Genomic DNA, 57,671 nt, shown 5'->3' on the forward strand with positions numbered 1-57,671 from the left:
CAATAAAATCGACTTATTAAAAGATGCTGAACCTCATATTGAGCGAGACGATGAAGGTAAGCCAGTTTCTGTTTGGCTTACCGCACAAAAAGCTCAAGGCTTAGAGTTATTGTTGCAAGCTATGTCTGAGCGATTAGGTTTAGCGATGTGGGATGTAGAGTTAGTATTACCACCGAGTGAAGGTAAGCTAAGAGCTGATCTTTATCAACTAAATGGAATTCTAGATGAACGAGTAGATGAAAATGGTCACTTCGTTTTATCTGTTCGTATAACTAAAATAGACCAACAAAAGTTAAACAAACAATTGGGCTACGACATTGAAAAATGGCTAATCAGTCACTAAATATACAGACAGTGCAGTTTGTTCACAGTATTAACTCAATTTCATAGAGTTATGTGGACGACTTTGCTAAATTAAACAGTAACTTTTCTGAATGAAACTGGAGTAACTTATGGCCTGGAATGAGCCGGGAAATAACAATAACGATCCGTGGAAAAATCGCGGCGGCAAAGATCAGGGGCCACCTGACTTAGACGAGTTATTTAAAGATTTAGGCAATAGATTTAATGGTTTGTTTGGTGGAAAATCAAACAAAGATGGAAATAAAGGGGCTGGCGGCTTTGGTATTACGATAGTACTTGTTGTTGCCTTCATCATTTGGTTCTTATCTGGTTGGTATACGTTGCGCGAAGCAGAAAGTGGCGTAGTGCTAAGATTTGGTGAATACACCGAATTAAAAGAACCAGGCCTTCGTTTTAACCCAACATTTATCGATAAAGTCATACCGGTCGATATTCAAACGGTTCGTACGATACCAGCATCAGGTTTCATGCTTACTCAAGATGAGAACGTTGTTCAAGTTGAAATGGAAGTACAGTACAGAGTATTAGATCCGAAAAACTTCTTATTCTCAGTACCAGATCCAACTAACAGTTTACGTCAGGCAACTGATAGTGCATTACGTTCTGTAATTGGTAACTCAAAAATGGATGATATTTTGACCTCTGGTCGTGAGATAGTCCGTCAAAGTACTCGCGAAGAGTTAGAGGCAATTATTGAACCTTATAAACTAGGTTTAGCGATTGTTGATGTAAACTTCAAAGACGCGCGTCCTCCAGAGCAAGTTAAAGATGCATTTGATGATGCGATTGCAGCTCGAGAAGATGAAGTTCGTTATGTGAACGAAGCAAAAGCGTATGCAAGTGAAGTTGAACCGCGTGCCCGTGGTCAAGTAAACCGTATGGTTCAAGAAGCAACAGCCTACAAACAGGGTAAGATCTTAGCGTCGCAAGGTCAGGTTGCAAAATTTGATCAATTATTACCTGAATACAATGCCGCACCAGAAGTAACGCGCCAACGTCTGTATTTAGAGACTATGGAGCAAGTATTATCAAATACTTCTAAGGTACTTGTTGATACCAAAGGTAATGGCAACATGATGTATTTACCATTGGATAAAATCATGCAACATCAAGGCGTAGTGCCTTCGTTAGATAACCGCACTGCAACTGATTACAACACAGGTTCTGGTAAAACCACGCAGCCTACACAAAGCAATCGCCCAAGTCGTGGTGACCGCTTTAATGATGGGAGAAACTAATCATGAAAACATTTAGTCTAATTTTAGTAGCAGTATTTGTGGTCATGACGTTCTCTTCATTATTTGTAGTAAATGAAGGACAACGCAGTATCGTTATCCAATTTGGTAAAGTTAAGCGTGATGATGCTGGAGCACCAGTTGTTAACGAACCAGGTTTGCACTTTAAGCTGCCATTTGTTGAAAAAGTAAAAACACTTGATGCACGTATTCAAACGCTTGATGGCGAGCCGGATCGTTTCGTAACGGTTGAAAAGAAAGACTTAATTGTTGATTCTTTTGTGAAATGGCGCATATCTGACTTTGCGAAATTCTACCTTTCAACAGGCGGAAATAAGCTAAATGCAGAAACGCTTTTAGAGCAAAAAGTAAATAACGGTCTTCGTACAGCTTTTGGTTCTCGAACGATCAAAGAGATTGTTTCAGGAGAACGCCAGGAACTAATGCAGCAAGCGATTCAAGCGGCAAAAAGTTCAAGCGATTTAGGTATCGAAGTGTTAGACGTTCGTGTTAAGCAAATTAACCTACCAGTTAGAGTTAGTAATTCAATATTTGAACGTATGCGTACTGAACGTCAAGAAGTAGCGAAAGCTCACCGCTCAGAAGGTCGTGAGAAGGCTGAAATTATTCGCGCTGATGTTGATGCTCGTATTACCGTCATGCTTGCAGAAGCAGAACGTGAAGCTCAAACATTACGTGGTGAAGGTGATGCACTAGCTGCAAAATTTTATGCTGATGCGTTTAACAAGAACCCTGAGTTCTTTGCGTTTGTGCGTAGCTTAGAGGCATACAAAAATAGCTTTAATAGCAAAAGCGATATCTTAGTTATCCAACCGGACAGTGACTTCTTCAAATATATGAAGAGCACATCAGGCAAATAACTATCGTTTAATTGATATCATTCAAAGGGCTCTTCGGAGCCCTTTATTATTTTTAAAGGTGCGTTATGGACATAGATTGGTTTGTTGTAATAGCGATGGTTTTAATCATTGAAGGCATGATGCCATTATTATTTCCGAAAACATGGCGTAACTATATTAAAAAATTATCTCAAGAACCGGTTGGGGTAATTCGGCAAGTTGGTCTAGTTTTATTTACTATTGGTATTCTTTTACTGTGGTTTAGATAACGGTTTTTTTAATCGTTAAAACAGTCGTCTAGTAGTTTTTATTCTAATTTTTCTAAAAAGCGGGTGATCTTTGTACCAGATTTTTGGTAGAATCCCCGCCTAATTTTTTCTGAGTGAATTAAATATGGGCAAAAACGTTGTTGTTTTAGGCACCCAATGGGGTGACGAAGGTAAAGGTAAGGTTGTAGACCTGCTGACAGATAAGGCTTCTTATGTAGTCCGTTATCAAGGTGGTCACAATGCTGGCCATACTCTAGTTATCAACGGTGAAAAAACCGTTCTTCACTTAATACCGTCTGGCGTATTACGCGATGGCGTTAAATGCATTATTGGTAATGGCGTTGTTCTATCTCCAGAAGCGTTATTAAAAGAAATGAAAATGCTAGAAGATCGTGGCGTTCCAGTAAAAGAGCGTTTATTAATTTCTGAAGCATGTCCATTAATTCTTCCTTACCACATTGCATTAGACCAAGCTCGTGAAATCAAGCGTGGCAATAAAGCTATTGGTACTACCGGTCGTGGTATCGGTCCTGCGTATGAAGATAAAGTGGCTCGTCGCGGTTTACGCGTAGGTGACTTATTCAATCCTGAATTATTCGCAGAAAAGTTAAAAGAAGTTTTAGAGTTTCACAACTTTGCACTAGTAAACTATTACGGTGTTGAAGCGGTTGATTTCGACAAAACATACAATGACGCAATGGCTGTAGCAGATATGCTAAAAGCTATGGTTGTTGATGTAACTGACTTACTAGACAAGACTCGTCTAGCTGGCGAATCAATCTTATTCGAAGGTGCACAGGGCACGTTACTTGATATCGATCACGGTACTTACCCTTATGTAACTTCTTCTAATACCACTGCTGGTGGTGTTGCGACAGGCGCTGGTTTCGGTCCTTGTCATATTGATTATGTTTTAGGTATCGTAAAAGCTTACACAACTCGTGTTGGTTCGGGTCCGTTCCCAACTGAATTAAAAGATGAAGTTGGTAATCACTTAGGCACAAAAGGGCATGAGTTCGGTGCGACTACTGGACGTGAGCGTCGTTGTGGTTGGTTTGACGCAGTTGCAATGAAACGCGCTGTACAATTAAACTCAATTACTGGTTTTTGCTTAACTAAACTAGACGTATTAGACGGTCTTGAAGAAATAAAGATTTGTACTGGTTACGAATTAGCGGATGGTTCAATTGTTGACGTACCGCCTATGGCAGCAGAAGGTTATGCAACTGCAAAACCTATTTATGAAACTGTACCTGGCTGGTCTGAAAACTCATTTGGTGTTACTGAGTTTGATAAATTACCACAAGCGGCACAGTCTTATATCAAGCGTCTAGAAGAAATCACTGGCATACCAATGGATATTATTTCTACTGGTCCAGATCGCAGTGAAACATTTATTCTGAGAAACCCGTTCTCATAATTGATTTACTGACTAAACGGTAAAAAATCCTGCAAAAAGCTGTCATTCGACAGCTTTTTTTGTATTCTGAGTTATATCCAAATTCATTAACGCGGAATGATTCATGTTAAAAACGACTAAACTTGCTACGGCTCTTCTAACATCAAGCTTGTTGTTAGGCTGTGGTGGTTCTGACTCAGATAATCTAGCAGACAACGGTTATTGTTCAGCAATAGATGCAAATGAACGATTATATAGTTACATGCAAGACTGGTATTTCTGGGAAGAAAATTTACCGAGTACATTCGATCCAGGCGCATACCCAAATATACCTGCAACAATCGATGCCCTAAGAGATGTGCAAGATCGATTTAGTTTTTCAATGACAACAGCACAATATGAAGACTATCAAGCGTCAGTATTCTTTGGGTACGGCTTCTCACATGAAGTAAACGCACAAGAAGACGGACTTGTAATTAGATATGTTTATGAAGAGGGTACGCCAGCCCAAAGCGGTCTTCGCCGTGGCGATACAATTATAGAAATTGACGGTACTGCAATGTCGCAGATAATCTCTGAAGTTAAAGCGGGTACTAAGAGTTTTGCCGATTATTTCGGACCAAATGTCAGTGGTTATTCTATCAACATCAAATTTGAAAAGCCGACTGGTAGGGTAGAGTCTGCGACCATAACAAAAGGTAGCATTACCGCAAATACCGTATTAGCGAAAGAGGTTAAACAACTAGAAGTTGATAACATTAACAAAAATGTTGGTTATCTAGTGTTTAACTCATTTGATAATGTCTCTGAGCAAGAATTAAATGATGCTTTTGACTTATTCAAAATCGATTCAATTGATGAGCTTGTGTTAGACCTTAGGTACAACGGCGGAGGTTTAATTCGAGTAGCAAATCAACTAAGTACACAAATTGCGGGTGATAAGGTTGACGGTGAAACCTTTGTTCAGTATCGATATAACTCCAAACAAAGTGATAGTAATCAAACTTTGCTATTTAGTCTTGGCGAAGGTATTGAGAAGATGAACTTAGACCGAGTTGTTGTCTTAACATCGGAAGGTAGTTGCTCAGCAAGCGAATTAGTGATCAACTCCTTAAAACCTCATATTGAAGTTGTCACTATAGGTAATAAAACCTGCGGCAAGCCGGTTGGAATGAGTCCAACTCAAATATGTGATGACGTTATTTTTGCGATTAACTTTGACTCTGTGAACTCAGAAGGTGAAGGTGAATATTTCGATGGCCTACCGGTTGATTGTCGAGTTGATGAGGTAGTCACCGGTGATTGGGGAGTTGAATCAGATCCCTTGTTAGCGGAAGGATTGAATTATTTACAAACCGGTGCTTGTAGTTCTGGGGCTCAAAATCTTAGCGATGTGTTTGGTGCTAAAACATCAAAAGCGTCGAAAACAATCGATTGGACAAAAGGTCCTGTAAAAGCACAAAAGCTTTTATAATGGCCTATTACTTGCTTTGGAATTGAGTAACAGTATTCAGTTCCAAGGTTTTCCTGAAAGGTTTTATATGAAAGTGCATGCTTTAATTTTTATTTTCCTCGCCACGTTTTTGTTAGTGGTTGATAAAAGCTTTGCGGACGATGGCGAGCCATTGCAAGCGGTACAAATATACACCCAAGATGAGCTCTTGGATTTGATAAAACAAAACAAGCACCTAGAGCGAGTTAAACTGGACCGTTGTCAACTTACACGAGATATTGAAGACAGGGCGGTAAAGCTGCACCTGCCGGCTTATGAATTTTTGTATGGTGATATGTTGGCTTGGGGGGTTTGTGTCGACCAAAACGCCGAATTGGGCATGTTTTATATTAGAGAGTCGGCAAAACAAGGCCTCGTTGCCGCCATAGAGCAATTAGGTCGTTATTATCATGTAGGTCGTTTTGTTCAAAAGGATCACGAAAAAGCTTATACCTATATCTACCGAGCGGCGGAACTCGGAAATGTGCAAGCACAGATACGACTTATTGATATGCAGTTAGCTGGGCTAGGTAGTCCGTACGATTATGAAAGTGCTTATCGTTGGTTACACCATGCCGTTATTGCCGACCAAAATCAGCATAATGAAGCCTCAAAGCAACTAAAAAAACTCGAAAAGTTGATGCATCCAAAAACCCTACAGGCAGCAAAACAGTCGGCTTATTAAAGAAATGTCGATAAAAAGCATTATATTTAATAAAACTATCGAACATTAATTCGTTCAGTTGGTATACTAAAGTAAGTAGCGCAAGAGCGTTGCTTATTTTATTAATTGAAAAAGTGAACATTAATGCCAAAAAAAGACCCGAATTATGCTCGGGAAAAAGAAAAGTATTCTACCCCTATTGCCAGCCGCGAATTTATCCTCGATGCGATCAAGCAGGCCGATAAGCCCCTAACATTTAAAGAACTAACAAAACTTTGCAATATTACCGACGAAGAACTAGTTGTCGCGCTGAAACGTAGACTGCGAGCAATGGAAAATGCTGGTCAGCTTATCTTCAATAAATTTAAGAAGTACGGTATTCCTGACGAAAAAGAATTAATCAAAGGCAAAGTGTTAGGTCATAAAGACGGATTCGGCTTTCTGCAACCAGATGGCAAAGTAACGGGTAAAAATGATTGGTATATTAGCCATAGCCAAATGCGTGGTTTATTGCCAGGCGATTATGTATTAGCGCAACCAATTGGTGAGTTTAAAGGTAAAACCGAAGCAAGAGTTATTAGTGTAATTCAAGGTCGAGAAGCACCAATTATTGGGCGTTATTTTGTAGAGATGGGAGTGGCTGTTGTCGTACCTGACGACAGTCGTATAAAGCAAGAAATTCTTATTGAAAAAGGGCAAGAAAATGGTGCCCGACATGGCCAAATGGTTATTGTTGAGCTGCTCCAACGCCCCACTAAACGTAGTAGCGCGGTAGCTAAGGTTTCTGAAGTGCTAGGTGAGCATATGGCACCGGGTATGGAAGTTGATATAGCCTTACGAAACCACGATATTCCATTCCAGTGGTCGCCAAGCATAGATAAATATGTTTCTACATTATCATCAGAAGTGTTAGAAAAAGATAAGAACGGTCGTGTAGATTTACGTCAAATGCCACTCGTTACTATCGATGGTGAAGACTCCAGAGATTTTGATGACGCCGTTTATTGTAAGCCTAAAGATGATGGTGGTTGGACGCTTTACGTCGCGATTGCGGATGTGTCTCATTATGTAAGACATAACTCTGATTTAGATAAAGAAGCGATAGAACGTGGTAACTCGGTATATTTCCCCTCAAAAGTTATTCCTATGCTTCCAGAGGCACTGTCCAATGGTTTATGTTCGTTAAATCCACAAACAGATCGCTTATGTATGGTGGCGGAAATGGATATTGACGCTACTGGTCGATTGAATGACTACACATTTTATGAAGCGGTTATGCACTCACATGCGCGCTTAACCTACACCAAAGTAGCATCAATGCTGAAAGGTGATGTGGAGTTACAGCAGCGATACAAACATGTTTGGCCTCATATTCAAGACCTAAACGCATTATATAAAGCGTTAAAGCTGATACGAGCAGAGCGTGGCGCGTTTGAATTTGAGACGATTGAGCCTAAATTTATTTTTAATGCACAACAAAAAATAGATCACGTTGAAGTTGTTGAACGTAACGATGCCCATAAAATCATTGAAGAATGCATGATAATGGCTAATGTTGCCGCAGCTAAGTTTATTGAAGGTAATAATGGCCATGCTTTATTTAGGGTGCATGACAAGCCAGATCCAAGCAAGCTAGCTACGTTTCGCGCATTTTTAGCGGAGTTAGGTGGCGAACTTAAATTTAGCGATGAGCCAAGCCCGAAAGAATTAAGCAGCCAGGTAAATAAATATTTAAACCGACCTGACGGCGAATTAATTCAAACAATGATGATTAGAAGTATGCGCCAAGCTGTTTATCAACCTGATAATATTGGTCACTTTGGATTAGCGTTAGAAGGGTATGCGCACTTCACGTCACCAATTCGTCGTTATCCAGATTTAATTGTTCACAGAGCAATTAAAGCGATTATCAAGAAACAAGGGCAAACCACGTCAGGGCAATATGCCTATAACGAAGAAGAATTAGAGCAGTTAGGTGAGCAATGTTCAATGACAGAACGAAGAGCAGATGATGCGACTCGTGATGTTGAGTCTTGGCTTAAGTGCGAGTTTATGCAAGACCATATCGACATGGAGTATGAAGGCGTAATTGCCTCGGTAACCTCATTTGGTTTGTTTGTCCGACTGGTGGATTTGCATATTGAAGGCTTAGTTCATATCACTGCCTTAGGTAAAGATTACTTTAATTATAGCCCAGAGCGTAATGCGCTTATTGGTGAGAATAGCCGACAAGTTTTCCGCTTAGGCGATACGCTAGAAGTTAAAGTCGTGTCAGTTAATCTTGAAGACAAGCAAATTGATTTTGAATTAGTAGGAGTGAGTGGCGGACGTCGCCGTGCAACGAACACTGATTCGAATCGCTCAAAAAAACCAAGTGTCAGAGAGCAGCTTAAAAAAGGTAAAATTCCTGGACAGCAAGATAAAGAAGATTCAAAAAGAAAGCCTAAATCAAAAAGTGGACCAAAGCGGGACGCAAAAGATAAGCCTAAAAGTGAATCTAAAAGAAAATCAAAAAGTAGCGCAACAAAAGGCAAAACAAAGCCTAAGAAAAAGCCAAAATCAAGAGCGGCCAAGCGCATAGCTAAAAAGAAAAGTGATTAGTAGAGATAAATATGAGTTCTGAAATAGCCTATGGCATCCACTCTTTAACAGCCATTATTCAACATGAGCCAGAAAGAGTTATTGAGTTATTTGTCCTAAAAGGGCGTGAAGACGACCGAATTAAACCAATCTTAGAACAAGCCTATGCATTGGGTTTCTCGGTTCAATACGCTTCTAGAAAAACGTTAGACGATAAATGTGATGGTGAACAACATCAAGGCGTAGTCGCTCGTGTAAGACCAGCGAAGCAACGAGATGAAGGTGATCTTAAGCAATGGTTGCAAAGTGTAGAAGGCAGAAACAAACCACCATTTTTACTTGTGTTAGACGGAATCACCGACCCTCATAACTTAGGAGCAGTGTTACGAACAGCAGATGCTGCTGGTATCGATGGCGTTATTGTCCCCAAAGACCGTTCGGCTAAGTTAAATGGTACCGCGAGAAAGGTTGCCTGTGGTGCCGCCGAAGTGATGCCTCTTTACGTTGTTACCAACCTAGCTCGAAGTTTAAAAACGTTGCAAGATAATAATGTTTGGATTATTGGTACGGCGGGTGAGGCCACTGCCGATGTGTTTGAAATGAAGTTCTCTGGTCCACTGGCTATAGTTATGGGTGCTGAAGGTACCGGCATGAGACGTTTGACTCGTGAACACTGTGATGAATTAGTTAAAATACCAATGGCTGGTTCCGTTTCAAGCTTAAACGTTTCTGTGGCGACAGGTGTGATTTTATATGAAGCGGTTCGTCAAAGAAGTTAACAGTCTGGTTAATTAAAAAAAGTAGACTGGTCTATAATTACTATTAATTCAAACAAAGTAAAAGGTTGTCTTTTGAAGTTGTGTAAAGTTGTCCTTTATTTATCAATATTTTGCTTATTTTTTAGTATAAGTGTGCTTGCAGATGATCCTGAAGTTGAGCTCGACGAAGACGGCAATCCTATTGTAAAGCTAGAAACTGCGCCGGAATGGGTGTTGGTGAATGGGCAAGGAGAAACGGTATCGTCGGCAATGCTGGCTGGAAAACCTTATGTGTTGCATTTTTGGGCAACATGGTGCCCATACTGTAAGCGTTTTCAACCAGGTTTAGATTATATTGCGGTGGATTACGTCGAAAAAGGAATACCCACTTACGCAGTTAGTTGGTGGGAAAATCCCGGAGCAAAACCTGTAAAGGAAATGGAAAAAAGAGGCTTGATGCTTCCGGTGTTAGTTGATGGCGATCAAGTGGCAAAAGCATTTGGTGTAATAGGGACTCCAACGACTGTATTCGTAAATCATGAGGGTGGTATTAACTATCGACATACCGGTTTTGACCCTAACGATCCGCAACTTAGAGTCGCTTACGAGCAACTTAAAGCAGAAATGGAAGCGCCACCAAAACCTGAGTCTGAAGATGGTGAAGAAGACGATTCTGAATAACATTAATAAAACCGTTCAAATTTCCTTCAATTAACTTGTGTAACGCGCAAAAATCCTTATAATTGCGCGCCCAAATCAGCTATTACTAATTTTGTTCCTTGCCTTTGTTCAAGTTTGGCTGAGCTTGTCGATGAGGCTACTAATCCATAAGGAATCTAACGATGCGTCATTACGAAATCGTTTTTATGGTTCACCCTGACCAGAGTGAACAAGTTACTGGTATGATCGAGCGTTATACTGGTTCTATCACTGAAGCAAATGGTACTATCCACCGTCTTGAAGACTGGGGTCGTCGCCAACTAGCTTATCCAATTGAGAAACTTCACAAAGCGCACTACGTTCTTATGAACGTTGAAGCAACGAGCGAAGTTATTGCTGAATTAGAAGAGACTTTCCGTTACAACGATGCTGTTTTACGTAGCTTGACTATCCGTAAAGACGCTGCTGTTACTGAAGCTTCTCCTTTAGTAAAAGAAGAGAAAAAAGAACAAGCTGCTTAATTTAGGGAGTTAGCTTAGGTGTTTAATCAGTTGGTTTTAACCGGCCAAGTTTGCAAGTCACCCAAGTTTACAACCAGCCCTGCAGGTGTGATTCATGGTCAGTTTTCAATTGAACATAAATCAATACAACAGGAAGACGGTTTTAATCGCAATGCGTATGTCCGACTTCATGTAGTAACTTGTGGTGAGCAACAGCAGCAGTTAATCAAAAATTTTATTGTAGGTGATGAAGTTCAAGTGTCTGGTTTTTTAAACCGACATGAAAGCAAAAACGGCCAAGCCATTATTGCTATTCACGCCCAACATATAGAAAGACTCAATTAGGAGACTACTAATGGCACGTTATTTCAGACGTCGTAAAGTATGCCGTTTCAAAGCAGATGGCGTAAAAGAGATCGATTATAAAGATCTATCAACTCTACGTAACTACGTTACAGAGAGCGGTAAAATCGTACCTAGCCGTATTACAGGCACAAGTGCAAAGTATCAACGTCAATTAGCACGTGCAATCAAACGCGCGCGTTTCTTAGCATTGCTACCATACACAGACTTACATCAATAAGATTGGTAATTAAGAGGTTTAATACTTATGAACGTAATCCTTTTAGACAAAGTTGCCAACTTAGGTTCACTTGGTGACAATGTTAACGTTAAAGCGGGTTTTGCTCGTAACTTCCTTTTCCCACAAGGTAAAGCAGTTCCAGCAAACAAAGCAAACTTAGAAATGTTCGAAGCACGTCGCGCTGAATTAGAAGCGAAAGTTGCTGAAGAACTAGCTGCAGCACAAGCTCGCGCTGAGAAACTAAATGCATTAGAAGCGGTAACTATCGCATCTAAAGCTGGTGACGAAGGCAAGCTATTCGGTTCAATCGGCACACGTGACATCGCTCTTGCGATCACTGAAGCGGGTGTTGAAGTTGCTAAAGCTGAAGTTAAAATGCCTGAAGGTGCAATCCGTGAAATCGGTCAGTTTGAACTTGCAGTTCAATTGCACGCAGAAGTAATGGCCAACGTAACTGTTGTTGTTATTGCTGAAGCATAATTAGAAAGATTTATCTTTTTAATAAAAACACCGCCTAGTGCGGTGTTTTTTTATTTAGAGCTCATAATTAGAAAAAACACCTGAACCAGAGGTGTCAGATATTTTTACAAGTTCTGCTTTGTAATTTATATCTATATAATTTTAAATGAATATTTTCGTGGTTCGTTTTTTGCTTACATTGGGGAACGTCCTAATTTTTGTAAATGAGAGCTAAAACTTCCATGAATGTATTTAAGAAACTTGCCCTAATTGGTCTACTATCATCCACAATATTTACTGCTTCTAATGCACAGGCTGAATTAATTTACTGGGCTGACTGGGAGTCAGGCACTGTTGATCCAACAATCAATAGAATCACTGAGGTTAATGGTACTATGACAACGTCTACAGCAGTGATTGACGTAACTTATACTAATTCTCAGGGCATTCACTTTCTTCAAACAGGTACAGGTATTGATTACTTTAATAGCTTTCAAGACCCATCTATCTCGCCATACACAAGTGCGTTAGTTGACAACACTCCAACGGCGGCTGAGATGATTGCTCTGAATCGTCAAGGAAGCCAAACATTAAATTTTTCTGAGTCTGTAGCAAACTTAGTTTTTTCTTATGTTAGTTTAAATTTAAATGGTTACGCTTTTGACCAAGACTTCGATATTTTGTCTTACGGCGGGTTAGATGGTAACGCCGATGGTTACTTCGGTGCAGGCTCATCGTATAAACAAGTGGTAGATCTTGGTAATGGCAACTTTGAGTACCGATTATTGGGTACCGGTGAACCGCATGGAACTATCCAGTTTACAGGTTCTTTTACTGATGTGTCTTGGAGAAGTTTAAGTGACGAGACGTGGAATGGCTTTACTGTTGGAATTCAAGGTACATCGGAAGAAGTATTTGATGAAGTACCAGAGCCTTCCTCAATTGCATTGTTTGCTTTAGGTTTACTAGCGTTAACAAGAAAAACATTGAAAATACGCAGTTAACTTATTACTAAATAAAGAAAAGACCTTTTTAAGGTCTTTTTTTTTGCCCATTTAAACCTTTTTTGTTTTGATAGTTACTAAAGCTATAACAAATAAAAACAAAGCAGAGAGCACTAAATTGTGACTGGAAACGTTATCCAACCAGAAGCTTTCAAGCAACGTGTCAATGATGTTGATGATGAGCAAAGTTGGATTGAACAATTAAAGCAGGGTAAACAAACTGCACTTAAGCCTATCTATGAAAAGTATGGGAAGCGAGTTTATGCGCTTTGTTTCAGGCTCTCTGGTAATAATGAAATTGCTGAAGATATCTGCCAAGAAGTGTTTGTGCAGGTTTGGAAAAAAATCGGAAATTTTCACGGTGATAGCCAATTTAGTACTTGGCTTTATTCTGTCACAAGTTTCCAAGCAATAAATTATATGCGTAAACAAAAGCGATGGTGGCAAAGCTGGTTTGTAGATAAAGATAGTATTTCTGGTGAGGCCATGATTGATGCGATCCCCACTACTGATGAGCAGCATGACTTTAGCTTATCTAGAAGTGGTCTGGATAAACACATTACTAACTTACCAGAACAAGCTCGTATTGTGTTTGTACTATTTGCTATCGAAGGTTGGCGCCATGAAGAAATATCTAAAGAACTTTCCATAGCAGTAGGCTCTAGTAAAGCGCAGTACCATAGAGCCAAAAAACTATTACAACAAGCGTTGTTGTTAGAAGATCAAACCCAAGGAGTTGTTGCCTAATGAATCAATCAGACAATAACCAATTGCTAGATGAGGCGTTACAAGCTTTGCCGAACGAACTAACCCCAAAGCGTGACTTATGGGCAGGTATAGAGCAAGCCGTAGCAAAAACGCAACAAGATAGTCAGAAACTGCGATCCGCTTCATATTTAAATTGGAAAAACATTGCAGCGGCTTTTGTTCCTATTGCCTTTTTAGCAGGTGTTTATATGAATAGTATGACTCCAATAGAGAACGATTTACCTTGGCTAAAACCCATATCGTCTAGTTTTGAGATGCAAAAGCAACTATTGATGAAGCGAGTTGATGGCCAGTCGTTAGTTAATCAGAAATGGCAAGATTCATTAAAAGACTTAGAGCTTGCTGAAAAGTCATTAATTAAAGCGTTAAAGACACAACCAGAAGATCCCGCGTTGATGAAAATGCTCACACATGTTTACCAGCAACAATTAGAAATTATTGCGAAAAGTCATCAACCTAAATATTTGCAAATTTAAAATAGTAGGAAATTAAAATGATAAATGTAAAAAAAGCGTTATTAAAGTTTAGCTTGGTCGCCGCCTGTATCGCGTTTTCTGCGAGTGTTTTAGCTGGCGAAAGAATTGATGAGACGTTGGCAGCTGAGAAAGATGGTCGGGTTGCGATAGAGGTTATGACAGGCCTTGTTTCCATAAAAAGCTGGGATAAGGCAGAAGTAAAAGTCATTGGTGAATTAGACGGCAAAGCTGAAGGCTATGTATTTGAGCGCAATGGCAATCGAATTATATTCAAAGTTAAGATGCCTAAACAAACTTGGGGTAGCTGGAAAGACACAAGTGGTGAGCTCACGTTTTACGTTCCTAAGCAGAGTGAGTTGAGGTTTGAAGGCGTAAATGTTTCCGTTGATGCACAAGAAATCGTTGGTGGCGCAAAAATCAATACGGTTAATGGCGACATAACGGCGACTAAATTAGAGAAGCGAGTTGAACTCGAAACCGTTAACGGCAAAATTACCAGTCGAGAGTTATCAGGGCGATTAACTATAACTACAGTAAATGGTGAAATAGACGATAAAGGTAGCCAAGGCGAGGCCGAAATTACGACTGTAAATGGTGAGATTAATACCAACATAGTTTCTAGCGACTTAGCGATTACCAATGTAAATGGTGGCATGAACCTTTCGTTAAGTGGAGTTGAAGAGTTGGAGATTAGTACTGTTAACGGTGACATCAAGCTTGATTATGTTTACGACAAAAAAGGTAAAGTTGTTATATCGGCGGTAAGTGGTGAAATTGATTTATATGTCCCAGCAGATATTTCTGCAAGGTTTAATATTGAAACACATGCCGGTGGTGACATTAACAATAAACTAACAAACCAGCAGTCAACTAAAAATCGATATGGCCCTGGAGAATCGCTGGAATTTGAAACAGGTAGCGGCCATATTAAATTTGAAATGAACACGGTGAATGGCGATATAAGCATCCTAAAAAAACGCTAAATAATAATCCGTTGTAAACACAAAAATAGTGAAAAACTAGATAAGCCATGAGATAAAAAATCTTGTGGCTTATTGTTATTGCGGTAAGGCATTATTCACCATAAAATGATTAGCCCTAGCACTTAAAGTGCATTACATTTTTATAATTAGGTCTAGCAATACATGGCAAAATCTTCATACAAACCAAGTAGAGAACAACAAGCTCAAGTTGACTCCCTCAAGTTACCTCCCCATTCGATTGAGGCGGAACAATCTGTACTTGGTGGTTTGATGCTAGACAACAATGCTTGGGATAGAGTTGCTGAGAAAGTAGTAAAAGGCGATTTTTATCTTCGTCAGCACAAAGCGATATTCAACGCGATGGCCGGCTTGGTATTGCAAAACAATCCAATTGACTTAATTACCGTATCTGAAGCCCTTGAAAAAGAGAAGTTGCTCGAAGGGGTTGGCGGTTTTGCTTATTTAGGTGAAATTGCTAAAAACACCCCAAGTGCTGCCAATATTGTCGCTTATGCAGAAATCGTCCGAGAACGTGCCGTGGTTCGAGAACTGATCGGGACCGCTAATGAAGTTGCAGACGCATGTTATAACCCAGAAGGCAGAAGTAGCGAAGAGCTGCTCGACTTTGCCGAATCTAAAGTATTCAAAATCGCGGAACAGCGAGAAAATGCCAATGATGGCCCAAAAGATCTAAACTCAATTCTTAGCTCGACCGTTGACCGTATTGAAGAATTGATGCGCAGCGACAACGACGGTATAACAGGTTTAACAAGCGGGTTTACCGACTTGGATAAAATGACCAGTGGTTTTCAAAACTCAGATCTCATTATTGTTGCCGCACGTCCATCAATGGGTAAGACCACTTTCGCGATGAACTTGGTAGAAACGGCCGCATTAACATCAGAATATCCAGCGTTAGTATTTAGTTTAGAGATGCCGGCCGATTCAATTATGATGAGGATGTTAGCGTCGCTAGGCCGAATTGATCAAACTAAAGTGAGAACCGGTAACCTCGACGATGATGATTGGGCGCGCTTAGCAAGTACCCTTGGTATTATGCAAGAGAGCGGTAAGCTTTATATAGACGACTCTTCTGGATTAACACCAACGGAAGTTCGTTCGCGTGCGAGGCGTATCGCTCGTGAACACGGTGGATTATCTATGATAATGATCGACTATCTTCAGTTAATGCGCTCGCCAGAGTTTAAAGATAACCGAACCCTTGAAATTGCTGACATATCAGCGTCACTTAAGGCATTGGCAAAAGAACTGAATATTCCAATTATCGCTTTAGCACAGCTTAACCGTGGACTAGAACAGCGCGCGGACAAGCGACCGGTTAACTCTGACTTGAGGGAATCGGGTTCAATAGAGCAAGATGCTGATTTAATTATGTTTATATACCGAGATGAGGTTTATCATGAGGACTCAGCAGACAAAGGAACGGCAGAAATAATAATAGGTAAGCATCGTAATGGTCCAATAGGGCGTATCCGGCTTACCACACAGTTACATTACTCTCGTTTTGATAATTACGCTGGCAACGCCATCATAGAGGATTAATAGCTAGTTATGAAAATTGCCGTGGCAGAAATAGATTTAAGTGCACTACAACACAATCTAAAAATCGTTAAACAACATGCCCCAAACAGCAAAGTATTGGCAATGTTAAAAGCAAATGCTTACGGCCATGGCACAACACAGATAGCAAAAAGCCTAAGTGGAGCTGACGCTTTTGGTGTTGCAAGGTTGAGTGAAGCTGTTGCATTAAGAGCGGCTGGAATCACAAAGCCTATTGTATTGTTGGAAGGCTTTTTTGAAGTCGACGAATTACAAATTATTTCAAACTTAGGACTGGATACCGTTTTACATACCGAACAACAGCTTCAACAGTTTATTGAAGCCAAGCTTCCTCGCTCGGTAACTGTATGGCTAAAAGTTGATACCGGTATGCACCGTTTAGGTTTACCACCATCATTATTTAAAGATGCTTTAGACAAGCTCGACCAGCATCCAAACGTATTAGGTGAGCCCATTCTGATGAGTCATTTTGGCTGTGCCGACGACGTTGAACACTCATTAAACGACTATCAATTTGGCGTATTTAACGAGTTAAAACAACAGCATTCGGGTGAGTGTTCTTTTGCTAACTCAGCAGCAATCTTGTCGTTTCCGCAAAGCCATCATCACTGGGTTCGGCCTGGCATCATGCTTTATGGTGTATCACCCGTTTTAAGCACACTAGCCGCGGATTTTAATCTTCGACCTGTAATGACGTTAAAATCAAGTGTTATCGCTATTAGAGAAGTGAAAAAAGGACAGAGTGTTGGCTATGGTGCAACTTGGGTTGCGACTAAGGATACGACGTTAGCTGTGATTGCAATAGGCTACGGTGATGGTTACCCGCGAAATGCTCGGAACGGCACTCCCGTGCTAGTAAATGGGCAGCAATATCCTTTAGCAGGCAGAGTATCGATGGATATGATTTCCATCAATATAAATAACACTGACTCTGTTTCGGTAGGTGATGAGGTTATTCTTTGGGGAGAAAAATTGCCAATTGAGTCAATCGCGGACTATGCTGAAACTGTACCGTATGAATTGTTATGTGGGGTGACTGGGCGAGTAGAAAAACGTTTCGCTCTCGGTTCTAATGAATTTATTAATCAATCATGAGCAACTTCTAGACTCATTAACAGTCGGCATTATTGTTTTTAATGATGAATTTAAAATCGATTATGCAAATCAAACTAGCATCAAATGGCTGGGGCTTAATGTTGATCCTAGAACAGGCAATTTAATCAATGATCCTTATTGGACGATTGTTGATAAACATGGCTCTCTGTTACCCGTTGAAGAATTTCCCGCCGTGATTGTATCACGTACGAAAAAGCCTTTATTTAACTATGAAATTGGTGTTCTAAATCAAACAAGTCATGCCTACACGTGGTTTTTATGTAATGCCTATATAGCGCATAATACCGAAAATAAAGCTGATAGCTATGTTGTTACCTTCACCAATATTTCCACAGAAAAAGAAGTGATACCCTTTAAAGAAATCGTGTCCAATGCCAATGATGCAGTTATTGTTAGCCTGGCTATCAACACGAAAGGACAAGGACCAGAAATTGTATATGTAAACCAAGCTTTTCAACGCTTAACTGGGTATACAAACGAAGAGGTAATCGGCAAGACTCCAGCCATACTTAGTGGTGAAAAAACAAGTCCCATCACAACAAAGCGCATTATGGACCGTCTCAGTCAATCCTTACCTGTACGTGCAGAAGTTATCAATTATCGAAAGGACGGTACACCTTATTGGGTGGATTTAAACATCGTTCCACTAAAAAATAATAAAGGGGTGGTTACACATTTTGCTTCAATTGAAAGAGACATCACGGCAATAAAAGATAATACGCTTAATTTAGAAAAACTCGCTAAAACCGATACTCTCACAGAGGTTTACAATCGAAGAGGGCTGCTAGAGCACGGTACATTAGCTATAAATTCATCCTATCAAACTAACCGATCCTTTATTGTTGCTATGATGGACATAGATCATTTTAAATCAATAAACGATAGCTTTGGTCATGATGTGGGTGATGTCGTATTAAAAGGTCTGGCCGACCTACTTAAAGAAAACCTAAGAGCTAGAGACATTGTTGCTCGTGTAGGAGGCGAAGAGTTTGTCATTATACTAGAAGGAGAGCCCCCGCCTATTTTGATTAAGAAAATAGAATACCTACGGCAAGTCATTGAAGAAAGTGCATTTTCTTTAAATTTAGAAATGGACTTTAAGTTAACTTGTAGTTTTGGTTTAGTACTGAGCGATTTAACAGATCGTTCAATGAACGAACTTATAAAACTTGCAGATAAAGCGCTGTATCAATCTAAAATTAATGGCCGTAATCAAGTCTCTGTATATTCCCACTATTAAAAAACGCACAATCGTATATTCTATTCTTTTTCGGCAACTAATTAATACTTATGACACTTCATTACACTCCACGCTTTTTATTCGATGGCCATGAACTATTAGAAAATAGAGTAGTTAAAGTTGATGACGGAAAAGTAATTGATATTTTGGTGGTCAACGATCTGTCTGAGAATATTCAGGCTATAAAATTGGACGGTATTTTAAGCCCCGGCTTTGTCGATTTACAAGTGAACGGCGGTGGCGGTGTGCTATTTAATGACGAGCCAGATTTACTGGGCTTGAAAAAAATATTAACGGCACATCAGCAATACGGTACCGAGTATATATTACCGACGATAATTACTGACGATATCAATGTTATGGTGCGTGCCGCTGACGCAGTTTGTATGGCACGGCAAAGTAATTTAGAAGGTATAATCGGTATTCACTTTGAGGGCCCACATATAAGTGCACCCAAAAAGGGCGTTCATCCAGACAAATTTATAAGGCCACTCTCCCAACAAGAAAAAGCGCTTTATGCGCGTTCAGATATTGGAATAAAACTCGTTACAATTGCCCCTGAAGTATTGTCTGAAAAAGATTTAGAGTTTCTTATTGAAAATAACTGTATTGTTTCAATTGGCCATACCAATGCGTCCTACTCTACACACTGCTCGGCGCTAGAGTTGGGTGCATCAGGCTTTACACATTTGTTTAATGCAATGTCACCACTTACAGGACGTGAGCCCGGCGCGGTTGGTGCTGCTCTCAATAATGAAGGAGCTTATGCCGGCATAATACTTGATGGCTACCATGTCGACTACGCGAGCGCTAAGCTAGCGTGGAAAATCAAAAATAATTCAATGTCATTTTCAGAATCAAGCAAGTTAGGTCGACTTTACTTAGTGTCAGACGCTATGTCATCAATTGGAAGCCAAATTGATAGCTTTCAACTGTTTGATCAAACGGTACTAGTGCAAGACGGTCGTTTGACTAATGAAGCCGGCACCCTAGCTGGTGCTCATTTGAATTTATTAACAGCAGTACAAAATGCACATCAACATCTTGATATATCAATTAAAGAGTCATTAAAAATGGCTACTTCCTATCCAACAGAGTACATTGATCAAAATGCTACTATTGGTGGTATTAAGATAGGAAGTCGAGCTAATTTTATATTATTAGACTTAGATTTAAATTTAATTGAACGAATAACAAATTAAACGGTCGTTAGTGATAGATTATTTTTTGTAAACAGGAATTACGAAATGAAAATACTTGCACAACCAACACTTTTCATTGCATCCATTTTGTTTAGTACTTTGAGCATTAGCAGCTTTGAAGTTAATGCAAATCCTTCAAGTGATACGCAAAGCTTAGCGATGGAAAAACTTTCACGTGCATTAAGCCGACTAGACAGTGAACGCCCGGTGGGAGGCCATATTGTAGTATCTTTTAACGACAAACAGGGTGAGGGTAAAAAGTTAAAAGAAAAGTCGGGACAAGTTACTTTGACTGTTCAGGAGAGTATTAACGGTTTAACCACCTCATATTCAAAAGATATAGTTGAGAATATGAAACAAGAATCAGCGTTACTGCTCGAAAACGAAGAGGCACCTACACCAACAATAGATGCCATTAACGATTTTAGTATGACAAATATTAATAACCTATTATCGCCAGTCGACTCAATAAACCGTTTGCTTAAGTTTGCAAAACTAACTCGAGTAGAGCGCGTAGGAAGTAACATGGATGGCGCGCAAAAACTGCACTTTAGGTTACCAATGGAAGCTATAATTACAAATAAAAGAACACGCGAATATGTCGACGACTTTGACGGCACTATGGTGATCACAATAGATGAACATGGAACGCCTTTGCAATTGAGTAGCAGTTATAATGGAAGTGGCAGAGCGTACGTTGTCTTTTCTGTTAAAGCGGCAGGTTCTCGATTACAGAAATTTGATGTTGTTGGAAATCGCTTAGTAATGACAGTACGAGAAGTATTTAATAGTTACGACTCAACCTTTGGAAAAGGTGAAAACTCGGAGCTCCACCTTTTCACGCCGAACGTCAACGATTTAACGGTGGAAAATCATTTCGCTAAAACATCAAATGACACTTCTATGTAAGCTTTACCGCTTTCAGAAGTAAAGGGAATAATTAACGTTGAGCTTTCACACTGGTGGCTAATCGTGTGATCTTTCCCAGACACGACAGTTGGTGTTGCCATGTTAAAATCATAACCTTTGTCACCTAGGATATTTTTTGCACCACCGGTCACCATATTAGTTATTTCACCAACCATATCAGTAACTTCTTCATTAATTGAGTCAGGTCTTTCACCTAGCATCTTTTCCATAATAGACAAGGCTAATGACTCTTCAAATGTAACTGACAAAGAACCTTTAGTCTGTGGCCCAGCCATACCTATAATACCGGAAACATCACCTTTAGATATCTCCTCTTTTTTTAACGAAGGTTTACCTGGCTCTAGCTTCGTCATTGCCATGGTTTCTAAAACATTCATTAGTGAGCTAAGAAAAGGGTTAATAAACTCTACATTCATAGTGATCAAATTTCTTTTAGTTAATTAAAGGCTGGGTGATATTCACACCTATAAAGTTAGCCTTTCAATGCAGAAAAAGCCACTGTTATCGGTATGAATTTTTACTAGAGTACATTTCCGCATCGGCCCTTTCAAGTAAAGCATCGGGTTCTAAACCGTGATCAGGGTAAATTGAAACACCTATGCTGATGCCAATTTTTATTTTCTCTCCAGAGAAGTTAAATGGTTGATAAATAGAATTAAAAATCTTATTTCTAACCGCATTTAAAGCTGTGGAGGTGGCACGGTCAGTGATTAATATCACAAACTCATCGCCTCCGTATCGCGCGATAACGTCCTCTTGCCTTATTTGTTGTTGTAGGCGCTGAGCGACTTGATGGAGTATTCGATCACCCACTGCATGACCATATTTATCATTTACTAGTTTAAAGCCGTCTAGGTCGCAAAATAATAATGCATATCGGTCGGTATGACGATTTGACTGTTGGCTTAGCTCATTTAGCTTATTGGATAAAAATAAACGATTTGGGATATTTGTTAACGCATCTGTATTTGCCGTTTTAGCAAGCAGAGTTTCTGCACGTTTAAATTCAGAGACGTCTTTGGCAATAATAATAACGCCAACAACTTGCTGCTTTTCTTCACTAAAATGAGGTAGGTAGGTAACATAGAGGAAGTGTTCTTCGTCTTGACCTTTTGGTTTTAACCATGATTTATAATTTATCGGTTTACCATCTTCAAAACATTGGATTAAGTTGGGTAGTATTGAGTCGTGGTAGGTTTCAGAATCAAACACATCAAGCGGTGTTTTTCCGATTAATGAGTCGCCACCTTGCCCATAAAACTGCAGGTAGCTATCGCTAACATATTGATAGTTGTAGTTTTTGTCTACGTATGCAAATAAATCAAGACTATTCCGAAGAACAGTACTGAATATTTCCTGCATAAAATTGAACGAATCCGTATTCATTTATCACTCCGTTGTTGAATTTCTATTCTAAATACATTTAAACAAATTGCTATATTGTGCTGTAAAAAAAATGAGCTATTTTTATTAAATACACTCATTCTGCTAATCTTTCGTGTATAATCCCGCGCCAGATAGAATCCAGTTGATTTTGTTGTCGACTAAATACCCTTTTTGAGGAAGAATTGATGAGCTCAAATGTCCGTAAAGGTCTGAGAAACGTTGCAATCATTGCCCACGTTGACCACGGTAAAACTACGCTTGTAGATAAACTACTAGCACAATCAGGTACGTTAGATGCGCGTACTGACCATGACGAACGCGTTATGGACTCGAATGACATCGAAAAAGAACGTGGTATTACCATTCTTGCAAAAAATACGGCAATCAACTGGAACGATTATCGTGTAAATATCGTTGATACTCCAGGACACGCGGACTTCGGTGGTGAAGTTGAACGTGTTATGTCAATGGTTGACTCTGTATTACTTATTGTTGATGCGCAAGAAGGTCCTATGCCTCAAACGCGTTTCGTAACACAAAAAGCGTTTGCTCAAGGCCTTAAGCCAATCCTAGTTATCAACAAAATTGATAAGCCAGGCGCTCGTCCTGATTGGGTTATGGATCAAGTATTTGACCTATTCGATAACCTTGGTGCAACTGACGAACAGTTGGACTTCCAAGTAGTTTATGCTTCTGCACTTAATGGTTGGGCTTCTCATGAAGAAGGCGAAACTGGTACAGACATGACTCCATTATTCGAAACTATCATTGACCAAGTGCCACCTCCGGCAGCCGACGTTGATGGTCCGTTCCAAATGCAGATTTCTCAGTTAGATTACAGCTCATACCTTGGTGTTATCGGTATCGGTCGTATTACTCGTGGTACGGTTAAGCCTAACCAACAAGTAACAGTTCAAACTGCTGCTGGCCCAATTCATAACGGTAAAGTAGGCAAGGTATTCGGTTACTTAGGTCTAGACCGTTATGAAGCAGAATCTGCAAGCGCTGGTGATATCATCGCAATTACAGGTCTTGGCGAATTAAAAATCTCTGACACTATTTGTTGTCCATCTGAAGTTGAAGGTCTTCCTTTACTTTCAGTTGACGAGCCTACAGTAACAATGACGTTCCAAGTAAATACGTCTCCGTTTGCTGGTAAAGAAGGTAAGTTTGTTACTTCACGAAACATCAAAGAGCGTTTGGACAAAGAGTTAGTTCACAACGTTGCGTTACGTGTTCAACAACTTGATGATGCTGATAAATTCAAAGTATCTGGCCGTGGTGAATTACACTTAGGTATCTTAATTGAAAACATGCGTCGTGAAGGCTTTGAATTAGCTGTATCGCGTCCAGAAGTTATCATGCGTGAAGTTGATGGCGAAAAACAAGAACCATACGAAACGGTTACGATTGATGTTGAAGAACAGCACCAAGGCGCAATCATGGAGAAAATGGGTCTTCGTAAAGCTGAACTTACTGACATGGCACCAGATGGTAAAGGTCGTATCCGTATGGACTTCATCATGCCAAGCCGTGGTTTAATTGGTTTCCAAACTGAGTTCATGACATTAACGTCAGGTTCTGGTCTTATTTACCATACATTCTACGAGTACGGACCTTACAAAGGTGGCGAAATTGGTCAGCGTATGAACGGTGTATTAATTGCAAACGCGACAGGTAAAGCGTTAACAAACGCAATCTTCAACCTTCAGTCTCGTGGCCGTATGATGATTGGACACGCAACTGACATTTATGAAGGTCAGGTTGTTGGTATTCACAGCCGTGATAACGACTTAACCGTTAACGTACTTAAAGGTAAGCAATTAACTAACGTACGTTCATCTGGTACTGATGAAGCGCAAACACTAACGCCTCACATCCAAATGACACTAGAGCAAGCTCTTGAGTTTATTGATGATGATGAACTAGTAGAAGTAACGCCAGAGAGCATTCGTATTCGTAAGAAATTCTTATCTGAAAACGAACGTAAGCGTGCTTCACGTTCAAAGCCTAACGATATTTAATCGTTTTGCTTTAATGTAGTGATAAAAAAAGGCTCAACTAAAGTTGAGCCTTTTTTATATCAGATCTGATGATGTTTAATCAGATATAAGGTTATTAGACAAAATTAAAAATCAATGGTGACCTTAATTTGTCCAGATCGTTCAGATTGAAATTGCGAAGCTTCATTAGGGAAACCAAACCTCGTAGAGCCGTTAAGTCTATCAGGTCTAAAGCGCAAATCATCTCGCAATGCCGCACTACTATCTAGTACATTTAGAATACTGAAGTCGATATTTACATCTACTAAATCAAATTGGATTTTGTATGTCACTTTAAGGTCTATCTCTCCAAAAGCATCTGTTGTTTCATCATAAACTACACTCGGGTCTGTTGGAACAGCCGTGTTTGATGATGTGGTTGGTACACCTGAGTAGAATCTGGCACTTGCGCCTAACGTTAAGTTTTCTTGCAAATGATAATAGCCATTGAACTTTATAACGTGGCTTCGGTTATTAGGTAACAATCCCTCAACATAAGGTTCACTCGTGTAGTAGTTTGGTGCAAGGCGATGACCATACTCGGATAAACTAGAACGAGAAGCCGTTAAGCCCTCGTAATTACCGTTTGAACGAAGCCATTGATAGCTTGCATTTATGTAATAGGTCGGCGTTCGCTTAGTGAGTTGCGCTACTATCGCATGGTTTGTTCGAGTAAGCTCTGGGAGACCAATCTTCGTAATACCGAATTCTCTCGTCGTCCGGTATCCAGTGGTCCCTGCATTGCCAATTATATTGTTATACCATCCAGTGCCTGCTTCCACTTGATTTTCAATATTAAATAGAGCAATAGGGTTTTGAATGTCATCGAAGGTGTACGTAAGGTTTAAATTCCAATCGGAGAAAACGACTCGATTCATACTAGCAGAAAGCTGGTTTGAATATGGTGACTCGATATTACTCATAAAGGCTTGAAAAGCGACCGGGTAACTGCCGGGATTGTTTGGAATGAAACCAGCGGCAACATCACCTAGATCAAGATTACCATCACTATCTACGCCATTTGTGACTCTCCAATAAGGATAACTAATATACAGATCACTAAAATAACGGTTAGCGGTTCCTTGAATCAATGAAGTAGGTATCGAATCATACTGCCGGGATGCTGAGAGGTTAAATGAGGTATTTTTGTCATCCATTAAATGCCAATCGATGCTAAGCGCTGGACTAATATTATAACCATTATCAGCGTTATCATATTCTGTGAATAACGGTATGACATCGTATCCGTAACGCTCGTTAGTAAACGTTTCTTGTGTCGCATTCAGGCCTAAATTAACCTGTATTGCATTTGAAATTTGCCAGTTGTCGTTAATAAAGAGTGTTTTTTTATCGTTCGCGTATTCTCTTAATACACTACTACCCAGAAAAAAAGAAGAGGCGAACTTAAGGTCTTGATCAAACGGTTCGGCGAAAGAGTAGCGAGCATTTAAGTTATCTGCGTCAATAATATAAAAATAACTTTCTTTATTTTGTAAATTTGAATGATTGAACTCAGAGTTTTTAAAACCGATTGTGACTTGGTGTTGTCCTAATTTAATGTCGGCTTGAATAGTATTACTTTTCTCTTTTGATTGGTACAAAGGGGACTCATATAGGGATGCGCAACCAATTTGACGATATGGGGTAACTGTAGAATCAAAGATAGAATCGCAACCCGATGGGTCTAAGTCTTCATGAGATAATTCTTGAGTCTTGTGAGTGGCGCTCAACTGTATTGACTCTGAAATTTGCCATTCATAAGCGAAGTTAACCCAATGCCCGCCACGATTTGAAACTATATTATTGAGATCTTTATTAGTAATAACATCTAACGTGTTGCTAGAAAGTTCAGATTTATTTTTGTCCTTAAAACCAGTCAGCGTGATTGTATGATCATCAAATAGTATTCCGCGAACACTGCCATAAAAAGTCTCTGGGTCAGAATTCAATTCGGTATTTGTCAGGGTGTCGATTCTAGCTTGTGTATCATTTCGATAAACAGATTGGTTGTCTTTTTGACTTTGGCCTGAATAATGTAACTTATAAGAAAGCTGATTGTTAAAAAATGAACCTGAATTAAACACATCAAACGCAACACTGTTCGCCGAATCAGTAAAATAAGGATCATAAACTCTTAAATATTTGTGGTTTGATTTGTCGGAATATCTCGCATTCAGAGATAAAGTGATACCTTCGCTAAAGTCACGTGATGTTAAATCGATTCGTGGGCCAGAACTATCGCTAAACGAGCTATGTAAAGCAGAGTTATTTAAACTAACAGTGTTAAGCAGGCTAACTGGAATGAGAGAGGGCTGTAAGCTCGTAATGCTATTACCAATTTCTACACCATCTAAAAAATATTGATTGTCAGTGGCAGCTTTACCTTGAATAGAAGTTAAGTAACCGAGCCTAGTATCCGCGAGGATTGTGCCCGGCAGCAGTAGTGACAAATCCGTTAAGTTTTCAGCGAATGGTAAATATTGCCAATCGTCTTTAGTCAGTTGAAAAGAGGCCGTCTCAGCTGGTAAAGATGTTTGGGCCAGTACCGAGGATGAAACACTAGTAGCTAATAAAAGGGTAAGGCAATTAACTTTATAGTTCATAAAAAAGTCCATTTATATATGACGAATTCACACAATAAATGCTGTATATAAATTATGCAACAAAAATGTTTTTCGCATAAAATGTGCAGTGTAACCAATTAATATCATTAATATTTTCTATAGTATGAACTTGGCGGTTCATACTATAGAAAATCAAATTTAAGAACTAAGAAAGTGTCCAGAACAAAGGGGCTAATTACCTAATTGTCCAAGCTCTAAATTTACGGCCCTTAAGCTTACCGGTTTCAATTTTCTTAACGGCTTTTTTCGCCACTTCTTTTTTAACAGCAACGTAGGCCCACATGTCATGAAGTTGGATTTTACCTACTTCACTTCCGTCTATGCCGCCTTCACCAGTAAGACATCCAAGAATGTCACCTGCACGTACTTTTTGTTTTTTCCCGCCATCAATACGAATCGTTTTCATCGCAGCAACGGGTACTGTTTTACTTAATACCGCTTCACTCGGTAACGCTTCAGGTGTAATAGTACGGCTTAAATAGTCTTCAATTAGCCCCATTTTATAACCGTCTTTTTTACCTACTAAGCTACATGCGCGACCGTTTTGACCAGCACGCCCTGTACGACCAATTCTGTGAATGTGAGTTTCAGTATCATGTGCTAATTGATAGTTGATAACTAAGTCTAAGTCTTCAATGTCTAAACCACGAGCTGCTACGTCTGTTGCTACTAATATAGAACCACTTTTATTAGAGAACTGCACCAATACCTGGTCACGCTCGCGTTGCTCTAAGTCACCATGCAGTGCTAAAACATCGAATCCCATATCCCATAACTCATCAGCAACATCTTGTGTTTCACGTTTGGTATTACAGAAGATGACACATGACTCTGGTTGAAACTCCATGACTAGTAATTGAGTTGCCAACAAACGATGCTCATTGTCATCAATTTCATAAAAGCTTTGTTTAATCGTTTCTTTATTATGATTAGACTCAACTTTAATTGACGTAGGATTAATCATGATTTTGTTAGCTACGCCTGCAACTTCATCACCGTATGTAGCACTAAATAGCAATGTTTGGCGTTGTTTAGGAGCTGCATCAATAACTGCGTCCATAGAAGACTGAAAACCCATCTCTAACATTCTGTCGGCTTCATCTAATACCAAAGTTTTTAATTCAGACAAATCTAAACGGTTTTTAGAAAGGTGATCTTCGATGCGCCCTGGAGTACCAACAATAATATGAGCGCCATGTTCTAGTGAGCCAATTTGAGGACCCATTGGAGAGCCACCACATAAAGTTAGAACCTTAATGTTATGAATGCCACGGGCTAATGTGCGAATTTCTTTTGCTACTTGGTCGGCTAACTCGCGAGTAGGGCACAATACCATAGCTTGAATTCTAAAACGTTTCACGTCTAAGGCTTGCAGTAAACCAAGCGAAAAAGCCGCAGTTTTACCTGAGCCAGTCTTAGCTTGTGCCATAACGTCTTTACCCTCAACAATAAGAGGTAACGATTCAGCCTGAATTGGCGTCATTTCTGTATAATTTAACGATTCTAATGTGTTTAATAACTCAGGCTTTAGCCCAAGAGTGGAAAATGAAGATTGACTCAAAATGGATTCTCAAAATAATGGAAGGATTTACTAGCGCATTCTAGCACTGATCAATAAAAACTTCTCTCCTTTGTTCGAAAATACAGCAGTTGATTAAATCGTCTTTAGTTGGCTGTTCTTTGGTGGATAATACTTCGAAAATAAGTCGATGCTATGAATTTATTGGGTGAGAATTACATTACGTTTTGAGATTGTTAAAAGCCCTGGAGTTTAGCTTGTGTAATGAATTGAAAGGGTTAAAACAGAAACGGCCTATAATCATTTTTGGATGAAAATAGACCGTTTTTTAAAGACTTGTGTAGGTAACTTTAGGTAAAGCGCCTGATTAAAATTTTAGTTTACAACCTTAAATTACAACTTGGTAATTTCGTACCCTTTTTTCTTTAATTGCTCGATAACACTATCTTCACCAACAAGGTGAGCGGCGCCAACTAAAACAAACTCTTTGTCGTCGTCATTAAAAAGTGCTTCAATCTTTGGCACCCAATCCAGGTTTCTGTCCGTCATCATTGTTTTAAAGCTCTCAGGAAACTGCTCTTTCATTTGCACTAAAGCTAATTCATTGATGGCGTTTTCATCACCCGTTCTCCAAGCCGCAATAAGCTTTTTCAGCATTGGAACTATTTTTTCCGCTTCTGCTAAGTTATGTTTAACAACGTACTCTTCGTTACCAACGCCCATATTGGCTAGCATATTAAGCTGAAAGTCTAAGGTCTCTAGATATTCGATTGATTTATTGTCTTTATTAGCAAGTTGTGAAAAGTACATATCAACACCGGCTCCACCCATGCCTGCTTTTTGGGTTTCAATGTTTAAAATCATAGAAGAGATAAACCCAGGCTTAAATTTATCCAACTTATCAAATTGGATGCCAACGGCAGAAAAGTACTGTTTAAGACTTTCATTTGTTTGTTCAGACAGATGTTGGCTTAAGGTTTCTCCCTCTGCATATGCCATTGCTTTAAGCATTGCCATTTGGCCTGTTTGGTCATCAGGTGTGGGAAGCTTAGCTTCTAATACTATGCTATCAGCCTCTTTATATGTATCTGTAAATACGTTTGGTAACGGGTACTCAGTAATTGGAAGTAGGTGTATCGTACCGCCAATATGAACCACATCTTCACCTTTTTTAACTTCCCACACAGAGTTGGAAAAAGAAGAAAATGATGTAGTAAGAAGACCCGCTAGAACTGAGACTTTAAGTGTATTTTTGATTATATTTTTCATTTTTTTTGCCTTTTATAATTTAATTTATTTAGTTATTCAATTCAGTCATTTAACTTTTCAGTAACTAGCTATTAGTAGCTAGAAAAGAGCTCTAATTGAGCCAAAACTTTTGTCGCCATCACATCATTCACTTTATTGACCTTTTGGTTAAAGTGCTTTTCGATACGCTCATTTGAGTTAGCCATCACCTTATTAGATAGTTGGCTATAAGAAATCTGTTGGTTACTTGGAGCAAATGTAGTAGCAGATGCTTGTGCCGTTTCAGAAAGAGATAACGCAATTACACAAGTAAGTAGAGCTAGTTTATTTTTGTTTACGTTTTTCATTTTTAAATCCTTATTGGCTAAACCAATCTATTTTGTTAATTAAAATACAGCTAAAAGATATCTGCATTTCGAATCAACTGAGATGAGTGTTCGTTTGCAGTGGTGACAAGATTAGAGATGAAAAGTGAATATGTCGCTTATGGAACTCTTAACAATAAATTCATAAGGTTATTTGTTTTTGTGTTTCACTAAGGTGTTGATATAAAAGAGTATAGTTGGCGAATATTATGGTTTGCTTTGTGTTGTCATAAGGTTTTAAAATTAAAAATAGCTGTGTAAATAATGTTCTTGCTATCTAGTTTGGGAGTTTGTAACCTGTAGGTGTAAAAATAATGGAAATGGAAGTTAGTAATGGTGTTTGAAATCGGTGCGTGGCGATACAATGCTGAAAAAAGTGAGATTCAGTGTGGGAGCATCGTTAGAGAATTAGAACCACTTATTGAAAAACTATTAAATTACTTCATCGCGAATAGTAATAAAATTGTTTCTCGCCAACAGCTAATTGACAATGTATGGCAACATGCCTACGTAGATGACAACTCAATCAATCGAGCAATATCAGAGCTAAGAAAACAGCTGAAGTTACCCGACTCCAATCACATATATATAAAAACACATTATAGAAAAGGTTACAGCCTGACCTATGTTCCGGTGGAAATTCCGGCCAACACGTATACCAAGACCGATAAAAACAGCCATACCGATAACAATAGTAATACCGACTCCAACAAAGACAGTGAAACCAGCACAGACTCGAATGTTAAAACTGATAATGTCGACGAGTTAAATGCGGGTAGCTTTTCTAAAGAGGCTGGTTCAATAAAACTAAATATCAAAGCAATAATAGTGGCCATTTTACTGCTTCTTGCATTTTATATAGCGTACACGTCTTTTTCGTCGGTTTCCTTTAACAGCGATGCTGCAAACAATCAAACTTCAAGCAGTGATAACGGCAATCAAGATAAAAGGTTAGAACGAGACATCGAAGTAAACTCATTGCCAGCGAGTTGGTTGATTGGTGCGGAGTCCAGACCATTAGTATCACCTGATAGTTCTTTGTTTTCTTATATAAATACATCAGACGAGGGCACAAAAAGTTTTGTCGGTAGTTTACTGGATAATACAAATACACAGTTAGAATATAAAAGTTCAGATATTTATGTTATTTCGTGGCAAGTAGAATCCTTTAATTTAATTGCTTATGTGCGAGATAAAAAAGCATCTACCTGCCACATTGGGCTTTTTGATGCGAGTGCCTTCCCCACCGTTGAATTTGTAAAAAATCTTATGCCTTGTCCCAAAAAGCCTTTTTATAAGATGGAATTAGATAAACAGGGACAGAATTTATATTACTCACTGAAAGGTGACAATGCCACCGACCTACTTGTGTGGGATATAGAAGCTCAGCAATCTCGCATGTTTTTATCTTCTAATGACTTGTACAAAGGCATACTTCAATTTGGTATATCGCCAGATGGTGAAACAATGTTTTACCTTAAAGAAGAGCACACTAAGCCAACCAATGTTTATATCTATGACTTTCAGTCAAAAGAAAGTAAAAAGGTTTTTGAGTTTCCAAAATTTACAATATTAAAAAATGTAAGCTGGTATACCGACAGCAACTCTTTAATTTGGCCTTCTGATTCAGGTTTAACAACTTTAGAGTTAGATACTGGACTAATAACGTATTTAAATATCACTAACGGCGAGCCAATTAACAATTTATCACCCATCAATAAAACACAAGCCCTTACCGTTAGTAGACCCGAGTCAAAAAGTAGTATTTCTATTTATGATATGGCGCTAAACCTTATTGAAGACAGAAAGTTTCAAGCAGATGGACAAAGCTTTTTCCCGAGATTTTTTAATGATCAGCTTATGTTTGTCTCTAACCGAAGCGGAGCATATCAATATTGGTTAGCGGGTGATGAGTTATCACAAATAAGCTCCTATGATAAGGAATACAGTAAGATCATTTATCCGCCTAGAATTGCCAATGACGGTAGCTTTTACTTATTACAGGCAGAATATGAACTATACCTTGTTGAAGCAGGGACGGGCGTAAAAAGAAAAATTGAATATAAAGATGAACATTTTATAAACAGCTCTGCGATTGGCCCTGATAAAAGAAAAATCTATACGGTAATTTCAGTTAATGAAAAGACGCAGATTTGGGAATACGACTTAATCTCAAATAATATCAAGATGCTCATACCCGCCAATGCAACACATATGTTAAACGATCCTAGTGGCAACGTTTATTATACAACCGGGAGTAGACTTGTTGGACTGACTAACTCGGTAGACATAGAAATAAAAGCCAACATTAATATTTATCACTCGCTAATGAGCTTAAGTAATCGCTACTTTTATGTTTATGATAGAAAAAATACTCAGTTAGTGAGAACCGAGTTAACAACGGGTGAAACGACGTATATCGATATGCCGCATAAAATAGTAGGTTTTGCCGTTAATAAAGATGACACGCAGATAGCAATAACAACGGCATCACAAACAGATACACAAATAAACCGAACAAGCTGGAAATAATAAAAACTAAATGGATAGAATATGAAAACTAAATTAGCACTTACTATAGCCTCAGCAATGGTTTTAGTTGCTTGCGGTAAGGTAGACATTGCCACATCGGACAGTAAAAATGCTGACGATCTTGTTAAAAAAATGAAACAAGAAGTGCAACAAGAGCTAAAGCAAGCCGAAGCACCGAAGGGTTTTGAACTGCCTTATGAGTCATTTACGTTGGACAACGGCTTAAAAGTCATTCTCCACCAAGACAAATCAGATCCTATCGTTGCTATTTCTACCATAGTTCATGTTGGCTCTAGCCGCGAAAAACCCGGCCGAACAGGCTTTGCCCACTTTTTTGAACATATGTCATTTAATGACTCTGAGAATGTGCCAAAAGGCGCGAACCGAAAAATGATCCCTGAGTTAGGTGGGTCACGAAACGGCGGTACTTGGAGTGACGGTACTATCTATTACGAAGTAGTACCAAAAGATGCCTTTGATAAGTTGCTTTGGATAGATTCAGACCGCCTTGGTTACATGATCAATACGGTTGATAAAGGCACACTAGAGCGTGAAAAGCAGGTTGTTAAAAACGAAAAACGTCAGCGCGTGGATAACCGCCCTTATGGTCACGTTGGTCATGTTGTTAAAAAAGCATTGTATCCAAAAGATCACCCATACAACTGGACGGTCATTGGTGACTTAGAAGACCTGCAAGCTGCAACGCTAGCTGATGTGCGCGAATTTTATGACCAATTTTATGTACCGTCTAATGCCACCATGGTGATTGCCGGTGATATTGAAATTGAAGAAACAAAAGCAAAAGTTAAACAGTGGTTTGGGGAAATTAAAGCCGGTAAGCCAGTAGGAAAAATGACACCACAGCCGGTGACATTAACAGAAACTAAAAAGCTTTATCACTTAGACAACTTCGCAAAAATCCCAGAAATTCGTTTAACCTTTCCTACGGTAGAGAGCTACCACAAAGACGCTTATGCGCTAGATGCATTAGGTGAAATTTTGTCATCAGGCAAACAAGCCCCTTTATATAAAACCATTGTTGAAGAGAAAAAATTAGCGCCAGGGGTTTATGCGTGGAACAGCTCAGAGGAAATTGCCGGCACATTTACCCTGTTGGTTCGTGGCAATGCAGGCACCAAACTCGACACTATTTATCAAGCAATTGAAGAAGCACTGGATGACTTTGAAAAAAATGGCTTTAGCGAAGCCCAGTTAACAAAGATAAAAGCGGAGCAGGAAACTTCATTTTTCTATGAAATTGAAAGTGTTTTAGATAAAGCGCAAAAACTTGGTCAGTATAATGAGTTTGCAGGCTCACCTGAGTTTATTAAACAGGACATTAAAAACATAACGGCAGTCACCGTAGATGATGTAAAGCGAGTATTCAAAAAATACATTAAAAACAAACCAAGTGTTATTACAAGCTTCGTTCCAAAAGATCAAAAAGAGCTCATTGTATCGGGCTCAGTAAAAGCCAATGTAGTTGAAGAAGTGATTGAGCAAGGTAAAGAACAACAGTTTGTTGAGAATGACGCCATTAAGTTTGAGAAAACACCAAGCAAATTTGACCGCAGCGAACCCGCACTTACTGAACTTCCAACGCTAACAACCCCAGATGTTTGGCAAACCACGCAAAGCAATGGTCTAAAAGTTTATGGTATTAAACAAAGTGAATTGCCAATTGTTAACTTTAACTTGGTGATTGAAGGTGGTCAGCAACTAGACTACGGAAATAAACTCGGCACAGCATCGCTGATGGCTGCGTTAATGAACGAAGGTACACAAAATAAAACGCCGCAAGAATTAGAAGAAGCCATTGGTCTTTTAGGCGCTAGCTTAAGAGTATCAAGTGACTTGGAAAGCGTGACTATCTCTGGCAGTTCATTGGCGAAAAACTTTGAGGCAACAATTGCGTTGCTGTCTGAGGTATTGATGTCGCCACGTTGGCAAGAAAGCGAATTTGACCGTTTAAAATCAACTCGCTTAACTCGCATTAATCAGGGCAAAGGTGACGCTAGCACCATCGCGAGAAACGCGTTTTACAAAACCCTATATACAGAATTTCATGTGGCGGGCAGCCCGGTTGGCGGCACGGAACAAACGGTGAGCAATATTTCACTGGACGATGTGAAGCAATATTACCAACAGAATTTGTCACCAAAAATGGCTACGTTTAATGTGGTGGGTGACGTGTCTGAGAAGCAAGTCACTAAAGCGTTAGCTAAGTTAAGCAACTGGCAAGGTGAAGCGGTAGAGTTACCTCAGCAACCAAAGGTATCTCAGCGTAAAAAACCAACCTTGTATTTCATTGACGTTCCAGGAGCAAAACAGTCTGTCATTATGGCGGGCAAACCTGTAGTCAGTGGCGACGACATCGATTTTTATCCGATTGAAGTTGCAAACAATCGCTTAGGCGGTGGCATGAGTGCAAGGCTGGCACAAACCCTGCGAATTCAAAAAGGGTATACCTACGGTGCTTACTCTTATATTCGTGGTGCAGGCTATCAATCTCCGTTTATCGCATCTTCGCAAGTGCGTACCAATGTTACTTTGGAGTCGCTACAGATATTCAAAGATTTAATTGGTAATTACAAAGAGACGTATAAAGAAGATGATTTAGCAGTGACTCAAAATATGATCATAAAAGGTAACTCACGTAAGTTTGAAACCTTGAATCAATTGTTGGGTATGTTAACTCAAATGAGCCGCTTTGACCGCGACGCTAATTTTGTTGAACAGCAGCAAGATTACGTTAAGTCACTAGAGTTAAAAACCGTTCATGACGTAATAGAAAAGCACTTTAACGAACAACAAATGATTTATGTTGTTGTAGGAGATGCAGAAACTCAGTTAGCTAGAATGAAAGAGTTTGGTTACGGAGAGCCGGTAATATTGGATATTGAAGGCAATCCGGCCATTTAAATATAGACTGACTAGGTTAAAAGCTTGTTTTAACCTAGTCAGATAAATAAAAGCCACTAGTGTTGTAGCGGCTTTCTTAATTAGCTTTAAAGTTTCTTTCCAGGCTTCTCATTTGAGAAAGCGATTAGGCCCCACTCCATGTGTACCTGGCTATTTTTATACTCTACGTTTAAATACTTTTTTATCCCATTTAATATCATTTCAGGCGTTGCTTTGGTCAGACTGAAAAGTAGTCTACAAAACTCCACCATTTCATCCGTTGATTCAAATTTCCAAGTGTATTTAAGCCTTTTAACTTGAACAGACTGAAACCCTGCAAGTTGTAAACCTTGTTTAGTAGCTTTACTAAAATAAATGCCCTCATGGCCTGTTTCTGTATATTTGTCCACAATGTCATCAAGAAACAATGCAACATTGCTACCTTCTTCTACATCAGCAATACAAAACCTGCCATCTGGCTTTAGAATTCGTCGCATTTCTGAAAGAATTTGCGTCTTTTTTTCCACGTGATGCAACCCAGCAATAGACACAATTGCGTCTGCTGTATTGTCTTTAAGAGGCAAAGTATCGTCACTATAGTGATAAACATTTAAGTTATTTAGTTTACAAAACGAAACAAACTGTTGAGAGGACTCAAGGCAAATCAATTCGATACGGCTGTCGATATAATCACGCAAGTAACCGCCGCCAGCTGGCATATCAACTAGAGTATCGTTTGGGTTGAGATCACATAGGTTAAGCGGCAATTGAAACTCTAAATCTCTAGCGTTAGGAAATCGGCGCATGGCTTCGTTGTACATTGCGCCTCGCAGATCAAAAATATCGCTATAGTTCATAAAGCTTGTCTCTTGATAAGATCCTAAAGCGTTCTGAATGTGGTTTAACCATGCTAATGAGTTTATGCTCTGTGGCACTTGCTTTGTTGACATGGGTACAAAATATAATCGACTCAAACCTTGCCAATGGCAAACCCATTAATTCAACTTCTTTGTGGGTCATTAGAGCAATTGAACCGTGTGAATCTTTCTGAAGAGTGAGCGTCTTTAACGCAACAAACCCATTGATAAACGGTTTACATGCTTTTTTGTTATTTATATAAATACCAAGTTGGGAAGATACTGAGTCCGCCTTATATTTTTCAGCTATTGATAAAAACTCAGTAATGTCAGTTTCATCTGGCTTTGTGGGCAAAATGAACAAATGAATTGGCATTCCAATTTTTTGCTTTAATAAGGATAGTAAGATTGTCTGGTATGTTTCTGGCTTTATAGTGGCGCCTATTTGCGGTTGGGCGTTAATTTCACAAATAATTGCATCGTTCTGTAACCAAGACGACTTTATGTCTTGAGTGATGAGATCTATACCCGCTAAATCTAAGTTGACCACTCTTGCCGCTTTAATAGCCAGCGCTATATTATCGGGGTGGACATCTTTAATTTTTACTTCTTTAACGGTTCCCCCAGTAGACATATTATTTTTACGTCTAAGAGCAATGTATTGACCCTTTTCAGGAATAGACTCGGGTTTAATGGATTGCGCGGTTAAAAGCTCTAAAGCCTCACTATCAAGAGAGATTAATGGCTTTTGGGTTTGTTTAAACACTTCTTTTGCATAAGGCGATTGCAGGTCAATCTCTAATAGTTGACGTACACTGTGTGTACCATCACCGGTCACTCCTGCCGCGGTTCGTTGTACTATCTTTATTACTTGATTATTCAATACTGTAAGTCGGTAATCATCGCCCTTTACATGCTTTTCTAAAAGTACCTGTTTAGAAAGTTTTGATGCTGCTTTAAATGCACTTTTAACCTGTTTAAATGTTGTTAAATATGCAAATACACCCTGACCTTGATCTAGATTGTCGGGTTTTATAACTAAGGGATAACCCATTTTTTCTATGAGGTCGGGGAGCTGTTTTTCGTTTCTTATGAATACATGTTCAGAACCCGGTAATCCACTTTTTTGGAGCAACAATGCGGTTGAGGCCTTACTCTTTGACAGTTTTGAACCAATGACACTGGTATTCTCAGTAAAGCTACTGTCCATTAAAATACTATTTACACCTGTACCAAAACTAAATGTGTTTTGGGCGATATGAGAAACATGGATACCGAGTTCAGTGGCAGCATGAATAAACCAATAGGTATTCATTCCAGCAAGTTGCACTTTGTTTAGTTGCGTTCTTAATTTATCAAGATGAACGGTTGCTTCTGCAAAATAGGCTTTTATCTCGGTTTGAGTGCAGTCTTTAAGCACGTCAATATTCTCTAAGCTGTAATTCACCACATGAATAATACAAGTCAAAATATCTCGAGTAACTTCAGGTATGGAGTAAGGTATGACGATGAATAGTTTAGTTGTTTTTGTGTCGTCTTGTTGACGGAGCTTTCTTATAAAGTGCTTTTCAAACGTAGGTATTTTATGCTGTTGCTGAATTCTAGATTGCCAAACCAAAATATGTTTTATTATTAGCTCTGCCTGGTTAGCTTCATCAACATCAACATCAACATCAACATCAACATCAACATCAGTCCACATCTGAACTATTCTTTTTAAAACACTAAGGTTTGAGTTTTCTGATAGTTGGACGTTTATAACACCAGACATAGATGGCTGATTAAGCCCATAAGACATGCCATCTAGCACAATCCATTGTGGTTCAAGGGAGATCATTATGTGTCTAATCCATATATACAGCGAGAATGGTAATATGCTAGGAAATTAAAAAGAAATCAATAAAAACCCCTTCGTACAGAACTGAAGGGGTTTTATAACTACAAAGTTAGGGTGGTTACTTAGTTTTTATTAACTTTCGCGCTACTAGGCCAAATAAACCAAGAGTAAATAATGCATAACTGCTTGGTTCTGGCACGCTGGTTACATTGCTCGTAACAATATTAGAAACCGAAATACTTCCACGAGTAACTTCTAAAAAGCCAAATGTAGTATCGGAAGAGTTAATCCAGTTCGGCGCTGCATATTCGTAAGCATCAACTGATGTATTATACGCAAAGGCAATATAGCCGGTCTCACCTTCTAGCCAATTAGAAAATTTAGATGAATCTTCCTCTATGGTGCCATCTTCATAGGTTCGTGTACTATCCCATTCGCCGTATAATTTTCCCCCATAATTATAGTTTGCATTACTGCCGTCAAACCAACTGGCGTCAATGGTAGTACCTTGATTCAAATTACTTACACAATCTTCACCAGAGAAGTCTTCGCCTGAAAATACTCTTGAACAGGGGGACGTACTAAAAATTAATTGAGAATTGTTACTGTAGACGTCACCGTATAATGAAGTAGCATTAGTCACGTAAGAATTATTGGGGTCAGTGTTAATATTAGAGAAGATTGAATATGAATCATATATCCAAAACCCTACTTGATCTAGGGTAATAGCTCTAGAATCTTCACCATCTTCACCAAAGTAGTCTTCACCACTTTCGAAAAGTGTTACTTCCTTAGTCAAAATGTTTACAAAAGCTGTTTGTCTAAACCACTGGTTAACATAAGAATAAGTCCCATCACTACTTTGGTATTCATAGTTGCTAGGAGTGGGATCTAACATTGCGTCAACCGTAATATCTTGGCTGCTGATTACCTCAAAGCCGCTATCGTCGCCTGCAATAATTGATGCCTGAGCTGGGTTTACTAGACTCATTCCAAGGGTAAGTCCGATGGCTCCCATCGAAATTGGTGAAATTTGTTTGTTTACTGACATGGTTAGTCCTTAACTTTTTGTGTTTTTTTTGTTCAAGCAAAGTGTGGGCCAAAAAAGCAAAGTGCAAAAATTGATATATAAAACAAATGGTTGTGGTGTTTTCTTTGGTGAAAGGCAGTGGCTTTGTAAAAAAAATGGACAGTTCAATCAAAAGCCCGTGAAGTTATGCTTTACGGGCTTTACGGGCTTTACGGGCTTTACGGGCTTTACGGGCTTTACGGTTTTGGATCTATATCGCTGTCGCCTTCTTCCTCAACACCACTTGTAATCGCTTCTGTTTCATTTTCTTCGCGCTTTACAAATCCAGCTTGTTCTTCAATGCTAATTTGAGACGATGCGATGTAGTCTCGAGACTTTTTATTTACATCTAGAATCTGCATTGTGTTATCTAAATCTTTTGAGTTTCTTACCGAGGCAATAACTTCTCGATTAATTAAGAATGATTTAATTTCACCAACGATTTCTTCCATTTCCAAATCATTTTTATTCATATTCATGACATAACGAGGAGTTTCTAAATTATTCGCCCCCGATGTAGCAAATATGCAACTGTCAATTCGAGACGTAATTAACCAAGGCGTAATCGAAGAGCGAACCACGAAGTTTTCACTGCGAGTAGAATCATTAATAGCCATGCCTGTTGCCATTTTACTCTCGGTATAAGTGCCCTCTACTTTTAAATGCATCAATAATGAACTAAAGTGAATTTCGCCCCAAAATGTGTGTGAACACATTTGCATAATTCGGCCAACCGCTTTTGTTCCAAGCCAAGCAAACAACACAAAAAGAATATTATTTATTTCAGTTATAACAGGCGTAAATAACGCTAGAGTAAACTTCGCTCTAGGCTCAATAATTTCGCTGCTAATGTACTCATAAATAGATAAACCGTTAGCAACGAGAACATAGAGAAGAACAGCTGAAACAAGCATTGCTATTTGAGACGTTAGAGTAAGCAATGACTTTGCTGTTTTATTTTTAACGTCGGACTGCGATAGTTCTGGCTGTGTTTCGATAAGCAACTCGCCATTAAAAGTACCTTTTTTATCACTTTCCTTTATAAGTTCTGGATTAAATTCCTTGTAAACGCGATTAGGAATTTCTTTTACACGGCGATTCGCCAAAATGATATTTTCAATATTTATGAAAATTTCTTTTGGATGAACATTCTCTTGTAGGTTATCTCGGTATTCTGACACCGCTGTTGTTGGTGTTGCCTCTTTCATTCTTTGCAACAACAAAGGCAAAATCAAACCCAATACAATCACAATAGTGATCAAAAATATGGACAAATTCCCCCAAGCGCCAAAAATATTTATTTCGGTAAATTGATTAAAAGTTTCCTGGTATTCAGCAGTAATTAACTTATCTAAATAAAAACCGGTAATGATTGGAATCAAGAAGGACAGACCAATTAAACCAATTACTGAACTTCCGCCAATGTGTCGTGCGTGATAATTTTTACTACTTTCTAGTGCGCTAGCAGATGAGCGCCACGTTCCAATTAAGTATATTAATAGTATCAACGAAAATAGCGGAAGCATCACATATTCAGCTTTTTCGCCGGCAAGACCTGAAATCACAACAAAGGACGCAATTGCATATGCAAATATGGCGGTAAGCGTATTAATTACAACAGAAAAGATTTCTTCAGCCATATTTCTTAGTGGAAAAGGCAAAAAGGTTAACTTGGGGAATACGGAATGAATAAAGCGCGACAACCAACCTTTGGGCTCAACGAATGTTGTGTTCTTGCGACCTAATAACATTGAGTTCAATTCGTTACTTGTGTAAAACACCGCATCTCTTTCTGCCGAAGCTGCATCTTGTTCGGTTCTACTGTAGTTTTGAGAGAGTGAGATTGGTACAGAACGGCCAACAAAGTATTTAAAAAGTTGAAATAAGCCCGCACCAATTGTTCGTAGGCCTGAAGCTGCAATAACAAAACCTAAAACAGCGTAAGTCCAACCAAAAACGATGTCTTGTTTTAAATTATCAGGTACTTGTAGTAAAACATATATACCTAAAAGAGTAATTAATAGGCCAGAAACAGATTTAAACCGACCTTCAATTTTAAAGGGGTTTTTTATCCCTAACGTTTGTGCACCAAAATCATACGCCATAAAAAAGCATCCTTTCATTATTTATATTGATATTTTTGGAGTATCACATACTCGTTTTTTTAATGCTATAAGATTGGAATAATTGATTATTTTTTTCAAAAAAAAAGCACCGAGAAATTAATCTCAGTGCTTCTTTATTTATCGGGTTATTATTTGGGGCAGATTACATCATGCCGCCCATTCCACCCATACCGCCCATACCGCCCATATCAGGCATTGCAGGAGCATCTTTAACCGGTGCATCTGTTACCATTGCTTCTGTTGTGATCATAAGACCTGCAACAGAGGCTGCAAACTGCAACGCGCTACGAGTTACTTTAGTTGGGTCAAGAATACCTTCTTCAACTAAGTCAGCGTATGTGCTGTTTGCCGCGTTGTAACCGTAGTTACCTTCGCCTTCTTTAACCTTGTTAACAACTACAGACGCTTCGTCACCAGAGTTAAACGCGATTTGACGTAATGGAGCTTCCATTGCACGTAGCGCAATTTTAATACCGTGAGTTTGATCTTCATTGTCACCTTGTAGGCCAGCAATTTTAGCTGCTACACGAACTAACGCAGTACCACCACCAGCAACAATACCTTCTTGAACCGCAGCGCGAGTAGCGTGAAGTGCATCATCAACACGGTCTTTCTTCTCTTTCATTTCGATTTCAGTTGCTGCACCCACTTTGATTACCGCAACACCACCAGAAAGTTTTGCTAAACGCTCAAGAAGCTTTTCTTTATCGTAATCAGAGGAAGACTCTTCAATTTGTGCCTTGATTTGTGCAACACGACCATCGATATTTTCTTGTTCGCCCGCGCCATCAATAACCGTTGTATCGTCTTTTGTTATTACAACGCGTTTTGCTGTTCCTAAGTCTTCTAGCTGTGCTTTTTCAAGCTCCATACCAATTTCTTCAGAAATGACAGTCGCGCCCGTTAATACAGCGATGTCTTGCAGCATTGCTTTACGACGGTCACCAAAACCTGGCGCTTTAACCGCTGATACTTTTACAATACCGCGCATGTTGTTCACAACTAACGTTGCTAATGCTTCGCCTTCTAAATCTTCTGCGATAATTAGAAGAGGCTTGCCAGATTTTGCTACACCCTCAAGTGTCGGTAATAATTCACGAATATTAGAGATTTTCTTATCAACCAACAAAATAAACGGATTGTCTAATTCAACCGTCCCGTTTTCTTGGTTTGTAATGAAGTACGGTGATAAGTAACCACGGTCAAACTGCATACCTTCAACAACGTCTAATTCAGTTTCTAAAGCTTGACCTTCTTCAACTGTAATTACCCCTTCTTGGCCAACACGTTCCATTGCTTTAGCAATGATATCGCCAATTTCGCTGTCAGAGTTTGCAGAGATAGTACCTACTTGAGCTATCGCCTTAGAATCAGAACAAGGAACTGATAGTTCTTTAAGCTCTTCAATTGCAGCTTTAACCGCTTTGTCGATACCACGTTTTAAGTCCATTGGGTTCATATCGGCAGCAACGGCTTTAATACCTTCATTGATAATTGCTTGAGCTAATACTGTCGCGGTTGTTGTACCGTCACCGGCTTCGTCATTCGCTTTAGAAGCAACTTCTTTAACCATCTGTGCGCCCATGTTTTCAAACTTGTCTTCAAGTTCAATTTCTTTGGCTACAGAAACACCATCTTTAGTGATTGAAGGACCGCCGAATGACTTGTCCAACACAACGTTACGACCTTTAGGACCTAATGTTACTTTTACTGCGTCGGCTAATACGTTAACGCCCACTAACATTTTTTTGCGAGCGTCGTTACCAAATTTTACGTCTTTTGCTGCCATAATCTTAAATTCCTATTCTTTAATCAGTGTTTTGATAATAAGTGTTCGAAAATAAATAATCGAAAGATGAGATTATTCTACGATTGCTAAGATGTCTGATTCAGACATAATCAATACTTCTTCGCCATCAAGCTTTTCAGTTTTAACGCCGTAGCCGTCATTAAAGATAACTGTGTCGCCAACTTTCACATCTAAAGGACGAACGTCACCGTTTTCTAAAATACGACCGTTACCAACAGCGATAACTTCACCGCGAGTTGATTTTTCAGCAGCAGATCCTGTAAGTACAATACCGCCAGCTGATTTTGTTTCTTGCTCACTGCGTTTAACAATTAAACGATCATGTAGAGGACGAATGCTCATTGGTCATTATCTCCAAGTTTTATGGTTGTAATAAGTTTCGCGAAGCTTGTTTTTTAACTGAGTCTTACACGAAACGAACTAAAAATTCGTTAGTGGCAGATATATGAGGGTGGGTTTATAAAATCCAAGTGAAAAAGTAAAAAAATTGTGAACAAATTAACAAGAAATATCGATAACGAGGAATTATTTATTTTTTGGATCTTTTATTGCTTCGATAAGCTGTGATACATCATATCTCCCGCATGCTTCAAAGACCTCAACTGTTTCCAGGAAGTCTAACTTTCTCTCGCCGTTTTCGTATTTAGAGACGTAGCTTTGCGGTTTTTTTAATAACTCCGCTAACTCTCGTTGAGTAAGGCCTGAGCTGTGCCTAAGGTCTTTTAAATAGTGACGAAAACGAACTTGTTTTTCACACCATACTTTATTCATAGCGTCACAATAAATGTGACGTTCTGATATCCCATTTCGGGATAAATTTTTATTGCGTAACAAAAATAGGTGGAATAAAGTGGCAGTGTTGTTTCTGTTTGGGTGTTGGAACTTTGACGTGATGCAACAAAAAAGGGCCTTTTTAGGCCCTTTTTTCTTTTATATATTACTAATGTATTACAGGTGATTACTCTTTTCTCTTGTACTCACCATCTATTGTTGTAGGCTCATTATTTAAACTTTTGTTTGTGCCATTATTCATATCATGACTTGAATGTGCATTGTTATCGCGATTTAGATCGTGCTCAAAAGTTTGACCTGAAGATGATGAATGATGAGAAAAACCAGATGCGTTAAACCCAGCGCTACGCACTTGAACTCGATGGCCGACCTGTGAATATACAATCTTTCTGAAGGGCGGCGTAAGTAATAACATGCCTAAAATGTCAGTCATAAAGCCGGGTGTGATTAATAACACGCCAGAAATTAAAATGCAGATACCGTCGAACATTGCTTGCGCTGGAAGTGAACCAGTTGCCAACTCTTGCTGTATCTTACTCCAAGTTTGAAGACCTTGTTGTTTTACTAGTTTGGTACCAATAATCGCTGTCACAATAATAATTAGAAAAGTCCATCCGCTGCCGATGATGGCGCCTACTTCAAGTAACAACATGAGTTCCAACAATGGAACCACAATAAAAATAAAAAACAGCGGCATAAAAATCCTAATATTAATTCAATTATTACCTTTGTTAAGTATGGGACAATACGTTGGTATTCAAGTAAAGTTGATTAATTGTATGTAAGTATTTGTTAATTTTTCCTTAAGGTTGGGCTAATACATTGAATGAGGTAATAAAATGACGGCGAAATTAATTTTGGTGACGACTCCTGATTTACCCACGGCACATCATTTAGCCGAAGGGTTATTAGAGCGAAACTTAGTTGCCTGTGTAAATTTAATTCCGTCAGTTGTTTCCCTGTATAAATGGGAAGGAAAGCTGGAACAAAATGTTGAAGTACAAATGTTTTTGAAAACAATTGAAAGAAATGTTGCAGATATCGAGTCCTATATACACGATCATCACCCTTACGATGTTCCAGAGTTTCTGGTGATTAATATTGATCATGGAAGTAAAGGGTATTTAAATTGGGTACAAGAAATGACATCACAAGGTAGCAAATAAATGTTCAAAACACGCAGTAAAATAACAAATTGGATCTTTTCGTTTACGTTAGCCTGTTTGTCACTGTTCTCCACAATAAGCAACGCGGCGCCGAGTGTCGATCCGTTAAAAGATTTGTTTGCGAGTCAAACAGAATATCTGCCCGTCGATGAAGCGTTTATTTTTGATTTTAAACAAGTCGATAACAAGGTGGTGTTAGATTGGACCATTGCTGATGGGTATTATCTGTATAAAGACAAGTTTCAATTCCAAGCAGAAAATGCAATCGTTTTGGATACAGTCAAGCAAGATGGCACTCAAATAGAAGATGAGTTTTTTGGTGTTGTTAATGTTTATTTCTTTGAGTCTCAGATTGAAGTTAGCTTTAGTGATATATCTGAAGATGCTTACTTAAATGTTCGATACCAAGGCTGTGCAAAAGCAGGTTTTTGCTACAATCCAACCGTTAAAAGAATTCCGCTGGATGCAATTTCAGCTGAACAAATTACTAGTTTGTTGTCGACGGAAAACACAAAGAACACTGCAACCGCAGAATCAACTGCAAATAGCGCTTCAGCATCACCGAGTGTTACGTCTCAACAAAATTCGTTAGCAGATTCGTTAGCAAATGAAAGCTTACTTTGGACACTGTTAATTTTCTTTGGTTTAGGGGTAGGCTTAGCCTTTACGCCATGTGTTTTTCCAATGTTCCCAATTCTATCTAGTATCATAGCGGGTCAAAGCAACATGACCGTTAAAAAAGGCTTATGGCTGGCCTTTATTTATGTACAAGGTATGGCTATTACCTACTCATTATTAGGATTAGTTGTTGCTAGCATGGGCGTACAATTCCAAGCAGCACTGCAACATCCTGCAGTGTTAATTACGGTTTCTGTCATTTTTGTATTACTCGCTGGCGCAATGTTTGGTTGGTATAACCTTCAACTACCACAGTCTTGGACTAACAAATTAACGCAAGTAAGTAACAAGCAAAAGTCGGGCAATTTAGTGGGCGTGTTTGTAATGGGCTTATTAAGTGGTCTTATTGCTTCACCTTGTACCACAGCTCCGTTAACAGGCGCATTACTTTACGTTGCGCAAACAGGCGACTTAGTGGTTGGCTTTGTTACTTTGTATGTACTTAGTTTAGGTATGGGCTTACCGTTATTACTAATAGGTGCATCCGGTGGTAAATTGCTTCCTAAAGCAGGTAACTGGATGAACGTGGTTAAAAATCTATTCGGCTTTATTTTACTGGCCATTCCTTTGATCTTGTTAGAGCGTTTTATTGATTTACAGTGGGTACTGTCATTAGCAGGTATATTATTAATTGTGATGGGCGCTTACTTCCATAGCCAGTATTTAAGCCAGCAATCAAATACGGCTAAAAGTGGCTTTTGGGCAGTATCACTATTTAGTTTCTTATTAGGTTTTGTACTTCTGGTAAAACCTTTGTTACCAACGTCGACGGTTTCAGTAGGGGCAGAAACGCATGAAGTTGAGTTTATAAAAGTAGCAGATTTGTCTGAAATTAAACAACAAATTGCTATTGCTAATGCTGCGGGTAAGCCTGTTATGTTAGATTTTTATGCAGACTGGTGTGTTGCATGTAAAGAATTTGAGGCCTTTACATTTTCAGATAAAGCGGTTCAAAACAAGATGTCAGACTTTGTGCTTTTACAAATTGACATGACTGAGAACGACGACTCCGACATCGAAGTAATGAAAGAATACGATATTCTTGGATTACCAACGATCCTATTTTTTAACACTACAGGTGGTGAGTTAACAAATCAAAGGGTAACCGGATACATGAACGCGACTACGTTTTTAGCTCACTTGCAAAACATTTAACGTACGCCAGTTGATGAATTGATTTCTGCTAACTAATAGGTGGTGATTAAGTTTTAGTTTCACTGCTATTTATCTAAAGCCTGACAATTGTTCAGGCTTTTTTTTGCTTAAAATTGGCGGATTACAAGCTTGGCGGATATCAACAAGGTTCTTGAAGGTGCTTTTAACAAAGGCTTTTATACAAGTCGACTATGCTAACGTCGGTCATTAGACCAGTATTTTGCTGTTAATTGCGTTTATTTCTTTATAATGGCTTTTAATTCTTCCGAAACTATAGTTTTATATGGTTTTCACCGTAAAAATTAATTTGTTTTCGAGAAGAGGTATAAATGAGTATAGAAGGCGACAAGATGTCAACAGTTGGAACAGTTTTAGTGATCAATGGCCCAAATTTAAACATGCTGGGTAGCCGTGAAACTAACATCTATGGTGATACCACCTTAAATGACATTGTGACGTCATTAACGCAAAGTGCCTCTAAACAAATGGTAGCGGTTTCTCACGTTCAGTCAAACCATGAAGGAACGCTGGTGGACGCGATACAACAGGCTCAGGGTAAAGTCGATTTTATTATTATAAATCCGGCTGCTTATACCCATACTAGTGTGGCCATACGTGACGCATTATTAGCAGTTGCTATTCCATTTGTAGAAGTACACTTATCAAACGTACACGCGCGTGAGCCTTTTAGACAACATTCTTACCTATCAGATATTGCAGTTGGTGTGATTTGCGGATTAGGTCCGCAGGGATATCAATATGCGTTAGACCATGCGGTCAAAGCGATTACTAATAATAAATAAATTTTAAAGATTAATAGGTGAAAAAATGGATATTCGTAAAATAAGAACATTGATTGATATGGTGAAAGAGTCTGGCGTTGGTGAGATTGAAATCACTCAAGGTGACGAGTCAATCCGTATTTCTGGTACTCCAGTACAAATGGCCGCGCCAGTGCAATATGCGCCGGCTCCAGCGCAAGCCCCTCAAGCAGCACCAGCCGCTGCTCCAGCTGCTGCAACACCAGCACCAGAAGCGGCACCAGTCGCTACGGGTCATCAAGTTGTTTCTCCAATGGTTGGTACTTTCTACCGTGCATCATCACCGTCTTCTCCTTCATTTGTTGAAGTAGGTCAGTCAGTTCAAGTAGGCGATACGCTTTGTATTATTGAAGCAATGAAAATGATGAACCAAATTGAATCAGACAAAGCGGGTGTTGTTAAAGCAATACTAGTTGATAACGAAGACCCTGTAGAATTTGAACAACCACTATTCATTATTGAATAATAAGGGCTGATCATGATTGATAAAGTTGTCATCGCGAATCGCGGTGAGATTGCCCTACGAATTTTGCGTGCCTGTAAAGAGTTAGGCATCAAAACCGTTGCGGTACACTCAACAGCGGATAGAAATTTAAAACACGTTCTTCTTGCAGACGAAACCATTTGTATTGGTAAGCCTTCTGCGATGGATAGTTACCTTAATATTCCTAGAATTATAGCGGCTGCTGAAGTAACAGATGCCGTGGCTATTCACCCTGGGTATGGTTTTTTAGCGGAAAACGCAGACTTTGCTGACCAAGTTGAGCAAAGTGGCTTAATTTTTATTGGACCAACGGGCGACACAATTCGCTTAATGGGCGACAAAGTCTCCGCGATTGAAGCAATGAAAAAAGCCGGTGTACCCTGTGTTCCAGGCTCTGATGGTGAATTGGGTGATAACCCAGATACCAACAAAGCCATTGCTCGCCGAATTGGTTACCCATTAATTGTTAAAGCAGCAGGCGGCGGCGGCGGTCGTGGTATGCGCGTTGTTCGCAAAGAAGAAGACTTAGTTGAATCAATTAAGATGACTAAAGCGGAAGCGGGCGCAGCCTTTAATAATGACGTTGTTTACATGGAAAAATTCCTAGAAAACCCACGTCATATTGAAGTTCAAGTTTTGGCTGATGGTCAAGGTAATGCAATTCACTTAGGTGAGCGTGACTGTTCGATGCAGCGTCGACACCAGAAAGTAGTTGAAGAGGCGCCAGCACCTGGTATTACACCTGAACTACGTAAATATATTGGTGATCGTTGTGTGCGTGCATGTATCGAAATTGGTTATCGTGGTGCAGGTACATTTGAATTCTTGTATGAAAATGGTGAATTTTACTTTATCGAAATGAATACTCGTATTCAGGTAGAGCATCCAGTAACAGAAATGGTAACGGGCGTAGACTTAATTAAAGAGCAATTACGCATAGCAGCGGGACAACCATTGTCGTTTACACAAGAAGATATTCAAATTCGTGGTCATGCTATTGAGTGTCGTATAAATGCTGAAGATCCTGAAACCTTTGTTCCTTGTGCGGGTGAAATTAAACGTTTTCACTCACCAGGTGGTTTAGGTGTTCGTTGGGACTCACACATTTATACAAATTATAAAGTGCCACCAAACTATGACTCAATGATTGGCAAGCTAATTACTTACGGTGAAAATCGCGGTATTGCTATCAAGCGTATGGAGCATGCACTTAATGAATTGTTAATTGACGGTATTAAAACAAACGTACCTCTGCAACAAGACATCATGGCCGATGAGCACTTCCAAAATGGTGGAACTAACATTCACTATTTAGAAAAGAAATTAGGGATGAGCTAAGGCTTGTAACTGATTGTAGTTGTTTTAAAAAGTCAGTTTTAAAACACAAAGTCTAAAAAAATCACTTGTAAAAGCCGGGCATTTGCTCGGTTTTTTTATTCCTTTAATTTATTTTTAACTATAATTAAACCATCACTAGCGAAAGTTGGAGATGTAAAAATGGCAGAGTTCGGGTTATCCACACCCGTCACAGCGGGCATAGAACAATCCCGCGTTCAAAGGTCAAACAATGTCGGACGCACTGATTCCGCCAACGTAATAGATCGTGTCACACAAATACCCACCGCTGCCGCATTAGACAACCAACAAAGCATTTCTTCTGGCCAACAAGCCACTGCAACACAACCGCCCAACCACATAGCCAAAGAGCAAATACGAGTTACAAGCACATTAGGCAAAGGCGACATTAGGGGCAACTTATCGCCCGCAAGAGCCGCTGAAATTTATGAAGCGATAGCTAAATTGTTATGAGGAGTTTTAAGATTTTTTAAAAGATAACGGGTTATTTTAAATAGTGGGGCAAGTAGGAGTAATGTTAAATACGGTAAATTATTTAAACAAGCAACTACAAAATTCTGCTTGTTTATAATTATAGCTCAGCAACTAAATCTCACTGTTAGTTGCAAGGTTTAAATAGCCTTTAAGGGCGAGTACCTGTTGGGCGATTTTCAAGTTCACCTAATGAAACCAAATTGCCTTTTGCTAAATCTTTCATTGCTTCAATTAGTAGCTCTTCATATATAAGAACAATGGTTGCTACAAATAAACCACCACTTACTTGTTTAGTTTCATTTTTTGTTAATGTTTTCATAATGTTTCCTTATTCGACATTTGTCGAGAGTTAAGTTTTGCCATTATTGGCAAGGTTGTTAAACAACTTGTTGTTCCGTTCAAGTCAAAGCAAGTTGTCGAGATTTACCTGCGCTATACTGCAGGGCTAGGTATTTGTGTAAAAGTAAATAAAGTTAATAGGATGAGTCCATTTAATAAACCGGAATAAAATATGTTGGTAGATAAAGACCTATGTTTTAAATAAAGCCCATATAAAATTAGCCCGATAACAAAGTGCAATACAGGTGAACCAAACATATACACTTTTAATGACATCGTAGAGATTGCTGAAAAGAGGCCGGTTAACCAAATTGGAGAAGACAATTGTTCACCAACGCTCACTGCGACAGTGCGGCCCAGAAACTCCTCGATAAACGGGAATAATAGTATAAAGCAGAATACAAAACCGACGCTTCCAAACCTTTCTATCCCAGCAATCGGCTCTGCAAAGTATTCTTGTACAGTAGTATCAAAGACCATCATTGATACGAGCGCCACAATAAAACTAATAAACGTAAGTAGTGTTGTTAGAGTGATATAATCCCATTGAATTATAGGCTTTAACCGGGTGATATTTTCCATAAACTGATCCTTCAAAATTTTAATTATTATGTATACTGGACTTATCCAACTTTGTTGGAGAGTTAAGTGCAATGAAAATTGCGGTTAATGGCCAACTTGTGTGTTCCGTTCAAGTCTATGCAAGTTGGCAACTTTCTATTTCTATTAATATGTTGATTAATTTGATTAAGTTTTTCCAAACTAACGCACCAGGCAAATTAAAATCTAGTTTTGATTGCCCTTGAAGATATATCGATAGCTCCCGTGCATTTAAAAAGGAATATTTATGGCCTTTGTTAAAGTGCTCAACGACATACGACTGGGTTATAGGGACAAAATAAACCAACAGTTTAGCGTTACTAAAAATTACCGAATGAACCAAACTGTCTTCGCTACCATACAACCACTTTGCGCAATTTTCATATTGCTCTGATAGTCCTGCTATCGTGTCTAAGCGACGATTATTTAATTGCACAAGCAAACTTTGTCGTATGTGCTGGTTCTTGAATAAATGTCCAAAGAGCAGCTTTCTAAGCGCTATGATCGCGCAACGAGTCAATATACTTTGTTCCGTGTAATGCTGTTGCTCTGAATACAAAACGCTATCAAGTATCAGTTTTGACGCACAATCTGGACCGACAAATTCAGAGCAAGATGGTGAGGAATCTGACTTACTGAGTTGCCAATTGATGAATGTTTTTGTGATAAAAGCGATCAATTGGGATTCAGATGGATCTTGTTCGTACAGTCGTCTAATAGAGTCGGTGAAATCACTTCGGATATTCGTGTTTAACGGCAACTCATCGGGTGTTAAACCAATAAGTGTCACTGCATAATATTCAATATACTTTCTGTATAACGACGAGAAGTATTCTGACAGTTCATTTGCTTCGATATCTGTACCATTAAAAGAATTGTAATAACAAACCCATTTAATAAAAATCGCCGCAGCGTCATGTGCCTCTTTATATGACTTGTCGGCACTAAAAGTGGTTTTATCAAGGTTGGAGTAAAAGCTGCAAGCATCATTGTTTTGCCATTTCCCATCAATACTAAGGGCATCATTATTGATGTTGCCATGAGATATTCTGTGAATAAAACAAAACGCAAATTGTTGAGCGCAATTGGCCAAAGACCGATTAATAAAAAGAACAAAGCGCTCGTGAGACTTGAAGTACTCAGTTAACTCGGTAAAAGCTTGTTTTATTTTAAAGGCTTCTAAGCGGCGATGTGCGGCTGACATTGATGATTGATCACTGTGCTTTAAAAATCGCTGAACACTTAAAGAAGTCGACTTTATTTTTAACGCTTGATGTCTTGCGTAACCATTATTTTCAGTGTTATCTGAGACACTGTATGGCTCGTTCAAGTGATTGATAGAGTCTATATGAACACAGCCAATAGGTAAGATATAGTTTAAAATTGAAGAGTAGACAGAATCAACAGTAGCATCGAGTAGTGAGCTTTTAACTTTAACGTTCGGCAAGTCACCTATACCATTCAGCTGATAGTTCAACACCTTGTGGCACGGCAGTGAAGCCGGATTCAAAGTTGCCAATGGGCTTTGTTCAAATAAGTGTTGTTCCATGTCCTTACCTACTCATAAATAGATTAAAAAATTTTAGTTACCTGGAGCACTGTACTAGCTGCTCCTGGATTGGATAGATGTACAATTTTCATAAGTTGTGTACATCGGATATATTTAAGAATAGAAGATAATCTTTAATAATCACCTGAACTTAGGTCCAGATTCTGCAATTCTTATTTGCTTAATTTCATTAGCCTCAAGTCCGTTTAATTGTTTGATTAAATCAACTTTATTTTTGACTTTTAATTTTTGATAAATGTTACCGCAATGAAATTTGACGGTTCGAATACAGATATATAAGCGATCAGCGATTTCTTTTTGGCTTTTGCCTTGAATGATATGTGAATACACTTCTCTTTCTCTCTTTGAGAGTTCATCTGGGTTAATCGTTAACATTTTAATATTCCTTATTTATGTTTGGGTGTTGGATTTTGTTAATAGTAGTCTCGCGAAACATCTTGAAGCGACGTTTGAGTCAATTCAAATACGCGATTGGCGTGTTTTATTGTTTCAAGTCGATGAGCAATAAAAATGGTTGTGATACCAAGACAAATAAGCCGTTGGTTAATCAATTTCTCTGTCTTAATATCTAAATTGGACGTCGCTTCATCTAAAAATAGTATTGAAGGGTCATGATAAAGCGCCCGTGCTAGTAAAATTCGTTGTGTCTGGCCACCAGAAAGCGCGCTACCCATTTCACCAATATATGAATCATACTGCATTGGCATTTCAGCGATGTCTTGATCTATGCACGCGACGTGCGCACACTCTTTAACCTTTTGAATATTGATAGGAGAATCAAAGTTGGCAATGTTTTCAGCAATACTGCCCGTTAAAAGCTGATCATTTTGCATGACGGCAGCGGTATTCTGTCTAAAGGACTTTATGTCGATATCTGAGCTAGTACGACCGTAAAAGAGAATTTCACCTGCGGTAGGCTTAAGTAGCCCAATTAGCACTTTTAGTAACGTCGATTTACCCAAACCTGATTTGCCAACAATTGCGATAGACTCGCCCTCTAAGATAGACATTGAAAGGTTTTTAAATAGCGGTTGAGACTCTTGAGGGTAAGTAAAAGTTAGGTTTTTAATATTGATATGGCTGATATTATCTTCAGACTTACTGACTCCGCTAGGACCATATAAAGCCGTTTTAGTTTGTTTATCTAACGAGACCTCAGTACCTGAGTTATTTACTATTTCAACGTTTGACAATGCAATGTCTGAAATTCTAGTAAAATGAAGACTAAGCATTTTAAAGTCAATAAAGGTGTCTATTAATGCAGAAAATCGACTGGTCACTTGGGTTTTATATGAAATAAACGCCATTAACATGCCCAGTGTAAAAATGGACTGTTCATTACTTTCTAATACATACGTTGCGCCTAAATAAATCACTAATATGTTTTCTAGTCCAAATAGAAAACCATTAATGAGTCCGAAATGAAGTTGCAACCTTTCTATTTTAATTCGCTGATTGAGTGAACTCACAAATTTGTTAAGCCATAAGCTGACTCGCTTCGGCTCTAACGCCATTAGTTTTATGCTTTGAATGGCTCGTATTGATTCCATGAAAAAGGCTTGCTCATCGGCATTGGTCTTAATGACTTGCTCGGAAACGCGCTTAAAAGGTCGGTACCACATTAGCCTAAGAATAAGGTAAACAACAATCGTCGCCAATGTCACTAAAGCCAACGTTGGCTGGTATATAAAAAGTATGATTAAAGTAAGACTGGCCATAAGCCCATCGATACAAGCTTCTATAAATTTGTGAGCCAACATTCGCTTAATTTGCTCAATGGACTGAAAACGAGAGACGATGTCGGCAACATGCCTAGCTTCAAAGTACGCAAGGGGTAATCTTATTAAGTGATTAAATAGAAGTTCGGTAATTTGTCGACCAACCTCGGTACCTAAATGAATGATTAAGTAACCTCTTAGTAACGAAAATGCGTGTTTAAAAAGAACAATAAACGCAAATGCAATCGCTAATACGGTTAGTAGATTTGTATCGTAGCTTACCAGTACATCATCAATAATGGTTTGCATGTAATAAGGCATTAACAGAAGAAGTATTTGAAGCATTAGAGATAAAACAAAAAGCTGAGAAAGGCTAGTAAATAGGCCCTTAAAAGACACATTGAGTTCAGTCAGCTTTAGTGATGGCAATGGTTTTATCGAATGAAAGTCTTTATTTGGCGACAACTCTAGCGCTACGCCGGTAAAGAATTTCGCAAATTCAGTTAGCGACAGTTTATAAATCCCTTTGGCAGGATCATAGATAGTGACCTGAGTTTTAGTTACCTTTTTTAGTACCACAAAGTGGTTAAGCTCCCAATGTAAAATGCAGGGAAGTGATAATTGAGATATCTCATCAAGCTCTAGTTTTAGCGGTCGAGAACTCATACCCAAGGTTGCAGCAATATCAATTAGTTGATTTAAACTAAGGCCCTTTAAACTTTGTGGAAATTGCTCTCTAAGACTATGAATTGATAGAGTTTGACCATAGTGAGAAGCAATCATAGCAATTGAGATAAGACCACATTCTGCACTTTCGGACTGTAAAATAGACTTCATCATGTTAACCGATCGCCCCCAGAATTGGGGCAAATAACCACTCGGCTATTGTTCTTTGCGATACGACGATATCAGCTGAAAAAATCATGCCTGCTTGTAGGTCAATCGGCTTACCATTAATGGTTATAAATTGATTATCTAATTGGGCAAGAGATTTATAAACAGGCTCAGAAAAGCTCAAAACATTGTGGCTGCGTTGACCGTGCATGATGTTTTTTGAAATTGAGCTAATGGATCCTTTAACAGGACCGTATTTTTGATACGGAAACGCATCGAGTTTTATGATTACCGGTTTTCCGTCTTCAATGAACCCTATCGCTCTAGTGGGAATAAATAATTTTGCTACCAATGGCTGGTGCTCTGGAATAATGCTGACGAGGTATTCATTGCTATTTATAGGCATGCCTACTTCAAGGCTAAGACTAGAGACTAAACCATCTGCTGGTGCCGTCACGATCGTAGTATGGTTTGATCGCAAACTAGTAATGTCATGATCAAGGCTTATGAGTTTAATATCTAATTCTTTTAAGTAATTTTCTAAGTTAGTTGTTTGAATGCGATGGGAGTCTTTTAAGTTGGATAAGTTACTTAATAGGTTCAGAGATTTTATCTTGTTATCAGCAACTTTTCTTTTGACAGCAAGCCACTTTTCTTCGGCTCTATTTTGTAATGATTTTGATGTAAGTGAATGTTTGCCTAAGGCGAGTTGCTGTGATCGTTCTTGTGCTGCCAGAGCCAGTTCTTGATCTAGAATTTGTGACTCTTCTGTTAATAAGGCTTGTTGGCTATTAATGACATTGAGTCTGTAGCTCAAAGCTTCTTTATTTTCAACGATTTCAATGTGTTTAGCATTTTTCAAGTCGACTAATATGTCCCTACGTCGATTTAACTGCGCAAGTCGAATCTGGTTATTGCTAATACCAGATGTTAAAAAGGTTTCTGAGTTTATTTTGAATAAAGGGGTACCTTTATGGACATATTCACCTTCTTGAACGAAAACTGAATGTAGAATTCCGCTTTTTGGAGACCGAGCTTCTATGACACCAGATGCTGGCTCGAGTAACCCCATGACAGTCTCTTTTTGACTGTATTGACCAATAAACAAAAATACAATTGCACAGCCAAACAAGAGAGCAAATAATAAGAATATAGTGTTGTTTTTTACACTACGTGATATTACTACCTCCCCCCAAATTTGTTTATGTTTGTGTGCAACTGCCTGCTGCCGAAACAAAGTCATGACTCATCCTTAATAACGGCCCTTTGTTACTGCAATGAGCAGCGTTGAAAAGGTCATTAATTCCGTTTAATTAAATAAGATATTACTAAGGTAGTGGCAGAAGTAAACTAAAACAGGTACAGAAAAAATTGAAAAAATATTTCGTTGATTAGAGGGTGACTACGATTGTAAGTACAGGTATTCCCGTAAAACAAGCTATCCGAGTAGAAAATTTTGCTCTCCACTGCGTAAAAACAACTGTCCTTTTTGTTCATAAACTGGACTGTCCTGATCCGATACCCACTGATAAAAAACGTTTCTATGAACTCTTGCTCTTAAGCCTCTATTTAGCTCAACATAGAGTTTAGGTTCGGCGTTTTCACCATCGCCTGTTTCATTAATCAATGGGTGTAGTTCACCAAGTACAACTTGCTGTCCAATGTTGGTAGTCACCAATATGGCATCGCCTTCATTTGTGTTTTTTACTTCCCATTCAGTAACAACAAAAGGCGCATCTTCCACTTGTATTCGAATTTTTTCAGCGGGCGTTTTTAAAAAGTACTCGTTGTTTTCCTTTAACAATACAGATGCAAACAACTTCACCAATTTAATGCGACCGATGGGCGATCCCATATAAAACCAACGTCCATCTTTTTTAATTTCCATGTCGATATCACCGCAAAATGGTGGGTTCCACTTTTCAAAGGGAGGGGATTGACTAAGATCATCAAGTTGTTGAGTGAGTTTTTGTAAGTCCATGCTGGTGGCTTAATGTTAAAATGATAAACTGAATTTAGTATACGTAGCTAAACCGTTTTATTCACTATTTTCACTACTTTCACTACTTTCACTACTTTCGATAAAGAGGAAACCTAGCAGGTGACTAAATTTACCTACTCATTAACAACGAACGATGAGACTAACATTACCCAACTTAGCATTTCACCAGAGCCTGACTGGGATGATTTTAAAGAATTTGCCGCTCAGTTCGTTGCCGATGTTGGCGCTGATGTGCGTGCTGAAG

54 protein-coding genes (2 of these 54 running past the window's edge) are annotated in these 57,671 nt (G+C 38.9%); 33 read left to right on the forward strand and 21 right to left on the reverse strand.

Annotated elements, in window-relative coordinates:
* The 23 genes from hflX to J9318_RS02790 form a co-directional block, all read left to right on the forward strand.
* Window positions 1-343, forward strand: the 3' portion of a protein-coding gene (hflX, locus tag J9318_RS02680) for a ribosome rescue GTPase HflX (RefSeq protein WP_210561011.1). The gene continues 947 nt to the left of window position 1, outside the view; the window shows 343 of its 1,290 coding nt (coding positions 948-1,290); the start codon falls outside the window, past its left edge; the stop codon is at window positions 341-343.
* Between the two features lie 109 nt (window positions 344-452).
* Window positions 453-1,601 carry an FtsH protease activity modulator HflK gene (gene hflK / locus J9318_RS02685; RefSeq protein WP_210561012.1) on the forward strand — a complete coding sequence of 383 codons (1,149 nt, stop codon included), beginning with the start codon at window positions 453-455 and terminating at the stop codon, window positions 1,599-1,601.
* A 2-nt stretch (window positions 1,602-1,603) separates the two neighbouring features.
* Window positions 1,604-2,479: a protease modulator HflC gene (gene hflC / locus J9318_RS02690; RefSeq protein ID WP_210561013.1), complete on the forward strand. Its 876-nt coding sequence runs from the start codon at window positions 1,604-1,606 to the stop codon at window positions 2,477-2,479.
* Between the two features lie 65 nt (window positions 2,480-2,544).
* Window positions 2,545-2,727, forward strand: a complete 183-nt coding sequence (locus J9318_RS02695; protein WP_244731826.1) for a DUF2065 domain-containing protein — start codon at window positions 2,545-2,547, stop codon at window positions 2,725-2,727.
* Window positions 2,728-2,851: 124 nt separating this feature from the next.
* Window positions 2,852-4,147 (forward strand): adenylosuccinate synthase, encoded by a 1,296-nt coding sequence (locus J9318_RS02700; RefSeq protein WP_210561014.1) that lies wholly within the window; start codon window positions 2,852-2,854, stop codon window positions 4,145-4,147.
* Window positions 4,148-4,250: 103 nt separating this feature from the next.
* Window positions 4,251-5,600, forward strand: a complete 1,350-nt coding sequence (locus J9318_RS02705) for a S41 family peptidase (protein ID WP_210561015.1) — start codon at window positions 4,251-4,253, stop codon at window positions 5,598-5,600.
* A 67-nt stretch (window positions 5,601-5,667) separates the two neighbouring features.
* Window positions 5,668-6,303, forward strand: coding sequence for a tetratricopeptide repeat protein (locus tag J9318_RS02710; RefSeq protein WP_210561016.1), 636 nt, complete (start codon window positions 5,668-5,670; stop codon window positions 6,301-6,303).
* 123 nt (window positions 6,304-6,426) lie between these two features.
* A complete protein-coding gene (gene rnr, locus J9318_RS02715; protein WP_210561017.1) occupies window positions 6,427-8,883 on the forward strand; it encodes a ribonuclease R in 2,457 nt (818 codons plus the stop codon).
* A gap of 11 nt (window positions 8,884-8,894) precedes the next feature.
* Window positions 8,895-9,641, forward strand: coding sequence for a 23S rRNA (guanosine(2251)-2'-O)-methyltransferase RlmB (gene rlmB, locus J9318_RS02720; RefSeq protein ID WP_210561018.1), 747 nt, complete (start codon window positions 8,895-8,897; stop codon window positions 9,639-9,641).
* Window positions 9,642-9,773: 132 nt separating this feature from the next.
* Entirely contained in the window at window positions 9,774-10,301 is a 528-nt protein-coding gene (locus J9318_RS02725; protein ID WP_210561019.1) for a TlpA family protein disulfide reductase, read from the forward strand.
* A gap of 161 nt (window positions 10,302-10,462) precedes the next feature.
* On the forward strand, window positions 10,463-10,801 hold the full coding sequence (rpsF, locus tag J9318_RS02730; protein ID WP_155695984.1) for a 30S ribosomal protein S6: 339 nt from the start codon (window positions 10,463-10,465) through the stop codon (window positions 10,799-10,801).
* Window positions 10,802-10,819: 18 nt separating this feature from the next.
* On the forward strand, window positions 10,820-11,125 hold the full coding sequence (gene priB, locus J9318_RS02735) for a primosomal replication protein N (protein ID WP_210561020.1): 306 nt from the start codon (window positions 10,820-10,822) through the stop codon (window positions 11,123-11,125).
* A 10-nt stretch (window positions 11,126-11,135) separates the two neighbouring features.
* On the forward strand, window positions 11,136-11,363 hold the full coding sequence (gene rpsR, locus J9318_RS02740; RefSeq protein ID WP_208831217.1) for a 30S ribosomal protein S18: 228 nt from the start codon (window positions 11,136-11,138) through the stop codon (window positions 11,361-11,363).
* Between the two features lie 27 nt (window positions 11,364-11,390).
* Window positions 11,391-11,843 (forward strand): 50S ribosomal protein L9, encoded by a 453-nt coding sequence (gene rplI, locus J9318_RS02745; protein ID WP_210561021.1) that lies wholly within the window; start codon window positions 11,391-11,393, stop codon window positions 11,841-11,843.
* 221 nt (window positions 11,844-12,064) lie between these two features.
* Window positions 12,065-12,826, forward strand: a complete 762-nt coding sequence (locus tag J9318_RS02750) for a PEP-CTERM sorting domain-containing protein (protein WP_210561022.1) — start codon at window positions 12,065-12,067, stop codon at window positions 12,824-12,826.
* Window positions 12,827-12,946: 120 nt separating this feature from the next.
* Window positions 12,947-13,573, forward strand: coding sequence for an RNA polymerase sigma factor (locus J9318_RS02755; protein WP_244731829.1), 627 nt, complete (start codon window positions 12,947-12,949; stop codon window positions 13,571-13,573).
* Window positions 13,573-14,070, forward strand: a complete 498-nt coding sequence (locus J9318_RS02760) for a hypothetical protein (protein ID WP_210561023.1) — start codon at window positions 13,573-13,575, stop codon at window positions 14,068-14,070. Before J9318_RS02755 ends, J9318_RS02760 begins: the two co-directional genes overlap by 1 nt.
* Window positions 14,071-14,087: 17 nt before the next feature.
* Window positions 14,088-15,053, forward strand: coding sequence for a DUF4097 family beta strand repeat-containing protein (locus J9318_RS02765; protein ID WP_210561024.1), 966 nt, complete (start codon window positions 14,088-14,090; stop codon window positions 15,051-15,053).
* 162 nt (window positions 15,054-15,215) lie between these two features.
* Complete coding sequence (gene dnaB, locus J9318_RS02770; RefSeq protein WP_210561025.1) at window positions 15,216-16,616, forward strand: replicative DNA helicase; 1,401 nt, start codon at window positions 15,216-15,218, stop codon at window positions 16,614-16,616.
* A 9-nt stretch (window positions 16,617-16,625) separates the two neighbouring features.
* Complete coding sequence (gene alr, locus J9318_RS02775) at window positions 16,626-17,729, forward strand: alanine racemase (protein ID WP_210561026.1); 1,104 nt, start codon at window positions 16,626-16,628, stop codon at window positions 17,727-17,729.
* The gene (locus J9318_RS02780) at window positions 17,707-18,990 is read left to right on the forward strand and encodes a sensor domain-containing diguanylate cyclase (protein ID WP_210561027.1); all 1,284 of its coding nucleotides are present in this window, start codon (window positions 17,707-17,709) and stop codon (window positions 18,988-18,990) included. The genes alr and J9318_RS02780 overlap by 23 nt, the downstream gene beginning before the upstream one ends.
* 50 nt (window positions 18,991-19,040) lie before the next feature.
* Entirely contained in the window at window positions 19,041-20,192 is a 1,152-nt protein-coding gene (gene nagA, locus J9318_RS02785; protein WP_210561028.1) for an N-acetylglucosamine-6-phosphate deacetylase, read from the forward strand.
* Between the two features lie 45 nt (window positions 20,193-20,237).
* Complete coding sequence (locus J9318_RS02790) at window positions 20,238-21,101, forward strand: hypothetical protein (protein WP_210561029.1); 864 nt, start codon at window positions 20,238-20,240, stop codon at window positions 21,099-21,101.
* Here J9318_RS02790 and J9318_RS02795 read toward each other — a convergent pair.
* Both J9318_RS02795 and J9318_RS02800 read right to left on the reverse strand, forming a co-directional pair.
* Window positions 21,065-21,538 carry a chemotaxis protein CheX gene (locus J9318_RS02795; protein WP_210561030.1) on the reverse strand — a complete coding sequence of 158 codons (474 nt, stop codon included), beginning with the start codon at window positions 21,536-21,538 and terminating at the stop codon, window positions 21,065-21,067. The genes J9318_RS02790 and J9318_RS02795 overlap by 37 nt on opposite strands.
* Before the next feature lie 85 nt (window positions 21,539-21,623).
* Window positions 21,624-22,508 carry a diguanylate cyclase domain-containing protein gene (locus J9318_RS02800; RefSeq protein WP_210561031.1) on the reverse strand — a complete coding sequence of 295 codons (885 nt, stop codon included), beginning with the start codon at window positions 22,506-22,508 and terminating at the stop codon, window positions 21,624-21,626.
* 185 nt (window positions 22,509-22,693) lie between these two features.
* On the opposite strand from J9318_RS02800, the gene typA reads away from it, so the two are divergent.
* Window positions 22,694-24,532 (forward strand): translational GTPase TypA, encoded by a 1,839-nt coding sequence (gene typA / locus J9318_RS02805; RefSeq protein WP_210561032.1) that lies wholly within the window; start codon window positions 22,694-22,696, stop codon window positions 24,530-24,532.
* 104 nt (window positions 24,533-24,636) lie between these two features.
* Here the strand turns inward: typA and J9318_RS02810 are convergent, their stop codons facing one another.
* The 4 genes from J9318_RS02810 to J9318_RS02825 form a co-directional block, all read right to left on the reverse strand.
* Window positions 24,637-27,153 (reverse strand): TonB-dependent receptor, encoded by a 2,517-nt coding sequence (locus J9318_RS02810; protein ID WP_210561033.1) that lies wholly within the window; start codon window positions 27,151-27,153, stop codon window positions 24,637-24,639.
* A gap of 196 nt (window positions 27,154-27,349) precedes the next feature.
* Window positions 27,350-28,735, reverse strand: a complete 1,386-nt coding sequence (dbpA, locus tag J9318_RS02815) for an ATP-dependent RNA helicase DbpA (protein ID WP_210561034.1) — start codon at window positions 28,733-28,735, stop codon at window positions 27,350-27,352.
* A gap of 351 nt (window positions 28,736-29,086) precedes the next feature.
* On the reverse strand, window positions 29,087-29,962 hold the full coding sequence (locus J9318_RS02820; RefSeq protein ID WP_210561035.1) for a TraB/GumN family protein: 876 nt from the start codon (window positions 29,960-29,962) through the stop codon (window positions 29,087-29,089).
* A gap of 71 nt (window positions 29,963-30,033) precedes the next feature.
* Entirely contained in the window at window positions 30,034-30,288 is a 255-nt protein-coding gene (locus tag J9318_RS02825) for a hypothetical protein (RefSeq protein WP_210561036.1), read from the reverse strand.
* A 351-nt stretch (window positions 30,289-30,639) separates the two neighbouring features.
* Between J9318_RS02825 and J9318_RS02830 the strand changes: the two genes are divergently transcribed.
* Window positions 30,640-32,838 (forward strand): winged helix-turn-helix domain-containing protein, encoded by a 2,199-nt coding sequence (locus tag J9318_RS02830; protein ID WP_210561037.1) that lies wholly within the window; start codon window positions 30,640-30,642, stop codon window positions 32,836-32,838.
* A 21-nt stretch (window positions 32,839-32,859) separates the two neighbouring features.
* Complete coding sequence (locus tag J9318_RS02835; RefSeq protein ID WP_244731832.1) at window positions 32,860-35,760, forward strand: M16 family metallopeptidase; 2,901 nt, start codon at window positions 32,860-32,862, stop codon at window positions 35,758-35,760.
* An 86-nt stretch (window positions 35,761-35,846) separates the two neighbouring features.
* On the opposite strand, the gene J9318_RS02840 is transcribed toward J9318_RS02835, so the two are convergent.
* The 8 genes from J9318_RS02840 to J9318_RS02875 form a co-directional block, all read right to left on the reverse strand.
* A complete protein-coding gene (locus tag J9318_RS02840) occupies window positions 35,847-36,596 on the reverse strand; it encodes a class I SAM-dependent methyltransferase (RefSeq protein ID WP_210561038.1) in 750 nt (249 codons plus the stop codon).
* The gene (locus tag J9318_RS02845; RefSeq protein WP_210561039.1) at window positions 36,586-38,433 is read right to left on the reverse strand and encodes a hypothetical protein; all 1,848 of its coding nucleotides are present in this window, start codon (window positions 38,431-38,433) and stop codon (window positions 36,586-36,588) included. The genes J9318_RS02840 and J9318_RS02845 overlap by 11 nt, the downstream gene beginning before the upstream one ends.
* Window positions 38,434-38,551: 118 nt before the next feature.
* On the reverse strand, window positions 38,552-39,484 hold the full coding sequence (locus tag J9318_RS02850) for a PEP-CTERM sorting domain-containing protein (protein ID WP_210561040.1): 933 nt from the start codon (window positions 39,482-39,484) through the stop codon (window positions 38,552-38,554).
* A 215-nt stretch (window positions 39,485-39,699) separates the two neighbouring features.
* Window positions 39,700-41,607, reverse strand: a complete 1,908-nt coding sequence (locus tag J9318_RS02855) for a hypothetical protein (RefSeq protein ID WP_210561041.1) — start codon at window positions 41,605-41,607, stop codon at window positions 39,700-39,702.
* A gap of 163 nt (window positions 41,608-41,770) precedes the next feature.
* On the reverse strand, window positions 41,771-43,417 hold the full coding sequence (gene groL, locus J9318_RS02860; protein ID WP_210561042.1) for a chaperonin GroEL: 1,647 nt from the start codon (window positions 43,415-43,417) through the stop codon (window positions 41,771-41,773).
* 72 nt (window positions 43,418-43,489) lie between these two features.
* A complete protein-coding gene (locus tag J9318_RS02865) occupies window positions 43,490-43,780 on the reverse strand; it encodes a co-chaperone GroES (protein ID WP_210561043.1) in 291 nt (96 codons plus the stop codon).
* A 183-nt stretch (window positions 43,781-43,963) separates the two neighbouring features.
* Window positions 43,964-44,209 (reverse strand): helix-turn-helix domain-containing protein, encoded by a 246-nt coding sequence (locus J9318_RS02870; protein ID WP_210561044.1) that lies wholly within the window; start codon window positions 44,207-44,209, stop codon window positions 43,964-43,966.
* Between the two features lie 187 nt (window positions 44,210-44,396).
* Window positions 44,397-44,927, reverse strand: coding sequence for an FxsA family protein (locus J9318_RS02875; protein WP_210561045.1), 531 nt, complete (start codon window positions 44,925-44,927; stop codon window positions 44,397-44,399).
* 142 nt (window positions 44,928-45,069) lie between these two features.
* Between J9318_RS02875 and cutA the strand changes: the two genes are divergently transcribed.
* From cutA to J9318_RS02905, 6 genes are all read left to right on the forward strand, one after another.
* Window positions 45,070-45,396, forward strand: coding sequence for a divalent-cation tolerance protein CutA (cutA, locus tag J9318_RS02880; RefSeq protein ID WP_210561046.1), 327 nt, complete (start codon window positions 45,070-45,072; stop codon window positions 45,394-45,396).
* Complete coding sequence (locus J9318_RS02885; protein WP_210561047.1) at window positions 45,397-47,229, forward strand: protein-disulfide reductase DsbD; 1,833 nt, start codon at window positions 45,397-45,399, stop codon at window positions 47,227-47,229. It abuts the gene before it with no gap.
* A gap of 350 nt (window positions 47,230-47,579) precedes the next feature.
* Entirely contained in the window at window positions 47,580-48,032 is a 453-nt protein-coding gene (aroQ, locus tag J9318_RS02890; RefSeq protein WP_210561048.1) for a type II 3-dehydroquinate dehydratase, read from the forward strand.
* 25 nt (window positions 48,033-48,057) lie between these two features.
* Window positions 48,058-48,516: an acetyl-CoA carboxylase biotin carboxyl carrier protein gene (gene accB / locus J9318_RS02895; RefSeq protein ID WP_210561049.1), complete on the forward strand. Its 459-nt coding sequence runs from the start codon at window positions 48,058-48,060 to the stop codon at window positions 48,514-48,516.
* A 12-nt stretch (window positions 48,517-48,528) separates the two neighbouring features.
* The gene (gene accC, locus J9318_RS02900) at window positions 48,529-49,872 is read left to right on the forward strand and encodes an acetyl-CoA carboxylase biotin carboxylase subunit (RefSeq protein ID WP_210561050.1); all 1,344 of its coding nucleotides are present in this window, start codon (window positions 48,529-48,531) and stop codon (window positions 49,870-49,872) included.
* A gap of 159 nt (window positions 49,873-50,031) precedes the next feature.
* The gene (locus J9318_RS02905) at window positions 50,032-50,343 is read left to right on the forward strand and encodes a hypothetical protein (protein ID WP_210561051.1); all 312 of its coding nucleotides are present in this window, start codon (window positions 50,032-50,034) and stop codon (window positions 50,341-50,343) included.
* A gap of 169 nt (window positions 50,344-50,512) precedes the next feature.
* On the opposite strand, the gene J9318_RS02910 is transcribed toward J9318_RS02905, so the two are convergent.
* From J9318_RS02910 to J9318_RS02940, 7 genes are all read right to left on the reverse strand, one after another.
* Complete coding sequence (locus J9318_RS02910) at window positions 50,513-50,683, reverse strand: bacteriocin (protein ID WP_210561052.1); 171 nt, start codon at window positions 50,681-50,683, stop codon at window positions 50,513-50,515.
* A 113-nt stretch (window positions 50,684-50,796) separates the two neighbouring features.
* The gene (locus J9318_RS02915; protein WP_210561053.1) at window positions 50,797-51,285 is read right to left on the reverse strand and encodes a CPBP family glutamic-type intramembrane protease; all 489 of its coding nucleotides are present in this window, start codon (window positions 51,283-51,285) and stop codon (window positions 50,797-50,799) included.
* 115 nt (window positions 51,286-51,400) lie between these two features.
* Window positions 51,401-52,852 (reverse strand): hypothetical protein, encoded by a 1,452-nt coding sequence (locus J9318_RS02920; RefSeq protein ID WP_210561054.1) that lies wholly within the window; start codon window positions 52,850-52,852, stop codon window positions 51,401-51,403.
* A 141-nt stretch (window positions 52,853-52,993) separates the two neighbouring features.
* On the reverse strand, window positions 52,994-53,248 hold the full coding sequence (locus tag J9318_RS02925) for a helix-turn-helix domain-containing protein (protein WP_210561055.1): 255 nt from the start codon (window positions 53,246-53,248) through the stop codon (window positions 52,994-52,996).
* A 38-nt stretch (window positions 53,249-53,286) separates the two neighbouring features.
* Window positions 53,287-55,431 carry a peptidase domain-containing ABC transporter gene (locus tag J9318_RS02930; protein WP_210561056.1) on the reverse strand — a complete coding sequence of 715 codons (2,145 nt, stop codon included), beginning with the start codon at window positions 55,429-55,431 and terminating at the stop codon, window positions 53,287-53,289.
* Window position 55,432: 1 nt separating this feature from the next.
* Window positions 55,433-56,668: a beta-barrel domain-containing protein gene (locus tag J9318_RS02935; RefSeq protein ID WP_210561057.1), complete on the reverse strand. Its 1,236-nt coding sequence runs from the start codon at window positions 56,666-56,668 to the stop codon at window positions 55,433-55,435.
* Window positions 56,669-56,863: 195 nt separating this feature from the next.
* Complete coding sequence (locus tag J9318_RS02940; RefSeq protein WP_210561058.1) at window positions 56,864-57,406, reverse strand: DUF1285 domain-containing protein; 543 nt, start codon at window positions 57,404-57,406, stop codon at window positions 56,864-56,866.
* 120 nt (window positions 57,407-57,526) lie between these two features.
* Here J9318_RS02940 and J9318_RS02945 point away from each other — a divergent pair, with 120 nt between their 5' ends.
* On the forward strand, window positions 57,527-57,671 hold the 5' portion of the coding sequence (locus tag J9318_RS02945) for a DUF3630 family protein (RefSeq protein ID WP_210561059.1). 104 nt of this gene lie beyond the right edge of the window; only the first 145 of its 249 coding nucleotides appear in the window; its start codon is at window positions 57,527-57,529; its stop codon lies beyond the right edge, outside the window.

The organism is Psychrosphaera aestuarii (assembly GCF_017948405.1).
Classification (GTDB): domain Bacteria; phylum Pseudomonadota; class Gammaproteobacteria; order Enterobacterales; family Alteromonadaceae; genus Psychrosphaera; species Psychrosphaera aestuarii.

Excerpts from the sequence above, each read along its gene's own strand:
- hflK (WP_210561012.1), top strand. The coding sequence starts at position 453 with ATGGCCTGGAATGAGCCGGGAAATAACAATAACGATCCGTGGAAAAAT.
- hflC (WP_210561013.1), top strand. The coding sequence starts at position 1,604 with ATGAAAACATTTAGTCTAATTTTAGTAGCAGTATTTGTGGTCATGACG.
- J9318_RS02695 (WP_244731826.1), top strand. The coding sequence starts at position 2,545 with ATGGACATAGATTGGTTTGTTGTAATAGCGATGGTTTTAATCATTGAA.
- J9318_RS02700 (WP_210561014.1), top strand. The coding sequence starts at position 2,852 with ATGGGCAAAAACGTTGTTGTTTTAGGCACCCAATGGGGTGACGAAGGT.
- J9318_RS02705 (WP_210561015.1), top strand. The coding sequence starts at position 4,251 with ATGTTAAAAACGACTAAACTTGCTACGGCTCTTCTAACATCAAGCTTG.
- J9318_RS02710 (WP_210561016.1), top strand. The coding sequence starts at position 5,668 with ATGAAAGTGCATGCTTTAATTTTTATTTTCCTCGCCACGTTTTTGTTA.
- rnr (WP_210561017.1), top strand. The coding sequence starts at position 6,427 with ATGCCAAAAAAAGACCCGAATTATGCTCGGGAAAAAGAAAAGTATTCT.
- rlmB (WP_210561018.1), top strand. The coding sequence starts at position 8,895 with ATGAGTTCTGAAATAGCCTATGGCATCCACTCTTTAACAGCCATTATT.
- rpsF (WP_155695984.1), top strand. The coding sequence starts at position 10,463 with ATGCGTCATTACGAAATCGTTTTTATGGTTCACCCTGACCAGAGTGAA.
- rpsR (WP_208831217.1), top strand. The coding sequence starts at position 11,136 with ATGGCACGTTATTTCAGACGTCGTAAAGTATGCCGTTTCAAAGCAGAT.
- rplI (WP_210561021.1), top strand. The coding sequence starts at position 11,391 with ATGAACGTAATCCTTTTAGACAAAGTTGCCAACTTAGGTTCACTTGGT.
- J9318_RS02750 (WP_210561022.1), top strand. The coding sequence starts at position 12,065 with ATGAATGTATTTAAGAAACTTGCCCTAATTGGTCTACTATCATCCACA.
- J9318_RS02760 (WP_210561023.1), top strand. The coding sequence starts at position 13,573 with ATGAATCAATCAGACAATAACCAATTGCTAGATGAGGCGTTACAAGCT.
- J9318_RS02765 (WP_210561024.1), top strand. The coding sequence starts at position 14,088 with ATGATAAATGTAAAAAAAGCGTTATTAAAGTTTAGCTTGGTCGCCGCC.
- dnaB (WP_210561025.1), top strand. The coding sequence starts at position 15,216 with ATGGCAAAATCTTCATACAAACCAAGTAGAGAACAACAAGCTCAAGTT.
- alr (WP_210561026.1), top strand. The coding sequence starts at position 16,626 with ATGAAAATTGCCGTGGCAGAAATAGATTTAAGTGCACTACAACACAAT.
- J9318_RS02780 (WP_210561027.1), top strand. The coding sequence starts at position 17,707 with ATGAATTTATTAATCAATCATGAGCAACTTCTAGACTCATTAACAGTC.
- nagA (WP_210561028.1), top strand. The coding sequence starts at position 19,041 with ATGACACTTCATTACACTCCACGCTTTTTATTCGATGGCCATGAACTA.
- J9318_RS02790 (WP_210561029.1), top strand. The coding sequence starts at position 20,238 with ATGAAAATACTTGCACAACCAACACTTTTCATTGCATCCATTTTGTTT.
- J9318_RS02795 (WP_210561030.1), bottom strand. The coding sequence starts at position 21,538 with ATGAATGTAGAGTTTATTAACCCTTTTCTTAGCTCACTAATGAATGTT.
- J9318_RS02800 (WP_210561031.1), bottom strand. The coding sequence starts at position 22,508 with ATGAATACGGATTCGTTCAATTTTATGCAGGAAATATTCAGTACTGTT.
- typA (WP_210561032.1), top strand. The coding sequence starts at position 22,694 with ATGAGCTCAAATGTCCGTAAAGGTCTGAGAAACGTTGCAATCATTGCC.
- J9318_RS02810 (WP_210561033.1), bottom strand. The coding sequence starts at position 27,153 with ATGAACTATAAAGTTAATTGCCTTACCCTTTTATTAGCTACTAGTGTT.
- J9318_RS02820 (WP_210561035.1), bottom strand. The coding sequence starts at position 29,962 with ATGAAAAATATAATCAAAAATACACTTAAAGTCTCAGTTCTAGCGGGT.
- J9318_RS02825 (WP_210561036.1), bottom strand. The coding sequence starts at position 30,288 with ATGAAAAACGTAAACAAAAATAAACTAGCTCTACTTACTTGTGTAATT.
- J9318_RS02830 (WP_210561037.1), top strand. The coding sequence starts at position 30,640 with ATGGTGTTTGAAATCGGTGCGTGGCGATACAATGCTGAAAAAAGTGAG.
- J9318_RS02835 (WP_244731832.1), top strand. The coding sequence starts at position 32,860 with ATGAAAACTAAATTAGCACTTACTATAGCCTCAGCAATGGTTTTAGTT.
- J9318_RS02840 (WP_210561038.1), bottom strand. The coding sequence starts at position 36,596 with ATGAACTATAGCGATATTTTTGATCTGCGAGGCGCAATGTACAACGAA.
- J9318_RS02845 (WP_210561039.1), bottom strand. The coding sequence starts at position 38,433 with ATGATCTCCCTTGAACCACAATGGATTGTGCTAGATGGCATGTCTTAT.
- J9318_RS02850 (WP_210561040.1), bottom strand. The coding sequence starts at position 39,484 with ATGTCAGTAAACAAACAAATTTCACCAATTTCGATGGGAGCCATCGGA.
- J9318_RS02855 (WP_210561041.1), bottom strand. The coding sequence starts at position 41,607 with ATGGCGTATGATTTTGGTGCACAAACGTTAGGGATAAAAAACCCCTTT.
- groL (WP_210561042.1), bottom strand. The coding sequence starts at position 43,417 with ATGGCAGCAAAAGACGTAAAATTTGGTAACGACGCTCGCAAAAAAATG.
- J9318_RS02865 (WP_210561043.1), bottom strand. The coding sequence starts at position 43,780 with ATGAGCATTCGTCCTCTACATGATCGTTTAATTGTTAAACGCAGTGAG.
- J9318_RS02870 (WP_210561044.1), bottom strand. The coding sequence starts at position 44,209 with ATGAATAAAGTATGGTGTGAAAAACAAGTTCGTTTTCGTCACTATTTA.
- J9318_RS02875 (WP_210561045.1), bottom strand. The coding sequence starts at position 44,927 with ATGCCGCTGTTTTTTATTTTTATTGTGGTTCCATTGTTGGAACTCATG.
- cutA (WP_210561046.1), top strand. The coding sequence starts at position 45,070 with ATGACGGCGAAATTAATTTTGGTGACGACTCCTGATTTACCCACGGCA.
- J9318_RS02885 (WP_210561047.1), top strand. The coding sequence starts at position 45,397 with ATGTTCAAAACACGCAGTAAAATAACAAATTGGATCTTTTCGTTTACG.
- aroQ (WP_210561048.1), top strand. The coding sequence starts at position 47,580 with ATGTCAACAGTTGGAACAGTTTTAGTGATCAATGGCCCAAATTTAAAC.
- accB (WP_210561049.1), top strand. The coding sequence starts at position 48,058 with ATGGATATTCGTAAAATAAGAACATTGATTGATATGGTGAAAGAGTCT.
- accC (WP_210561050.1), top strand. The coding sequence starts at position 48,529 with ATGATTGATAAAGTTGTCATCGCGAATCGCGGTGAGATTGCCCTACGA.
- J9318_RS02905 (WP_210561051.1), top strand. The coding sequence starts at position 50,032 with ATGGCAGAGTTCGGGTTATCCACACCCGTCACAGCGGGCATAGAACAA.
- J9318_RS02910 (WP_210561052.1), bottom strand. The coding sequence starts at position 50,683 with ATGAAAACATTAACAAAAAATGAAACTAAACAAGTAAGTGGTGGTTTA.
- J9318_RS02915 (WP_210561053.1), bottom strand. The coding sequence starts at position 51,285 with ATGGAAAATATCACCCGGTTAAAGCCTATAATTCAATGGGATTATATC.
- J9318_RS02920 (WP_210561054.1), bottom strand. The coding sequence starts at position 52,852 with ATGGAACAACACTTATTTGAACAAAGCCCATTGGCAACTTTGAATCCG.
- J9318_RS02925 (WP_210561055.1), bottom strand. The coding sequence starts at position 53,248 with ATGTTAACGATTAACCCAGATGAACTCTCAAAGAGAGAAAGAGAAGTG.
- J9318_RS02930 (WP_210561056.1), bottom strand. The coding sequence starts at position 55,431 with ATGATGAAGTCTATTTTACAGTCCGAAAGTGCAGAATGTGGTCTTATC.
- J9318_RS02935 (WP_210561057.1), bottom strand. The coding sequence starts at position 56,668 with ATGACTTTGTTTCGGCAGCAGGCAGTTGCACACAAACATAAACAAATT.
- J9318_RS02940 (WP_210561058.1), bottom strand. The coding sequence starts at position 57,406 with ATGGACTTACAAAAACTCACTCAACAACTTGATGATCTTAGTCAATCC.